At 55.0% G+C, this 56,971-nt stretch carries 60 protein-coding genes, 2 tRNA genes and 1 riboswitch (1 of these 63 cut by a window edge); of the genes, 38 read left to right on the forward strand and 24 right to left on the reverse strand.

Translation table 11 applies throughout. The annotated features are described in order from the left end of the window. Positions 1-295 precede the first annotated feature (295 nt). Both murA and KCQ76_RS08605 read right to left on the reverse strand, forming a co-directional pair. A complete protein-coding gene (murA, locus tag KCQ76_RS08600; RefSeq protein ID WP_046203703.1) occupies positions 296-1,573 on the reverse strand; it encodes a UDP-N-acetylglucosamine 1-carboxyvinyltransferase in 1,278 nt (425 codons plus the stop codon). A gap of 18 nt (positions 1,574-1,591) precedes the next feature. Beyond that, complete coding sequence (locus KCQ76_RS08605) at positions 1,592-1,762, reverse strand: hypothetical protein (protein ID WP_156441644.1); 171 nt, start codon at positions 1,760-1,762, stop codon at positions 1,592-1,594. Between KCQ76_RS08605 and KCQ76_RS08610 the strand changes: the two genes are divergently transcribed. Next, entirely contained in the window at positions 1,761-2,360 is a 600-nt protein-coding gene (locus tag KCQ76_RS08610) for a cob(I)yrinic acid a,c-diamide adenosyltransferase (protein ID WP_046203704.1), read from the forward strand. The two genes, KCQ76_RS08605 and KCQ76_RS08610, sit on opposite strands and share 2 nt — an antisense overlap. Before the next feature lie 46 nt (positions 2,361-2,406). Here the strand turns inward: KCQ76_RS08610 and ramA are convergent, their stop codons facing one another. The 3 genes from ramA to KCQ76_RS08625 form a co-directional block, all read right to left on the reverse strand. Continuing rightward, positions 2,407-3,246 carry an acetate metabolism transcriptional regulator RamA gene (gene ramA, locus KCQ76_RS08615; RefSeq protein WP_046203705.1) on the reverse strand — a complete coding sequence of 280 codons (840 nt, stop codon included), beginning with the start codon at positions 3,244-3,246 and terminating at the stop codon, positions 2,407-2,409. Between the two features lie 566 nt (positions 3,247-3,812). Then, a complete protein-coding gene (locus tag KCQ76_RS08620) occupies positions 3,813-4,403 on the reverse strand; it encodes a DUF2505 family protein (RefSeq protein ID WP_160296142.1) in 591 nt (196 codons plus the stop codon). Positions 4,404-4,473: 70 nt separating this feature from the next. Beyond that, positions 4,474-5,349, reverse strand: a complete 876-nt coding sequence (locus tag KCQ76_RS08625) for an enoyl-CoA hydratase-related protein (protein WP_180962485.1) — start codon at positions 5,347-5,349, stop codon at positions 4,474-4,476. Between the two features lie 379 nt (positions 5,350-5,728). Between KCQ76_RS08625 and cysK the strand changes: the two genes are divergently transcribed. Then, positions 5,729-6,667, forward strand: a complete 939-nt coding sequence (gene cysK, locus KCQ76_RS08630) for a cysteine synthase A (RefSeq protein WP_046203707.1) — start codon at positions 5,729-5,731, stop codon at positions 6,665-6,667. Between the two features lie 91 nt (positions 6,668-6,758). Continuing rightward, a complete protein-coding gene (gene epsC, locus KCQ76_RS08635) occupies positions 6,759-7,379 on the forward strand; it encodes a serine O-acetyltransferase EpsC (RefSeq protein WP_221914846.1) in 621 nt (206 codons plus the stop codon). 42 nt (positions 7,380-7,421) lie between these two features. On the opposite strand, the gene KCQ76_RS08640 is transcribed toward epsC, so the two are convergent. From KCQ76_RS08640 to KCQ76_RS08665, 6 genes are all read right to left on the reverse strand, one after another. Next, positions 7,422-7,724 carry a GNAT family N-acetyltransferase gene (locus tag KCQ76_RS08640; protein ID WP_046203709.1) on the reverse strand — a complete coding sequence of 101 codons (303 nt, stop codon included), beginning with the start codon at positions 7,722-7,724 and terminating at the stop codon, positions 7,422-7,424. 67 nt (positions 7,725-7,791) lie between these two features. Beyond that, positions 7,792-7,864, reverse strand: a tRNA-Phe gene (locus tag KCQ76_RS08645). 179 nt (positions 7,865-8,043) lie between these two features. Continuing rightward, positions 8,044-8,865, reverse strand: a complete 822-nt coding sequence (locus KCQ76_RS08650) for an ABC transporter ATP-binding protein (protein ID WP_082089967.1) — start codon at positions 8,863-8,865, stop codon at positions 8,044-8,046. Then, a complete protein-coding gene (locus tag KCQ76_RS08655; protein ID WP_221914847.1) occupies positions 8,858-9,895 on the reverse strand; it encodes a FecCD family ABC transporter permease in 1,038 nt (345 codons plus the stop codon). The genes KCQ76_RS08650 and KCQ76_RS08655 overlap by 8 nt, the downstream gene beginning before the upstream one ends. After that, a complete protein-coding gene (locus KCQ76_RS08660) occupies positions 9,892-11,001 on the reverse strand; it encodes an ABC transporter substrate-binding protein (RefSeq protein WP_236881234.1) in 1,110 nt (369 codons plus the stop codon). The genes KCQ76_RS08655 and KCQ76_RS08660 overlap by 4 nt, the downstream gene beginning before the upstream one ends. Positions 11,002-11,184: 183 nt before the next feature. Beyond that, a riboswitch (cobalamin riboswitch) is annotated at positions 11,185-11,253 on the reverse strand. Between the two features lie 206 nt (positions 11,254-11,459). After that, positions 11,460-11,533 (reverse strand) — tRNA-Asp (locus KCQ76_RS08665). Positions 11,534-11,968: 435 nt separating this feature from the next. Here KCQ76_RS08665 and KCQ76_RS08670 point away from each other — a divergent pair. From KCQ76_RS08670 to KCQ76_RS08685, 4 genes are all read left to right on the forward strand, one after another. Beyond that, positions 11,969-13,330, forward strand: coding sequence for an MFS transporter (locus KCQ76_RS08670; protein ID WP_231725417.1), 1,362 nt, complete (start codon positions 11,969-11,971; stop codon positions 13,328-13,330). Then, positions 13,330-14,415 carry a glycerophosphodiester phosphodiesterase family protein gene (locus KCQ76_RS08675; protein ID WP_046203712.1) on the forward strand — a complete coding sequence of 362 codons (1,086 nt, stop codon included), beginning with the start codon at positions 13,330-13,332 and terminating at the stop codon, positions 14,413-14,415. The genes KCQ76_RS08670 and KCQ76_RS08675 overlap by 1 nt, the downstream gene beginning before the upstream one ends. Before the next feature lie 233 nt (positions 14,416-14,648). Then, positions 14,649-14,819: a hypothetical protein gene (locus tag KCQ76_RS08680; protein ID WP_156441643.1), complete on the forward strand. Its 171-nt coding sequence runs from the start codon at positions 14,649-14,651 to the stop codon at positions 14,817-14,819. 54 nt (positions 14,820-14,873) lie between these two features. Continuing rightward, positions 14,874-15,314: a hypothetical protein gene (locus tag KCQ76_RS08685; protein ID WP_046203713.1), complete on the forward strand. Its 441-nt coding sequence runs from the start codon at positions 14,874-14,876 to the stop codon at positions 15,312-15,314. 441 nt (positions 15,315-15,755) lie between these two features. Here KCQ76_RS08685 and KCQ76_RS08690 read toward each other — a convergent pair whose 3' ends face one another. Beyond that, positions 15,756-15,980, reverse strand: coding sequence for a hypothetical protein (locus KCQ76_RS08690; RefSeq protein ID WP_046203714.1), 225 nt, complete (start codon positions 15,978-15,980; stop codon positions 15,756-15,758). Positions 15,981-16,009: 29 nt separating this feature from the next. Then, complete coding sequence (locus KCQ76_RS08695; protein ID WP_046203715.1) at positions 16,010-16,321, reverse strand: hypothetical protein; 312 nt, start codon at positions 16,319-16,321, stop codon at positions 16,010-16,012. 50 nt (positions 16,322-16,371) lie between these two features. Here KCQ76_RS08695 and KCQ76_RS08700 point away from each other — a divergent pair, with 50 nt between their 5' ends. From KCQ76_RS08700 to KCQ76_RS08820, 25 genes are all read left to right on the forward strand, one after another. After that, on the forward strand, positions 16,372-16,875 hold the full coding sequence (locus KCQ76_RS08700) for a phage terminase small subunit (protein WP_146003257.1): 504 nt from the start codon (positions 16,372-16,374) through the stop codon (positions 16,873-16,875). Positions 16,876-16,878: 3 nt separating this feature from the next. Next, positions 16,879-18,495, forward strand: a complete 1,617-nt coding sequence (locus tag KCQ76_RS08705) for a terminase large subunit domain-containing protein (RefSeq protein WP_046203716.1) — start codon at positions 16,879-16,881, stop codon at positions 18,493-18,495. Continuing rightward, positions 18,492-19,970 (forward strand): phage portal protein, encoded by a 1,479-nt coding sequence (locus KCQ76_RS08710; RefSeq protein WP_046205298.1) that lies wholly within the window; start codon positions 18,492-18,494, stop codon positions 19,968-19,970. Before KCQ76_RS08705 ends, KCQ76_RS08710 begins: the two co-directional genes overlap by 4 nt. Then, positions 19,971-20,696 (forward strand): VG15 protein, encoded by a 726-nt coding sequence (locus KCQ76_RS08715; protein ID WP_046203719.1) that lies wholly within the window; start codon positions 19,971-19,973, stop codon positions 20,694-20,696. It begins immediately after the preceding gene. Positions 20,697-20,788: 92 nt separating this feature from the next. Further along, on the forward strand, positions 20,789-21,352 hold the full coding sequence (locus tag KCQ76_RS08720) for a hypothetical protein (protein WP_046203720.1): 564 nt from the start codon (positions 20,789-20,791) through the stop codon (positions 21,350-21,352). 29 nt (positions 21,353-21,381) lie between these two features. After that, positions 21,382-21,810: a hypothetical protein gene (locus KCQ76_RS08725; RefSeq protein WP_012732201.1), complete on the forward strand. Its 429-nt coding sequence runs from the start codon at positions 21,382-21,384 to the stop codon at positions 21,808-21,810. Continuing rightward, positions 21,810-22,868: a major capsid protein gene (locus KCQ76_RS08730; RefSeq protein WP_046203721.1), complete on the forward strand. Its 1,059-nt coding sequence runs from the start codon at positions 21,810-21,812 to the stop codon at positions 22,866-22,868. The genes KCQ76_RS08725 and KCQ76_RS08730 overlap by 1 nt, the downstream gene beginning before the upstream one ends. Positions 22,869-22,886: 18 nt before the next feature. Continuing rightward, positions 22,887-23,270, forward strand: coding sequence for a hypothetical protein (locus tag KCQ76_RS08735; RefSeq protein WP_046203722.1), 384 nt, complete (start codon positions 22,887-22,889; stop codon positions 23,268-23,270). A 31-nt stretch (positions 23,271-23,301) separates the two neighbouring features. Further along, the gene (locus KCQ76_RS08740) at positions 23,302-23,616 is read left to right on the forward strand and encodes a hypothetical protein (protein ID WP_046203723.1); all 315 of its coding nucleotides are present in this window, start codon (positions 23,302-23,304) and stop codon (positions 23,614-23,616) included. Positions 23,617-23,618: 2 nt separating this feature from the next. After that, positions 23,619-23,909 carry a hypothetical protein gene (locus tag KCQ76_RS08745; protein WP_046203724.1) on the forward strand — a complete coding sequence of 97 codons (291 nt, stop codon included), beginning with the start codon at positions 23,619-23,621 and terminating at the stop codon, positions 23,907-23,909. Further along, the gene (locus tag KCQ76_RS08750; protein WP_046203725.1) at positions 23,906-24,283 is read left to right on the forward strand and encodes a hypothetical protein; all 378 of its coding nucleotides are present in this window, start codon (positions 23,906-23,908) and stop codon (positions 24,281-24,283) included. The genes KCQ76_RS08745 and KCQ76_RS08750 overlap by 4 nt, the downstream gene beginning before the upstream one ends. 83 nt (positions 24,284-24,366) lie before the next feature. Continuing rightward, entirely contained in the window at positions 24,367-25,359 is a 993-nt protein-coding gene (locus KCQ76_RS08755; protein WP_046203726.1) for a phage tail tube protein, read from the forward strand. A 51-nt stretch (positions 25,360-25,410) separates the two neighbouring features. After that, positions 25,411-26,040, forward strand: coding sequence for a hypothetical protein (locus KCQ76_RS08760; protein WP_046203727.1), 630 nt, complete (start codon positions 25,411-25,413; stop codon positions 26,038-26,040). A 2-nt stretch (positions 26,041-26,042) separates the two neighbouring features. Then, entirely contained in the window at positions 26,043-27,320 is a 1,278-nt protein-coding gene (locus KCQ76_RS08765; RefSeq protein ID WP_046205295.1) for a hypothetical protein, read from the forward strand. A 99-nt stretch (positions 27,321-27,419) separates the two neighbouring features. Next, on the forward strand, positions 27,420-32,480 hold the full coding sequence (locus KCQ76_RS08770) for a hypothetical protein (protein WP_046205294.1): 5,061 nt from the start codon (positions 27,420-27,422) through the stop codon (positions 32,478-32,480). Positions 32,481-32,600: 120 nt separating this feature from the next. Next, complete coding sequence (locus KCQ76_RS08775; RefSeq protein ID WP_046203730.1) at positions 32,601-32,894, forward strand: hypothetical protein; 294 nt, start codon at positions 32,601-32,603, stop codon at positions 32,892-32,894. Next, on the forward strand, positions 32,872-33,315 hold the full coding sequence (locus KCQ76_RS08780; protein WP_221914848.1) for a hypothetical protein: 444 nt from the start codon (positions 32,872-32,874) through the stop codon (positions 33,313-33,315). Before KCQ76_RS08775 ends, KCQ76_RS08780 begins: the two co-directional genes overlap by 23 nt. 2 nt (positions 33,316-33,317) lie before the next feature. Next, positions 33,318-37,088, forward strand: a complete 3,771-nt coding sequence (locus KCQ76_RS08785) for a tape measure protein (RefSeq protein ID WP_046203732.1) — start codon at positions 33,318-33,320, stop codon at positions 37,086-37,088. Positions 37,089-37,112: 24 nt separating this feature from the next. Beyond that, the gene (locus KCQ76_RS08790; protein WP_046203733.1) at positions 37,113-37,985 is read left to right on the forward strand and encodes a hypothetical protein; all 873 of its coding nucleotides are present in this window, start codon (positions 37,113-37,115) and stop codon (positions 37,983-37,985) included. Further along, complete coding sequence (locus tag KCQ76_RS08795) at positions 37,927-39,501, forward strand: Gp37-like protein (RefSeq protein ID WP_052722411.1); 1,575 nt, start codon at positions 37,927-37,929, stop codon at positions 39,499-39,501. Before KCQ76_RS08790 ends, KCQ76_RS08795 begins: the two co-directional genes overlap by 59 nt. 260 nt (positions 39,502-39,761) lie before the next feature. Continuing rightward, positions 39,762-40,427: a glycoside hydrolase family 25 protein gene (locus tag KCQ76_RS08800; RefSeq protein WP_046203734.1), complete on the forward strand. Its 666-nt coding sequence runs from the start codon at positions 39,762-39,764 to the stop codon at positions 40,425-40,427. Between the two features lie 63 nt (positions 40,428-40,490). Further along, entirely contained in the window at positions 40,491-40,943 is a 453-nt protein-coding gene (locus KCQ76_RS08805; RefSeq protein WP_046203735.1) for a hypothetical protein, read from the forward strand. Between the two features lie 49 nt (positions 40,944-40,992). After that, entirely contained in the window at positions 40,993-41,355 is a 363-nt protein-coding gene (locus KCQ76_RS08810) for a hypothetical protein (protein WP_046202073.1), read from the forward strand. Next, a complete protein-coding gene (locus tag KCQ76_RS11170) occupies positions 41,352-41,594 on the forward strand; it encodes an HNH endonuclease (protein ID WP_221914849.1) in 243 nt (80 codons plus the stop codon). Before KCQ76_RS08810 ends, KCQ76_RS11170 begins: the two co-directional genes overlap by 4 nt. 176 nt (positions 41,595-41,770) lie before the next feature. Next, positions 41,771-42,655: an SGNH/GDSL hydrolase family protein gene (locus KCQ76_RS08820; protein WP_221914850.1), complete on the forward strand. Its 885-nt coding sequence runs from the start codon at positions 41,771-41,773 to the stop codon at positions 42,653-42,655. 467 nt (positions 42,656-43,122) lie between these two features. On the opposite strand, the gene KCQ76_RS08825 is transcribed toward KCQ76_RS08820, so the two are convergent. From KCQ76_RS08825 to arsD, 6 genes are all read right to left on the reverse strand, one after another. Further along, positions 43,123-43,725: a hypothetical protein gene (locus KCQ76_RS08825; protein ID WP_012732224.1), complete on the reverse strand. Its 603-nt coding sequence runs from the start codon at positions 43,723-43,725 to the stop codon at positions 43,123-43,125. Between the two features lie 5 nt (positions 43,726-43,730). Then, the gene (locus KCQ76_RS08830) at positions 43,731-44,312 is read right to left on the reverse strand and encodes a hypothetical protein (protein ID WP_046202070.1); all 582 of its coding nucleotides are present in this window, start codon (positions 44,310-44,312) and stop codon (positions 43,731-43,733) included. Between the two features lie 23 nt (positions 44,313-44,335). Further along, a complete protein-coding gene (locus tag KCQ76_RS08835) occupies positions 44,336-45,625 on the reverse strand; it encodes a hypothetical protein (RefSeq protein ID WP_180962487.1) in 1,290 nt (429 codons plus the stop codon). Between the two features lie 360 nt (positions 45,626-45,985). Beyond that, the gene (locus KCQ76_RS11015) at positions 45,986-46,108 is read right to left on the reverse strand and encodes a hypothetical protein (RefSeq protein ID WP_257994330.1); all 123 of its coding nucleotides are present in this window, start codon (positions 46,106-46,108) and stop codon (positions 45,986-45,988) included. Between the two features lie 44 nt (positions 46,109-46,152). Beyond that, positions 46,153-47,904 carry an arsenical pump-driving ATPase gene (arsA, locus tag KCQ76_RS08840; RefSeq protein WP_046202068.1) on the reverse strand — a complete coding sequence of 584 codons (1,752 nt, stop codon included), beginning with the start codon at positions 47,902-47,904 and terminating at the stop codon, positions 46,153-46,155. Further along, entirely contained in the window at positions 47,904-48,272 is a 369-nt protein-coding gene (gene arsD / locus KCQ76_RS08845; RefSeq protein ID WP_046202067.1) for an arsenite efflux transporter metallochaperone ArsD, read from the reverse strand. The genes arsA and arsD overlap by 1 nt, the downstream gene beginning before the upstream one ends. Before the next feature lie 87 nt (positions 48,273-48,359). Here arsD and KCQ76_RS08850 point away from each other — a divergent pair, with 87 nt between their 5' ends. The 4 genes from KCQ76_RS08850 to KCQ76_RS08865 all read left to right on the forward strand — a co-directional run bounded on the left by KCQ76_RS08850 (position 48,360) and on the right by KCQ76_RS08865 (position 52,687). Continuing rightward, positions 48,360-49,106: a metalloregulator ArsR/SmtB family transcription factor gene (locus KCQ76_RS08850; RefSeq protein WP_082090305.1), complete on the forward strand. Its 747-nt coding sequence runs from the start codon at positions 48,360-48,362 to the stop codon at positions 49,104-49,106. A gap of 492 nt (positions 49,107-49,598) precedes the next feature. Continuing rightward, complete coding sequence (locus tag KCQ76_RS08855; protein ID WP_200895290.1) at positions 49,599-51,293, forward strand: HsdM family class I SAM-dependent methyltransferase; 1,695 nt, start codon at positions 49,599-49,601, stop codon at positions 51,291-51,293. A gap of 84 nt (positions 51,294-51,377) precedes the next feature. Beyond that, positions 51,378-51,551: a hypothetical protein gene (locus KCQ76_RS08860; protein WP_200895289.1), complete on the forward strand. Its 174-nt coding sequence runs from the start codon at positions 51,378-51,380 to the stop codon at positions 51,549-51,551. After that, positions 51,548-52,687, forward strand: a complete 1,140-nt coding sequence (locus tag KCQ76_RS08865; protein ID WP_052722410.1) for a restriction endonuclease subunit S — start codon at positions 51,548-51,550, stop codon at positions 52,685-52,687. Before KCQ76_RS08860 ends, KCQ76_RS08865 begins: the two co-directional genes overlap by 4 nt. 207 nt (positions 52,688-52,894) lie before the next feature. On the opposite strand, the gene KCQ76_RS08870 is transcribed toward KCQ76_RS08865, so the two are convergent. Beyond that, positions 52,895-53,275, reverse strand: a complete 381-nt coding sequence (locus KCQ76_RS08870) for a hypothetical protein (protein ID WP_046205291.1) — start codon at positions 53,273-53,275, stop codon at positions 52,895-52,897. A 90-nt stretch (positions 53,276-53,365) separates the two neighbouring features. Between KCQ76_RS08870 and KCQ76_RS08875 the strand changes: the two genes are divergently transcribed. Both KCQ76_RS08875 and KCQ76_RS11175 read left to right on the forward strand, forming a co-directional pair. Then, positions 53,366-53,905 carry a Panacea domain-containing protein gene (locus KCQ76_RS08875; RefSeq protein ID WP_052722409.1) on the forward strand — a complete coding sequence of 180 codons (540 nt, stop codon included), beginning with the start codon at positions 53,366-53,368 and terminating at the stop codon, positions 53,903-53,905. Continuing rightward, entirely contained in the window at positions 53,902-54,291 is a 390-nt protein-coding gene (locus KCQ76_RS11175; protein ID WP_082089962.1) for a type II toxin-antitoxin system death-on-curing family toxin, read from the forward strand. Before KCQ76_RS08875 ends, KCQ76_RS11175 begins: the two co-directional genes overlap by 4 nt. Before the next feature lie 87 nt (positions 54,292-54,378). Here the strand turns inward: KCQ76_RS11175 and KCQ76_RS08885 are convergent, their stop codons facing one another. From KCQ76_RS08885 to KCQ76_RS08900, 4 genes are all read right to left on the reverse strand, one after another. Then, on the reverse strand, positions 54,379-54,726 hold the full coding sequence (locus tag KCQ76_RS08885; protein ID WP_012732236.1) for a hypothetical protein: 348 nt from the start codon (positions 54,724-54,726) through the stop codon (positions 54,379-54,381). 635 nt (positions 54,727-55,361) lie between these two features. After that, on the reverse strand, positions 55,362-55,847 hold the full coding sequence (ssb, locus tag KCQ76_RS08890; RefSeq protein ID WP_102215179.1) for a single-stranded DNA-binding protein: 486 nt from the start codon (positions 55,845-55,847) through the stop codon (positions 55,362-55,364). A 112-nt stretch (positions 55,848-55,959) separates the two neighbouring features. Then, positions 55,960-56,451 carry a hypothetical protein gene (locus KCQ76_RS08895; RefSeq protein ID WP_052722408.1) on the reverse strand — a complete coding sequence of 164 codons (492 nt, stop codon included), beginning with the start codon at positions 56,449-56,451 and terminating at the stop codon, positions 55,960-55,962. Beyond that, on the reverse strand, positions 56,448-56,971 hold the 3' portion of the coding sequence (locus KCQ76_RS08900; protein ID WP_052722407.1) for a helix-turn-helix domain-containing protein. The gene runs 334 nt beyond the window's last position; 524 of the gene's 858 nt are visible here — the last part of the coding sequence; its start codon lies off the right edge, out of view; its stop codon occupies positions 56,448-56,450. Before KCQ76_RS08900 ends, KCQ76_RS08895 begins: the two co-directional genes overlap by 4 nt.

Raw genomic sequence — 56,971 nt, forward strand, 5'->3', positions numbered from 1 at the left:
AACCCACAACCAGATCACTGCCTTCCCAGTAACCGGGCGGGCTGCCTCGGCGACGACAAAGAACACTACACACCCCACCCACACACCACAAACCCCCAGCACACAACCACAAAACACCCACAACAAAACAAAAAAAGGGACCGCACACGCGACCCCTTCCCGTCCGTGCCATCGTCGGCAATCTAGTTGACCCCAGTAGCGATCAATTGAAACCACCCTTGCGAGAGAGCAAGAAGTAGGCCTACTAGCATCACGCCACGGACCTACTGAGCATCACACTGCAGAACTAAAAACATCACTCCGCTGAGTCGTGGTGGGCACGCTCGATGGTCGCTCCCAGCTCCGTCAACGTCTCCACAAAGTCCGGATACCCGCGGTCAATGTGATAAACGTCGTTGACCTCGGTCATGCCGTCGGCACATAGGCCAGCTAAAACCAGTCCGGCACCTGCGCGAATGTCGGAGCTCCATACCGGGGCGGAGGACAATTGATCTACCCCTCGGATCATCACGTGGTGGCCATCGATGTAGGCATCGGCACCAAGGCGGGTCATCTCATCAACAAACCGGAAACGCGACTCGAACACATTCTCGGTGATCACCGATGTGCCCTCAGACACTGAACACAACGCAATCGCCATCGGTTGGAGGTCCGTCGGAAAGCCGGGAAAAGGCAGCGTCTGATAATCGACAGCCTTCGGACGGTGATTCTGCACAACGCGGAACCCCGTCGCATAGGTCTCTACCTCGGCGCCCGCACCCTTGACTTTCTCCAGAACAAGGTGGAGGAAAGAGGGGTCAATTCCGCCGACGGTGATATCGCCCTGAGTAATCGCAGCAGCATATGCCCAGGTACCCGCGACAATGCGGTCCCCGATCACCTCGTGGCGAACCGGATCCAGCCGAGGAACCCCCTCGACCGTGATCGTGTTCGAGCCAGCCCCGGAAATCTTGGCGCCCATTTCGGAGAGCATCGTGCACAAATCCACGATCTCAGGCTCGCGAGCAGCGTTATCCAGAACGGTGGTGCCCTCCGCCAACACCGCGGCCGTCAAAATATTCTCCGTCGCACCAACCGAAGGGAAATCGAGTTTGATCGACGCACCATGCAGACTTTCAGCTTCAGATACGACGCAACCGTGCTCGATTTTCGTCGTCGCACCCAGCTTTTCGAGACCACTTTGATGCATATCCAACGGGCGCGACCCGATCGCATCTCCCCCTGGCAAGGCAACCACCGCACGATGACTACGAGCGGTCAACGGCCCGAGCACACACACCGACGCGCGGAACTTACGCACAGCGTCGAAATCCGCGTCACTCGTCACGTGCTCTGGAACCGTGATGTAGACCGTCGGTCCATCCAGAACCACTCGGCACCCTAACCCCCGCAGGACGTCGGCCATATAAGGAACATCGGCGATCTCGGGGCAATTGGTCAGCACCGTTGTGCCCTCGGCCAACAACGCGGCCCCCATCAACTTAAGGACACTGTTCTTCGCCCCCGCCACACGAACCTGCCCTTGCAAACGGGCTCCACCAGTTACCTTGAAACTATCGTTTCGGGATTTCACGTCACTCACACTTACAGGTTAAACAAGCATGATCGGGAATGCGCAGAAACCCGTCTCAGCAGCGCGGTTATCAAAATCATTCGTTGAGCATTTCTTGCCGACGGGACGAAACCGTTCATGGGCGACGGGGCTATATAAAGCGCGCGAATGAGGAACACGCAGACCGGCACGGACGTAACATGAGATCATGAGCGTCCATCTCACCCGCATCTACACACGAACCGGCGACGACGGAACCACCGGACTATCGGACTTCTCGCGCGTCAGCAAAAACGACCCACGGCTTGTCGCATATTCGACGTGCGACGAGGCGAACACCATCATCGGCATGGCTCTCGCAGCCGAAAATAGCGCCGGGGAGTCGCAACTTCCCGACGCTGCGCAATCCGCGCTTGCCATCATTCAAAACGAACTTTTCGACGCAGGGGCCGATCTGTCAACGCCCGTCGTCGAAAATCCGAAATACCCCCCACTACGGATTGAGCAAAGCTACATCGATCGCCTCGAGAAATGGTGCGACGAATTCAATGAGGACTTGCCTAAACTTGATTCGTTCATCCTCCCCGGGGGGACGATGACTTCGGCGTTTTTACAGAACGCGCGAGCGGTAGTGCGGCGTGCGGAACGGGCGGCGTGGGCAGCTGTAGAGGCCTATCCGGACACGACGTCGAAGCTGCCTGCCAAGTATCTCAACAGGCTTTCTGACCTGCTGTTTATCTTGTCGCGTGTGGCGAACGACGGAAACGATGTGAAATGGGTTGGTGGAGGCACACGCGACTCGTTATAGACGCACCTGTAACGGTACAGGCGGTCTCAACGTCCGGAGCTCTGTTTTACGGCAGGGCCCCAATACGACGAGCAGCATTCACTGCTTCATAGCGGGTGTGCGCACCCAATTTACGCATAACCGAACGGAGATAGCTCTTCACGGTCTCCGCTCCGATGCCCATCTCTTCCGCGGCCTCCACGTTGGTGTGGCCCAAGGCTACGCAGGCCAAAACGTCCAGCTCACGCGCGGAAAGTTTCGTCGTTTGCTTTACCCGAACTGGCTGAACCATCTGGTCACACAGCTGTTCAAGCTCTTGGCGGAGATCATCGGACTCAACCCGGTTCGCCAGCATCCGGAGCTTCGAGTGAGTAGAGCGGACCTGCTCCCACTCGGCACCGTTCATCAACCGGCCACTCTTCCCGCCACCGCGGCTCGGGTCGGTGCGACGGAAAGCGTCGCCGACAGCGAGATCCTGTTCAAGGGTGCGGGCAGTCATGGTGACTTCTTCGAGGACTTTGTCGCCTAGGCGGACTGGTGAGTGAACGCCGGCATACAAAACCCCGCGCAGGTCACGCGAGACAATGATCGGCACCGCGACCACAGAGTGCAGGCCCTCATCTTGAATGGCACGGTCGTGCTCGTGGGATATGACCTTTGCCCGGGTGTAATCACTCACACCGACCGGGCGACGGGTCGTTACTACGCGACCGCCCACACCTGAACCGGCGTCAATGGAAAGATTGTGTAAAGCCGGTGTACGAAGCCCAACCCACGCGTTGATCTTCAGGCTGTTGTCCGTCTCGATCGCGCCATACATGGTCACGGGAATTCCGGTGGCGTTTTTTAACGAGGCGAGAGCTCTCCGAACGGCCTCACCATCGTCTTTGTATCGTAGTGCGTCCACGACTACCCTCCTGGTATCCCCCACCGGGTTACACCCGATGGGGGCAAAAACACGCTTCGAGCTTCACTATAAAGCCACTAAATTGCCCTACAAAATGTAACCAGATGATTCAAACGATCATTGACGATCGTTTCACCGCGCGTGAGCAGGGGTTTTCCGCTGTGCGCAGACTACGCGAGCGTGAAAAAATGTGAACTTTCTCTCACAGAGATAAATAAGATTTCTCATATTCTTTTAGCAGCAAAATTACGTGCCGACTATCACCGACGCACCGACACCCGATAGCTAATCGACGCGAAAAAACGTATCTACTAGGGCTTATGGTCGATATATGCGCATTGCGGGTCATTTCCCACGTGAACGGGCCCGCGAAATGATGAACACTACGAGCCACGAGAATGGCGATACAACAACCGGAACCGCGTCATGAGGCGACGGAATGATGGACCGCTATAAAGGGGGTTTAGAGTCTCCTAAAACCAAAAATTAAAACCTACGGTTCCGTTGTTTTTACCCCCTCTACCCCCATGCGTGTTGAGCGCGGTGTTTTCATCATCCCAGCACACCTACTGTCCCCACGTCTGGGTGGCCAGATTATTTATCCGCTCAATCGTCCTATCCAAGGAGGAACCGAGACTCGAGACGACGCTTTTTTCGAGTTTCCGCCCCACGACAGGAATACGAGACTTCGCGGTCGCCTTCGCCTCGACATGGCAACCGAGCGGTTCTTCACCCACGTGATTCGTTTCACTCTGCTCGGCTTCATTCTGCCCAGCTTCACTCTGCTCAACCCCACCGGACGACGCAGAATAGTGAAACGTGATACTCATCCGCCCCGTGTTCCCCGGCAGCGATGCTTCACTTTCAATCCGAAACGAGTCATTTTCCAACGGAAAAACCGTACTCGACTGCGTCATGCGCAGCGTTTTCGGCTTAGCGTCCTCGCCAGCGTCTTCCGGCGGCTGCATGACCTGCTCAGCCGTCGCCTCAGAGAACACTGAGCCATCGTCGCGGCGCTCATAGCGTGAGTCAACGATCGTTACCGGCCTCTCGGACGTGCCACCACTTCGTAGTAGAAACTCCTTGCTACAGCAAATTTCGTACACGCGGTCAATCAGCTGAGCAAAGTCACGTTGTTCCGTCTTCGACGCACTCATACGAGCCATTCTTTCATGAAGTCACGCTGGCATGCGGAACGCACTGAAACGAATGCACTAACAGCAGTTCTTACTGGTTGTGCTGCCATTTCGCCGGACGCTTTTCAGCGAAAGCCGACATCCCCTCCTTCTGGTCAGCAGTGGCGAACAGGCTGTAAAAGCTCTCCCGCTCTGCACGAAGCCCCTCAGACAACGTCGTTTCAAAGGCTCGATCCACAGCATTCGTCGCAGCACGAAGGGCGGTAGCGCTGAAACCAGCAACTGTTTTCGCCACCTCATAAACATCCTCGGTGAAGGAGTCAGAGGGGAACACCCGGGAGACCAAACCGCAGCGTTCGGCTTCGTCGGCACGCATCGGCCGACCCGTTAGCACCAAATCCATCGCCTTCGCTTTACCGATTGCCCTGGTTAAACGCTGAGTACCACCGAGGCCGGGAATAATTCCGAGCGTGATTTCCGGCTGCCCGAAGCGCGCGGTTTCCGAGGCCAACACAATGTCGCCGGTCATGGCCAGTTCGCACCCGCCCCCCAGCGCGTACCCCGACACGGCGGTAATGATTGGCGTATCGACCTCGCGCAGGCGATCGAGCTCGCCGAACATCCGTCGTTCCCTGATCTCAGGAAAAGTGCGGTCCTTCATCTCTTTAATATCCGCGCCAGCGGCGAAAGCCTTTTCAGATCCGGTTATGACAATCACACCGACGGACGGATCGGTATCCAAACTCTCAACGGCCTGCACCAACTCACGCACTAACGTCGCATTAAGTGCATTGAGAGCGCGCGGACGATTCAGCGTCACCGTCGCTACGCGATCGTCCTGTGACACCAGCACCGTCTCGTAGTCAGCTGATTCCGGCCGCGCCGTCGGTTCGTTAACTTCGTTTCCACTATTCTTTTCGCTCATTGTCGACGAATCCTCAGAGCTTTTACGTTCATTACTGGCCATGTATTTTCCACCTCAGTGTTAGTGACATATTCGTCTCAACTGGATTGTTACACCAGGTCACCGCTCCGAATCCTTTACCGTCTGGGCCTCAGTAATCCGGTGGGGACCTGTTGGAACGATCCTAACGTGAGGTCCGAACATACGGGACGAAACGTAGTTTTCGTCCTCAATAGGCGTTCGCACTTTACAAACTCGGTGTACGTTCACGCAGTGCACATTCGCGCGTTACAGACCGATCTGTCTGTTTATTTCGGGGAAGAAAGCGTAAACTGACGGACGGCGAGGGACGACATCTACGATTCCCTCAGCATGCAGCGAAAATAAGGTCTGTAGCCATTGGGCAAAGACCGGTAAGAAATCACGAATTGGAGATTCATCCATGTCAAACGTCTATGACAATGTTTCCGGACTCGTCGGCAACACGCCACTAGTTCGACTGAACTCTCTCACCAAGGACCTCGACGCCGAGGTCCTCGTGAAGCTGGAGTACTACAACCCCGCAAACTCGGTGAAGGACCGCATCGGTGCAGCAATCATCGACGCAGCCGAAGCCGACGGTTCCCTCAAACCCGGTGGCACCATTATTGAAGCAACGTCCGGGAACACCGGCATCGCCCTCGCCATGGTCGGAGCCGCACGAGGCTACAAAGTAGTGCTCACCATGCCGGAATCCATGTCGAAAGAGCGCCGCGCACTCCTCCGCGCACTCGGTGCGGAACTCGTCCTCACCCCGCCTCCATCAGGCATGCAGGGTGCCGTCGACAAGGCTCAAGAACTAGCCGATAGCACCGAGAACTCCATCTTGGCATCACAGTTCACCAACCCGGCCAACCCCAAGAAGCACTACGACACCACCGGGCCTGAGATCTGGAACGACACCGATGGAAACGTCGACGTTTTCGTTGCCGGTGTCGGCACTGGCGGCACCATTACCGGCGTCGGTAAGTACTTGAAAGAACAAAAGAGCGACGTCAAAGTTGTTGGTGTTGAGCCATCAGATTCCCCACTACTCTCTGAGGGACGCGCGGGGTCGCACAAGATTCAGGGAATCGGAACCAACTTCTACCCGGAGACGCTCGACCGCGACATCCTGGACAATGTGTTGACCGTCAGCTTTGAGGACGCCGTTTCCACGGCACAGGCGGCAGCCGCGAAAGAAGGCATCCTCGGAGGAATCTCCTCCGGTGGCAACATTTGGGCTGCACTTCAGGAAGCAAAGAAGCCGGAAAACAAGGGCAAAACCATTGTGACTGTGGTGTGCGACTTTGGTGAACGCTACATCTCCACGCCACTGTTTGAAGGTCTTCGCGACGACTAAAGACGGCTAATCGAGCCGGCTGAAAGAGTCTGGCGGGCGGAAGGACACCCTCCATCTGCCCGTTTTATTCAAAACAGGTACTCTTCTTGGCATGCTCGGTTCGATCATCACAACTCTCAAAGAGGATCTGCGCAACGCACGCGAATATGACCCTGCAGCCAGAGGCGACGCAGAAAACGCCCTGGTCTACTCCGGTCTCCACGCGATTTGGGCGTACCGAGTAGCACACTGTTGGTGGGAACGCGGCTGGAAAGGCCCCGCCCGCATACTGTCGCAATTCACCCGATTTATGACGGGAATCGAAATTCATCCCGGCGCGACGATTGGACGCAGGTTTTTCATCGACCACGGGATGGGCGTTGTCATCGGTGAAACCGCCGAAATTGGCGACGGTGTCATGCTCTATCACGGCGTAACTCTGGGCGGACAGGTGCTTACGCAGACCAAACGTCACCCCACTGTGGGCGATAACGTCACCATCGGCGCTGGTGCGAAGGTGCTCGGCCCGATCACGATCGGTGACAACACGTCGATCGGCGCGAACGCCGTCGTGACGAAAGATATCCCGGCGAACTGCATCGCCGTCGGAATCCCCGCAACGTGCAGGCGACGCAAAGAATGCGAATGCACCAAGCTGGTTGACCCCGACAAATACGTCACGAGTGCTCACAACCCGCTCAAGGGTGGGTCTAAAAAACCAGACGCTTCATAGAAGCGTCACAGGAGCTGGCGGAACGAGTGGTCAACGTCGTAGCTAGTCCGCGACTAGGTCGGCGTAATCATGATTCTTGGACACAAAGTGGGCAACGGCGGAACACGTCGGGATGATATGCATGCCGGCTTCTCTAGTCTCATCGAGAGCTGACTTAATAAGCTTGGACGACAGCCCCCGGCCGCGGAACTCGGGATGCACCACAGTGTGGTGGAAATCCCGCACGTCCCCAGCGGCTGTGGGAGCGTACTCGGCGAATCCTGCTACTTCGCCGTCGACTTCAATGATGAAACGGTGACGATCAGCTTCATGCTTGACGTGGGCATTGACATCGTTATCTGACATAAGCCCACTCTAGACGGATTAAACGAAGGAAACCCCTACTCCACACAATGGTGTAGTAGGGGTGATGTGGCCAGAGCCGGGATCGAACCGGCGACCTTTCACTTTTCAGGCGAACGCTCTGCCGACTGAGCTATCTGGCCACCACGTCAGCCCAGGTAAACCGGGCTTCACGCACGAGACGATACTTTACCTGTCGTCTCAGAAAGAACGCAAATAGCCCCACTTCCTGCACGTAATACGCTGAGATCACCGCCCATGACTATGCACAAACGATAAAATCTGGCTCCTCAGCCGACGATGATCGCTGTACCCGGCACTACTACTCGTCGTAACCGGCACTGGTCGTCGCCGAGTGAAACTCAAGATTAATCCCATCCGGAGTTTCCCACACGCGCGATTCCACATCGAAGTGCCGCTCGATAACCTCCTCGGTGAAAACATCGCGCGGCGAACCCGCAGCAACAGGGTCCCCACCATCCAAAACAATGACGTAATCACAAAACTTCGCAGCGAGGTTTAAGTCGTGGAGAACCACGATAGTCACCAAACTCGAGTTCGACACGTACCCCATCAACTGCAATTGAGCGCTGATATCAAGGTGGTTCGTCGGCTCGTCAAGAAGGATCACATCAGGCTGTGTCGCTAGAGCGCGTGCGAGATGTACGCGCTGCTGCTCACCGCCTGAGAGATGGACAAAGCGCCGATCAAGAAGGTCATACACTCCCACCTCTCGTGCCGACGCCACCACCATGTCACGGTCGCTTTGACGCATACCCAATACACCGAGATAAGGGGTTCGCCCCAACGCGACGACATCCCGGACGGTGACGTCGGCACTAGCCACATTGTGTTGCGCGACAAAAGCCATCCGACGTGCGCGAATCTTCCGCGGAATCGTACCCCAGTCTTCCCCATCAATCGTGACGTGACCGGAATGTGGGGCCAGGCCGGCGATGGTACGCAACAAAGTGGTCTTGCCTGACCCATTACGCCCGACTATTCCGACTGTGTCACCTGAACGGGCCTCGAACGACACGTTATTAACTGGAGGAACGCGCGAGCACACGTCGGAAACAACGAACGACACCGACCGATCCGTGTTCGCAGCCTGCTGAGTAACTGCATCGTGATTGTTAGACATGAGTACGGCTCCCCCTCCCCTGCTTGACCAACAGAGCGATGAACAACGGGACACCCACGAGGGCCGTGATGACGCCCACGGGAATCTCGACAGGCGCAGCAACCGTTCTGCCCAGGGCGTCGACCCAAACCAACAGAATGGCACCCAGAGCAGCAGAGACAGGAAGTACCCGGCGGTGTCCGGTTCCCACAATCAGCCGAGCGGCATGTGGAAGGACCAGGCCGACGAAGCCAATCGCCCCGGAACTGGACACGATCGTCGCGGCTAAAAGGGAGGCGACGCCAATAACCACCATGCGGACACGCTTGACGTTGATGCCCAGTGACGCCGCGCTATCGGCGCCGAAGGTGAAGGCGTCTAGCGCCGTCGAATGACAAAAGAACACCACGAAGCTGACCGCGAAGATGGAAGCGCTGAGAGCCACTGTCTGCCAGGATGAACTAGCCAAAGACCCCAACATCCAAAACAACACTCCACGTGTGGTGTTCGCGTCCGCGGAAAGCATGATGAGAAAACTAGTGAGAGCGGAGAAGAGCTGAGTAATGGCAACCCCCGCGAGAATAATGTTGTGGTTACCATTCCCCGCCGCCCACGCGAGAAGAAGGACAAGCGAAAACGCCGCTAGTGCTCCCACGAAAGCTCCCGACGCCATCACAAATGACGCCGCCGTCGAGGCAGTAAGAACGACCACCACAGCCCCAGCCGAAGCTCCAGAACTGATACCAAGCAGGTAGGGGTCGGCCAAACCATTGCGCAACAAAGACTGCAGGACGGCACCACATATAGAGAGTGCAGCACCTGCTACCGCAGCCAGCAATGCGCGTGGCATCCGCAATTCCCAAATTGCGTTTTGCTCTAAAAGAGTGACCCCTTCGGGCGTCGAACTAAGTCCTAGTTTGAAAGCGACAACTCGCCATGCATCGGTCATCGAAACACTCAATGGCCCCAACGTTATAGAAAATAAAATTGAGACAAAGAGAGCTACCAGCGATGCGCCAACGAGAACCCAGAGTTTGACTGTCGAGGTCACTCTTCTTTCTTCCCCTGTTCTGATGGGGGATTGTCCGCTGAGGAGCCCTGACCATCATTCTGATTGCCATCAGCAAGGGCATGAGCAACCTTTTCCATACCATCGACGGTACGAATACCAGGGTTGAGGTCACCGCCGGCAACCACAATCAAGTGGTCATTCTTCACTGCATTCATATTCTTCGTGACCGGATTATTTTTAAGGAATTTGATCTTTTCCTTCGCAGTCTCAGCAGTTTGCTGTTTACGAGTGAGGTCTCCCACAACGAGATAATCGGGGTCTTTCGCGGCTATGGCTTCCCATCCAATTTGTGGCCATTCTTCCGAATTATCCTCAAACACGTTCTTGAGCCCGAGCTGGTCAGCAATAATCTGGGGCGCTCCTTTACCCCCTGCCATGTAAGGGCTTTCTGAATTGGCAAACCAAAAGGCTACAGACGTCCCGGAAGGAATGTCTTTACTTGAAGAGCTGAGGTTGGCAATGCGGTCCTCTAATTTCTTTTGGAGCTCATCACCTGCGGCTTTGTCACCCATGATCTCGGCGAGATCGTGAATATCTGTATAGATATCAGACATCCGGAGTTTTTCTTTCCGACCACCGTCGCCATTATCACCCGGCTTATCCGACTTCGTGCATTCCGTGTGATCGAGATATGCCGGTACACCGACCTTCTTATAGCTCTCGTAACTTCCGGAACCACTATCAGCCAACGTTTGCGCAAATGTCGCGGCTACAAAATCCGGGTTTTGATCGAGAACTGTCTCCATCGAGGCGTTGTTATCGGATAAACGTTTGATCTTGTCATTGGCAGCCTTGAGATTATCCAAAATAGGATCGGTCCAGGTCGCTGTACCAACAACTCGATCACCGAAGCCCATTGACAATAATTCCTCGGTCACACCTTGGTTTAAAGCAACGACGCGTTCAGGTTTTTGCTTAATCTCCAAATCCCGGCCACAATTCTTCAGGGTAACCGGATAGTCTCCCGATTGATCCCCCTTCGACGAAGCGCTATCCGATGCTGACTTTTCTGCATCATTTGAGGATTCATTTCCCGACTGACAACCGGCCACTCCCAGCATGGTTACCGACGCGAGAATAGCCACGCTCAATCCGCGTTTCCGCGTTATTCGGCGATTGCTTGGTGATTGGCTTGCAAGTGTTGGAGTCCTCCACGAATGGTCAAAACCAGAGTGGGAAAAGAGTGAGAAACCGCGCATGGAAAAACTATCCTCTCTACCTAAACGCGAGATATCGAAGCTCACGGCTAGCCTTCCAAGGCAAAACGCGGTATCCGGACTTAACGCAAAATAGCGTGTCACCGTTGCGCGTCAGTTGCAGATTCGCACTGCATTCCCCGCATTTCCCAGTTTGATGGCTATCCGTCTACAGGTAGCTTACGGTAGAGCTTCCCAACTACCCATTTATGCAGGAGAAACACGGCGATACTGGGGAGATATATTCGGGGTTATACGGGTTATACGACGGCGGCCTCTACGACAGCGATGCTGCTGGTCCCCGGAATGCGAAAACGGCCGGACACAAAGTCCGGCCGAAATAAATGCGACCCTGACGGGACTTGAACCCGCGACCTCCGCCGTGACAGGGCGGCGCGCTAACCAACTGCGCCACAGGGCCATCAACACGTCTATTAAAAGAGTGCCGATTGCGTTGAGTAGCTCTCTCGGGGAGCCGCTCGAACGTGTTAGAACTCTACACAGAACACAGAATGTCCACAAATCACCACGTCAAGACCGTTTTCTGTAAGAAAACAGCGCGAAAAAATGCCCTAAACCGTCACGGGGTCACCGGAGGTCCCCGAAACCTACGCAACCGTCAATTAAGGATGAGGGTTTTATCCCCATTCGGGGGATATCTGGGCCTGTCTGACCTCGACCGATGCGACGGTTACCAATTGATAATATTTTTTAGGGTCCCAGCTACCGCATAATATTTGGCGTGTCACAAGAGAAAACGGCGCGTCAATTATCCTTCCACGCGCTCCCACCACAACCCCTGCTCCCCGCAGACGAAATCGCCCATAAATATCCTCGGCTCCGTCTGCAAGTATTCATGGGGATATTCATAGGATATGCAGGCTTTTACCTGGTACGAAACAACATTTCGCCAGTCGCCGCACTGATCAAGAACGACGACATCCTCGATACGGTCGCCATCGGCATTATTGCCAACGCCGTCTATATCTCGTACGGCCTCTCCAAGTTCATGATGGCTACACTGTCTGACCGCGCGAACGCACGACTGTTCATGCCACTCGGCCTCGCTTTATCAGGCGTCACCAACATCCTGCTGGGAACCATCCCCGCCCTCCATGCCACGGTGGCCATCTTCACCCTCGTCATGTTCATCAACGGGTGGTTCCAGGGCATGGGTTGGCCTCCGTCCGGCCGCGCCCTCGTACATTGGTTTTCGACGACAGAGCGCGGGTGGAAAACGGCGATTTGGAACTGCGCTCACAACGTGGGCGGCGCTGGCGTCGGTATCTCGATCGCATGGGCATTGTCCATCACCGGAAACCAATGGCAATCAGCGTTTTGGCTCCCGGGCATTATCTCGCTCATTGTCGCTCTTATTGCTTTCCTATTAATTAGAGACACTCCTGAGTCCGAAGGTCTCCCTCCCATTGAGGAGTACCGAAACGATCCGGCCAAAACCGAAGCAATCGACGACAGCGAGATCGCAAACCAGTCGACCTTCACCATCATTTGGCGCCACATTTTGACCAATCGCGTCATGGTGCTCCTAGCTCTGGCCAACATCTTTATCTACGTCCTGCGTTACGGAATCCTCAGCTGGACACCCGTGTATCTCCATGACATCCACGGAGCTAGCCTCAACGGCTCGATCGCCGGATTCTCAACCTTCGAAATTGCCGGAATTATTGGCACCCTCATCTGTGGCTGGGTCACGGATAAAATCTTCCGCGGATATCGCACAAGTACCGGAATTCTCTTCCTCGGTGCAGTTGCTCTGTGCACCCTTACTTACTGGCTCGTCCCCCATAACTCACCCTTGTGGATTCCTCTGCTGTTAGTCAGCCTCATCGGCGGACTGATCTACGGACCCGTTATGCTGATCGGACTTCAAGCCATCGACCTCGCCCCACGAAATATTGCGGGCACGGCGGCTGGATTCACTGGGCTCATGGGATACGTCGTTGGTGCAACGCTTGCCTCCACAGGAATCGGCTTTATCATCAAGCACTGGGGATGGAATGTCACTTTCATCTTCCTGCTGGTCTGTGCCTTCATCGCAATTGCCCTTATCGCCGGCGTCGGCAAGGACGAGAAATTGCTGATGGAGCATCACTCCAAGGCCAACGTGCCCCCGGCCGACGCGACTGACACAACCGACACGACCGAAGCAACTGCCAACAGCACTACCGCGCAGAGTAACGACGAAGGAGCCAAGTAATGAGAACTCCCCGAGCACGGATCTACACCGCAGCACTTTTGCTCACAGCCGTCGGGTCGCTAGCAGCATGCAGCAGCTCTGACAACGACAATGACACCTCCAGCGCCACGTCGGCAACATCAGGATCGACGACACAGTCCGCAGAGAAGACCAGCGGAAACCACGTCGACCTCGCAAGTTTTGACCTTCAGGCACACCGCGGTGGCCGTGGTGAGAACACCGAAGAGTCCAAACAAGCTTTTGAAACGGCGATCGATGAAGGCGCGCGCACTCTCGAAATGGACATTGTCCTTACGAAGGACGGCGTGCCGGCGGTGTGGCACGATCCAAAAATCGAGGACGAGAAATGCTCTGACACCCAACCCGCCACACCTGATGATCCGCAGTTCCCGTACGTCGGCAAAAATGTTCATGATCTGACGTGGGATCAAATCAGCACGCTGAAGTGTGACAAAAAGCTCGCTGATTTTCCTGATCAGAAGGTGGCCCCCGATAACCACATTCTGAAGCTCAACGACGTTTTTGATCTCGTTAAAGAAAAAGGGGCCGACGTCCGCTACAACATCGAAACGAAGATTGAGGCGGATAAGCGGGAAGTCTCTGCGCCCCCGGAAGAATTCGTCTCAACCATCATGGGTGTTGTTGACCAATACAGCGTTCGCGACAAAGTGACCATCCAAAGTTTCGACTGGCGGTCACTCAAACTCCTGAAAGAACAGCAGCCCGACGTCACCTTGGCCGCGTTGTACGACGAGACCACGTGGAAAAAAAATTCACCGTGGCTAGCCGATTACACCTACGAGGAGTACGACGGTGATGCTCTGAAGGCGGTCCAGGCGCTCGGAGCTCAGATCACGTCGCCTGGCTATGCGCAGCCCTACGACACCAAGGTCGGCGACAAGGACTTTCATCCCGTCGCAGACCGCGACTATGTGGAAAAAGCGCACGGGATGAATATCAAAGTTCTCCCCTGGACGGTCAACGATAAAGAGACCATCAAATACTTTATCGATAACGCGGGCGTCGACGGGCTTATCACCGATTACCCGAAACGAGGAGTGGAGGTCCTTAAAGAGCTCTCGTAGATCGAGCCACCACGTATCCGCCCGGCTACTGTTTGCCGGGCGTTTTTCTGATTACCGGCAATTCGGGGCGGCAATGGGGGTTCGCGGCAACTCGCGGCTAGCGTGACCGACTTAGACACGGCCAACTACCTTCGCCCGGAACATCACTAAAAATAAATTCGATATACTTAGCCAAGTAACACACACTCAGGATAGCAATGACTGCCCGTTACGGACGAGATGAGGTGAACTAGATGTCCTCTTCGAAGACGATCTTATATCTAACTGTGATCGGTGGCGTGGTCGGTATTGTCGCCTGCTTCCTGTATGTCTTTGGTGTCGTTCCGAAAGAAGTCGGAGGAATTGGCCTACTTCTGGGAGGTATCTGTTCCATTGAGTTCAATAGAATTCGGAAAAGGTCATAAACGCAGGTCCGGCCGGTTAGCGACTAGGTTTTCGATATCAGGAGCGTACGGATTGTGTTTGACTACATCCCCGAGAAACATGATCTCGACTCTCGCTACGTTGATTTTAAAGAAGTAAAAAGAACGAAATCCCGCGCTTACAAATTTACAGTGTGGAGTTCATGCCTCGGCGGACATAATTTCTTTCTTGGCCAATGGCTAGTGGGAACACTGCATTTCCTCTTTACCGCAGCTTTGGCTCCCATTTATGTGTTTATGGACTGGCAAACTCTTCTGGCCACAATCATCATCGATGTTATGTGGTGTTATTACGGGGTCAAGAAAATCGCCTTATCCGACGAAGATGATCCCATGTATTCGGGTCACACACCAAAATGGTTCTTTCCCCTCATGGTGATTCACATGAACACTATTATCTGGGATTTTGACTTCTGGGCACGAAAACGTAAAAAGGCGGAGAAAGAGAACAAAAGCAAGGAAGACGCCCAAGGATAGACCGTCCTGTACCAGCGAGTCGCGTTGACCGCCGGCTTTTACGTATCACAAGAGCGCTTTACGAAGCTTATACGCCGACCAGGGAGTGGACGGCCTGACTAAGATATAGCCAAAATGTAGTCAAGCGGGGCGAAGATCCCGACTTGACAAACGAAAAATACCCCCTGACCTGCAGTAACAGGTTGGGGGTTTTGGTACTCTCAACGGGTTCGAACTTGAAAACCTGTATTTTCCACCCCGCTCTAACCAGGGAAAACACCAGCTCAAAGCGTGCACTAACCCCGCTAACTACCCCCGTAATCTACCAAAATCTACCAAAATTTAACAAACTCGTAGAGCCAAAATAGAGCCACAAACACACTACCCCCGCCCCGAACCCCCTCGCACCGTTAGAACACCAATTCGGACATAAAAAGAAGGGCTCGGCACAGACCAGACCCCCTACACAACAACTACTCTTCCGGCTGGTCTTTCTTCTTCCACTCTGTGAACGTCATGAACGGCGGCGGAGGGCAACTGCAAACCATGATCCACCGCCCACACCTCCAAGTTCCGGAACACCTCAGTAATCCACACGATGTACTTGCGCTGCTCACGCTCCGACTTTGATACACGCTCCAGCTCAGAGCGGAACTCGCTTGTGTCGCTCTGCCGGGCCTTATCCATCCTCGCTATTTCCTACCTCAGGTCAGCGATTACCCGCGAGTGAATATCCTGCGCTTCTTACGCTCACACCGCCACCTAGCCAAAATGCCTAACGTCCCGAACTTCTCCGACAGAATCGCCGGGGTATCAAAGACAAGGAACAGGAAACCCACAAGAAACTGGCTGACCGGCTCTCCTTCACCCACCCACCGAGCACCTGCCGCGTCACCGCCATCTCCCTCTCTCCGCATCTGGGCACCATGGGACCTCAGCGCGAGCGTCACACACACCGACGCCCACAAACCAGTCAGCGCCACATAAAACAAAGAAAGGGCCCCGGACTGGAAACAATCCGGGGCCACAGTCCCCCCTAGCGCAGCTGCACTCTCAGCATAACACACTATAATCGAACATGCATACGATACTATTAACGCTAGACGGGGGTAACACCATGCCAGGACGAGGACCAGCACCGAAAAACCCAAACTCACGTGCGAGAAGAAACGAACAAAACATTCCGCAACGGGAAATCGTTGTCTCCTTTGTCCCCCAACCCGCACTCGAAGACATCTACGGAGACACCAACCCGGCAACACAACAACCCTGGACAGACCAAACACTCCAATTCTGGGACACCCTCGCCACCTTCCCACCACTCAAGACACAAGGCCTCCAACAAACACAATGGCTCGACCTTGCCCGCACCATGGTCATCGACGACGCATTCAACCGAGGCGACACCCGGCTAGGCCCAGAACGACGACTACAACTCGCCCAATACGGCATCACACCCGACAGCCTGGCACGCCACCGCATCACCATGGCCACCGCTGACGAAGCAGAAGACAAACGCCGCGCCTCCCGCGCCGCCGCCGACGTCCGAGGCCGCTACCGCAGCCTGAAAGCAGTTGACTAACTCATGCCATTTAAACCCAGCGAGGCCGGAGAATTCCCCTCCCTCGGATGGGAATGCCTAGCCTGGATCGAAGAAAACCTCGCACAACCAGACTCCGCCGAATACAAGCCACTCATCCTCACCCCAGACCAAGCCAACTTCCTCATCCACTACTACCGACTCGACCCGGAAACAGGACAGAGAACATACACCCGAGGAATATTCTCACGCCCCAAAGGCTCCGGAAAATCCCCACTCATGGGCGCTATCGGAGCACTCGAAGCGCTCGGCCCCGTCTGCTTCGGCGGATGGGACGCAGCCGGACAACCCGTCGGTGTCCCCTGGTCTCACCACGTCACACCACGCATCCAATTCGCAGCTGTTAACGAAGACCAATCAAAAAACGCCTACGGGCCACTCCTCGAAATGCTCCGCGATGGTCCAGCAGTAAACAACTACGACATCGACCCCATGGAGAGTTTCATCGCCCTACCTCGCGGTCGTATAGAGTTCATCACCTCCGGCGCTTTATCTAAGGAGGGTGGCAGGCCAGTGTGGGCGGCTCTCGACCAAACGGAATCATGGACACGGTCGAATGGTGGTGTGGCGCTCGCCGACACTTTGCGACGCAACCTCGGGAAGGTGGGAGGACACTCCATTGAAACACCGAATGCATTCCGCCCCGGATCAGGCTCCGTAGCAGAGAAGACATTCCAGGCTGTCGAACTTGAAAAACAGGGGCGGCTCAAGCGGGAAACCATCCTGGTTGACCACAGGGAAGCCCCCGCCGACACTGATCTTTCCGACCACGACTCCCTCTATCAAGGGTTGGTCTATGCCTACGGGGACTCAGCGCGAGATCGGGGAGGCTGGGTAGATATTGAACGGATTATTACTGAAATATGGGACCCGTCGACCGACCCGTCCGATGCCCGACAGTTTTATCTTAACCAGATAGTGTCCGCCTCCGATTCGTACCTCTCTCACCTTGAAGTGGACGCCATCGAGGATCGCAACAAAGCTATCCAGCCAGGCGATAAGGTCGTGCTCGGTTTCGACGGATCACGAGGCCGTGTCCGAGGCAACGCTGACGCAACCGCCCTGGTGGGGATGCGCGTTTCGGACGGGCACCTTTTTGAAATTGCAGTGTGGCAATCACCAACTCCCCGTGATCCCACCTGGGAACCAGATGCCAAGCAAGTCGACGCTGTTATTCGAGGGTGCTTTTCCCGCTACCGGGTCGTCGGCATGTATTGCGACCCGTCAGGGTGGACTGAGCATGTCTCAAGCTGGGAAGCTGATTTTTCCCAAAAATTAAAAGTTCGAGCAACATCTGAGCACCCCATGATGGCGTGGCCACGTGGGAAAACCGCTTCAGTGTATCAATCACTGACTCAATTCCGACAAGCCGTTGTTCACCGTGAGATCAGCTATGACGGTGGCGCTTATCTTCGGGCCCACTTGCTTAATGCCCGCCGTCGAGAAACGCGAACTGGATATTTGCTCTACAAATCATCGCCAGAGTCGGCTGATAAAATCGATGCAGCATATGCAGCGGTCATGGCCTATAAATGCTATCTCGACGCTGTGTCACGGGGGATAACGAAACATAAAAAGAAGAGGGGGTCATTTGTCCTATGATCGAGGGACTAACGCAAACGGAAGACGACATTCTAAGCCTACTGAGCAGTCAGGTCGGAGCACACCGAGCCAGCAACGAGCGGCTAGCCGCCTACTATGACGGCACGCACCGAGTCCGGCGAATCGGTGTGGCTGTGCCACGCACCCTCGGGGACATTGGGGTGGTGTCGGGCTGGCCAGCCACCATTGTCGATACCTATGGCGACTTGCTACGCATGGACGGCTTTATCTCTCCTGACTACCCCGACCAGATGCGCACCATCACCCGCCGGTTCAACGTTCCGCTGCGCGTCTCAGAAGCCATTTTAGACATGCTAATCTTTGGGCTAGGCCTACTTGCTGTCGAGCCAGACACGACGGGCCAATTCCGACTGCGCTCGGTCTCCCCCATGTCCGGATCACTGTTGTGGGATGATGCCACCAATAGCCCAGTGGCTGGCTACCGACGGTCCGGGGTTGATTCACAAGGCTATTATCGCGAAGTCCTCTACCTACGTGGGCAAATCGTCATCGTGCTGCAGGATACGGCCCGAATTCAATCAGTCCAGAGATACCCCATCCCCGACAACGGGTTCCCCATGTTCAGGTTGCGCAACAGGCTACGCACCTCCCACTGGTCAGGGCAATCAGAAATCACACCAGCCGTGCAATACCTCACCGACGCAGCCGCCCGCACCCTGGAAAACATGGAATACAATTCCGAGTTCTATGCCTCCCCACAACGGTGGGCCATAGGGGCCTCACCCGAAGACTTCGACTACGACCCCGACGGCATGTCTGAATTTGACCGCGTTGAGATGGGATGGCGCACGTCCATCGGCAAAATGCTCGTTGTCAATGGGTACGAGGACGACAAAAAGCAGCCGAGTGTCGGGCAATTTGCCTCCTCACCCCCGACCCCATTCATTGAACAGGTTAGGGCCTATTCTCAGCTCATCTCTTCGGAATCGAAAATCCCTGCCCAGTATTTCGGATTCATGACGCAAAACCCGCCATCGGGTGATTCCATCCGCGTGTGGAAAGAACAACTCATCCGCGCCTCAGAAATCAAAACCGAGCTGATGAACCCGGATTTGATTGCGCTCGCTCAGGTGCTCGCTTCGCTGACTGAATTTGATGATGAGGTGGATGCGGATCGGTTAGCCGATAACCTCGAGGTGGATTGGAGAGACCCGGCGACAGCGTCGAAAGCCGCAGATGCCGACTGGGCGCTCAAACTCCTCTCCGCTGGTGTCCTCTCCCCTGATTCTCAGGTTTTGCTCGAAAACCTGCATTTCTCTGCTGCTGATCGTCTGCGAATTGAGCAGGAAAACCGGAGTAAGCGCCTGTCTGCTCTCGCGAAGGTCATGGCTGCATCCAAGACGGACAGCGACCAATCCAGCTCGCCCAACGACACCGAAGACGGGGCGACCGAAGCAGAACAAGTCCCCTCTCCCGATGAGAACGCCAGCCAAGACGCGAAAGAGGGAAGATAAATGGCCACCGTGGATGTTGAACACCCGTGGACATCGATTACCCCAGTGGTTGATCGGATTACGACGCTGGCCATTCGTGAGCTCAACATGGAGGCCGCTACCATCCCGGACGTCACCGACAACCCTTATGAGCAAAAAGACCTGTTACGGCAGCTAGCGCGGGAGACAATCGACGCCTACGGCCTATCAGTCACGGACGCGACAATGGCGTGGCTCGAGGAGCAAGAAGAATATATGGGAATGCGCCCGGTGGCGTGGGAGCCGAAGAAAGTTGATATTGATCGTGTGGAAGCCCGGATGGCCCATGACTTCGGACCGTTGTTCTTCGAAGAGGATGGGTATGCCACCACGGTGAAGAATTTGGGTTTTCTTGTCTCTGACGAGTTGTACGGTCGGCAGCGCAAGACGACGGAGTCTACGGCATGGAACGGTAATGGGTCGTGGGCTCGGGTGGCACATCCGGGTGCTTGTGCGTTTTGTATGTTGATGGCGTCACGCGGTTTTGCCTACAAAACGCGGGAAACCGCAGGCGGTGGCCATGCGGGGGCGCATTATCACGATCATTGTCGGTGTCTGGTGATTTGCAAGAAACGAGGGAAGGTTGAGCTTCCTGACAGCACGATTCGGGCTCAGAAGATTTATGCCGAGGGGCGGGAACAGTCCCCTACTGGCAAGCCGGAGGATATTTTGTCATCTATGCGAAAAGTTGGAAATCTAAGCCATTGAACGTATGTGCTAAAATGTGTGATGATTGCGGTACTGTCCGGAAGGGATGAATGCCATGACCGTAATTGACACAAGCACATAGAGGAGTAGCTGTGACTGCACATGAGGGGGATCACTCCGATCAGGAGGCCGAAAAGGTCTCTGGAGTTGAGGACTCTGCATCCGAGGCCGAAAAGGCGGAGTCGAATTCAAGTTCTAGTGACTATCGACAAAAGTACGAGAAGATGCGCGCCCATTCCCGCACATGGGAAACACGGGCAGAGAAGTCGCTTGAGGAAGTCAAACACCTTACAGCCCAGCTTGACTCGTTGAAAGATGAGAACGGCAAGCTTGAGGAAACGGTGGAGGCACTTCGCTCACAATTGTCGGAGGCGACGAGCCAACTTGCTGAGGCGACGCGGCATCACGATCTGACAACGCGCATTGCAGATTTGGGCGGCAACGTTGGTCAGCTCTTTGATTCGAAGCGCTTTTGTAAAGCAGTAGACGAGTTGGATCTTGATGCCGATGATGCAGACTCCACGCTGAAAATGCTCATTAAGCAGCACAGCACTGCTACCGCCCCTAGCTCGTCACTGACATGGGAGCAGCCCGGCCAGGGCATTTCGAAAGGTGAAGAGCTGTGGAATCGCCGTAAGGCACGTCGGGGGGCGTAACATCATTCATCAACTATTCGGGGGGAATTATGCATATTCGGCCAACATTTGACCGGTATTCTCCTAGTGACCTGTCTTGGCTTGGTTCACGTCATGCTGTGGACAATGCGGAGACGGGAACCTTGGGGGAAAAGACAACCCATATTCGACGGGCAGTTTTACCGTCGGGTACCGCTTTGCACCGTGACGGCGACTACTGGCTTCCGGTGACATCGAAAACGCAGTCTGTGGACGGTTTTTTGCTCACTGACCAGGACAATGTTCCTGGAGAGGTTGTGCCCATTGTGTGGCATGGCCGTATCCGCGTTGATCGTCTTCCAGATTCAAACAACCGCGTGAAAATCGCAGAATGCGATCATCCTGAGTTCACGTTCGTTCACGAGCCGTCCGATTCTCTATGGAATGAGGATGGCTCGACGAATTTTGATCAGGTCGGATCACTGCGAGGTGATATTTAATGGGATCGTCACAGATTTGGACTGAGGTTCTTTCCCCTCAGGATTTAACGGTGTATGCCAACCACTACCTCACTGACCTTCAAGCCAACGGGTACTCCCTGTCCGCCTATTTCCCCGATCAGCTGGTCAATGACATTTTCTTCGCCTGGAAAACCGAGGAAGACACCAACCGGCTGGCGGAGGTACGCTCCGCCGATGCGGAGACCCCTATCGGATCGATGGGCGGTGGCCATAAGGCCACCATGCAACTGCCCCTCATTGGGCAGAAAGTCCGCATCAACGAGATGGACCAGCTGCGCAGCTTCCGGCAGGGCAATGCCGAGTTCCAGGAAGACGACATGACTAAGGCCACTGAAACGGTCGTCCGTGCGGTGGCTAACCGGGTGGAAGTGGCTCGTGGCGATGTTCTCACCACTGGCCGCGTTCGTTACGCCGAAAACGGCGCGATTGTTGATGCAGGTATTGGCCGCGATAAGGAGTTCGAGGTCACGCCGAAGAAGCATTGGGACGATCCCAATGCTCCGGCGCTTGAAGACATCATTGATTGGGCGATGGCGTATGAGGATGCTAATGGCACTAAGCCGGGTACGATCATTGCTTCACCCAAGGTTATCCAGAAGCTGCAGGTTAATGCGCAGTTCCGTGACTCTGCGAATACGACTGGTGAGTTAGCTCGCGTCTCTTCTGGGGCCATTAATGCTGTGCTGCAGGACCAGGGGCTGCCGGGTATCACCTCGTATTCGAAGTCGGTACGGGATGGGAATGGTTCTCGCCGCATCCTGGACGAGAACGCCGTGTACTTCCTGCCTCCTGAGACGCAATCTGGGCTGTTGGGCTATACGGTGTGGGGTCAGACTGTGGAGATGAATTCTCCGGAATATCAGCTCACTGGTCTAGGCCAGATCGCTGTGGGTGCGTGGCGTGAGAATGATCCGATGGCGTATTGGGTTCGTGCGAACTGTGCTGTCCAGCCGATCTTGACGAATCCGAATATGGCGATGGTCGCTCATGTCGTCAAGCCGGAGAGCACACGTAAAGCTGCCAAGGTCTCGAAGTAGTCAGTGAGGGGCGGCACTGTGGATGTATATTGCACGGTCAGCGATGTGACGGATCGTTTGACGATGGAGCCTGATCGAGATGATCGCCGGTTTATTCGGGCGATGATTGATGAGGCCACTGTCGCCATTGATGCCTATATGGGTGGTCATGTGGGCGATGAGGTTCCGTCTGCTGTTCGTGTGGTGTGTGCTCGGGTTGCCGCTCGTGCGGTCAGTCGTGGTTTGTTTGCTGCTCCGGTGGGGGCTGAGTCTCAGTCTTTTACTGCTGGGCCGTTTTCTACCACGCAGAATTTTGGGTCGAATTCGAATGGTGGAGGCGTGTTTTTGACTGCTGAGGACAAGCGGATGCTGCGTTCTGTGGGAGGTGGCCGTCGTGGTGCGTTCACGGTCTCGTTGTACTAGGTCGGGGTTTCCCCTGCCGTTCACGGTGGAAGTGCGTCATCGCGAGGATTCAGGGGTTGATGCGTTCGGTAATGCCACTAGGTCGTGGGGAAAGCCGGAGTCTGTTCGGGTCGCTGGCTGGTGTATTGATAGCTCTGATGAGCATGGTCCTGATGATCAGGATGTTCGGCGGGTGGATTGGGCTGGCTCCCTGTTTGCCCGTCCTGGCGAGGTTCGGGCTGGAGATCAAGTGGCCCTCGGTGACGCCACGTTTCTTGTGGCTGATGGTGGCCATGACTACACGCATGGCCCGTGGTGGGATCCAGGCTTGGCGGAATACAAGCTTCATGTTTTCGAGGAGGCATAGCCGTGAGTGACCGTGTTGAGTGGAAATTTAACCATCAGTTTTTTAACCGTGTCCTCAAGGAAGATGGCCAGACACGTGCGCTTGTCGATGCCAAGGCCGAGGAGTTCCGCCAGAGAGTTGGGTCGTCGTACTCGGTCCTTCCAGCAGTGCAAGGTCAGACTCGGTGGCGGGCGCTTGTGGTGCCGACTCCTGGTGATGGGAGGGCCTATGGGCATGAGCTGAAACACAATTCGCTTCAGAAGGCTGCGGGTGAGTATCCAGTCGCGACTAAGCATCCAAGGAGTACAGAATGAGGCATCCTACAGCGGTCGTGGTCTCGTGTTTGAAGAAATGGTTCGTCGGTTCGGAATACGAAAAGGTCCATGTTGCCACCAAAGTGCCTGCGAACATTCACGGCCCTGTTGTGCGGGTGGACAGTGCGCCGCCTAATCGGGAAACGCCAATCACAGACCGGACGCGGATCATGCTGCAGGCCTACGGGGATGACGACCAGGACTGTGTCGATCTTCTGGCTGCCTGCCTTGACGGTCTAGAGATGGCGTATCGAGCTGATTTAGCCGTCATGGCGTGGGAGACCGATACCGAGCCATATAACTTCCCTGATCCAGATCGGCCGGGGGTAGTCAGGTGGCAAGCGGCCGGTACTTTGTGGACAACGTTAAGCTAATCAATATTCATGTATAATACGAGGTGGCTTGTGCTTTAAACAAGGAAAGCCACTCGGGGATTCATACTTTTGGGGGGATTCGCATGGCACGTATGCGACAAAATCTTGTTGTCGGCGCGCCCGAAGTGAAGAGCGGCGGGGCTGCTTGGATCGGTAAGGCCGGCATTAATCCACTTCAGGCTCCGCATTCGGCGTCGATCCGGGTAGCAGCATTGCCTGCTGTCAATCGGTTCAGCCCGGCGGGCTACATTTCTGAAGATGGCGTGACGAAGACTGTTGACCGGGATACGGACAATGTTGTGGATTGGAATGGCGACACAATGGCTGTTCTGCAGTCAAGCCATTCTGTCCAGATCAAGGCCAAGTTCCATGAGATTGTGAACTCTCATGTGGCGACAGCGATGCTTGGTGACGGGAATTTCCGTTCACGGCACGATGGGCGCGCTATCCAGATGATTGATAACGCGACCGACACCCCGTACCGGTCCTACATTTTCGACATTCACGGCGGCGATGGGGTCAAGGGGCGACTGTTCATCCCGAATGGCCGCGTCTCTGAGCTTGATGACCAGGTCTTTTCCCGCTCTGAGGTTGTTGGCTTTGACGCCACCATCGAGTGTTTCCCCGATGACAATGACAACAAGCTCTACACCTACATTGATCGCCGTAACGTCAAGCGCGACGAGGATGATCGCTTCCCCGACGATGGTCTTCCGGTGATCTCGCTGGCAGAGATCGAGGATATTGTGCGCAACGCTATTGATGGGTTGCCGATTTCTCCGGACTTGGTCGCCGGCTTGTTCTACTCCCTCATTGACGGCAAGGGCGGATTAGACCTCGATTTCATCGAGAAGCTTGTTAACCATCTGCGCCCGCTGGATGGTGTCGATGACATTCTTAAGCTGTTGGCTGATCTATTGGAGGGGGCCGATGGGGCCACGCTCATTCACGATGTTGAGGCTTTGCCGTTTACGCCGCTGAATAAGTATCGCCGGTGGGCTCAGTCTGTTGTTGATCTTCTCTCTGGTGCTGGCGGACGCCAGACCTTGGATGACCTCACTGGGGGGATTCTCTGACCTACTCGTGTAGGCATTGTTCATAAAAAATTTTTTTGGAGGTTTATTCCTATGGCTGACAAAGAAAGCCTTTTGTCACAGATCACTAAGTCTCTGCGCGATCTTCAGCAGCAGGGTGGAGTGGAAAAAGATACTGCCGATTCTCTGTCCGGAATGTTCACGAATTTCAACGGGCTGATCGACAAGTTGACTGAGTCAATCCCCCAGCAAGTGTCCATGTTGGGCCGCACCGTCAAAGACGCCAAAACGCTTGCTGAAGATATCAAACAGATCCTCGGTGGCCCCCTGGTGTTCCCCGGCACTGGTGTTCCTGCCGCGATCAAGGGCATCAATGATGCCCAGGCGACTCTGCATGATCAGGTCGCGGCCCAGTTTGGGGATTCAGAAGCGTTGCCACAGCAGGTCGCCGACCATGTCGACGAGTTGGCAAAGAACGCTGGAAAAGTAGGTGAGGCTATTGATGAGTTCGCCAATTCCACCTATGGCAAGAAGCTGTTTGACGATATCACTCCCGGTGATGGCTTCCCTGAGCTAGTCGGTAAGTTCGACCATCTCACTGAAGGTGACCGTAAGAAGATCACTGACTTGGTGACCAGTATCGGCACTGCAGCGAAACCGATGGGCGGCACGATTGTCGACATTTTGCGCGCTGTCCACAACGAGAACGAGGGGGCTAAGTAAATATGGAGTATAAGTACACTGACCGCGATTCGTACGGCGAATTCTCACCGTCAACTCTCATTGACCGGCTGGAGTCAGCCGGTGTCCTTCCCCATGAGCTCGCGAATGTTTTCACCCAGGCATCCAACGCTGTGCTGAACGTGTCGGATGATGCCCGCTCCAACGTCGAGCAGGCGCTAAGCACGTTGGCGAATGAGGCCGAAAGCGGCCAAAAGGTGAAAGACACGTTGAGGGCAAACCTTGAAACAGCGCTGGAAGAACCCGATCCGCTTAAGAAGGTGGCGGATTTCAAGACGGCCGCGGACGAACTGGTTGACGGTCTTGAGAACCAGCTTAAGGATCTGGGCCTCGGCGACGTGTCTTCTCTTGATGATGTCCGGTCATCTGTAAGGGATTTTGCTGAAGCACTCGACACGCTCAATGCTTCAGCACCAATCGCAAAGATTGTTGAGAACCTTCCCGGCGGCGCTCTCCCCGGCCACGTTCTTGAGGCCCTGGCTGGGCTGCGTCAAGATGAGCTGGACGAAATCCGTCAGCATGTCGACGCGATCACTGACCGGGGCGCCCGAGTCATCGCTGACCTGGCTTCCATTGGTGCCGATGAGGCCGTCCGCCATGCCGCCCGCGCTAATAAGACGCTGACTCCCCTGCTGGCTATTGCGCTAGCTATCGGTGCCGTTGTCGGCCAAGGCGCCGAAGCGGTCAAAGCTATCGCAGATGTGGGCGCTGCACTCAAAGCGGCTATCGTTAAAGGCTTCTTAACTGCAGGCAAGGGGCTTCTTGCCGCTCCAGTCATCGCCCAGGTCAAGTCGGCGAAGGCATTACCATTCGCCGTTGTTGCACTCCAGATGTTCAACCACCACGAAATCCGGATGGCCCTGCTCAATGTCTTCAACGACTTGATCATTAACACTGTCACCGCATTCAACACCTCGGTGGTGGTCAAAGCTATCCGCGCCGCTGTGGATATGCTGGTCTTGTCCACCCCGATCCGTATCGCGGTTCGCGGCAACAACATCATGTTGATCCTGAATGCTCTCAATATTGGCCGCATCCTGTTCAACATTTTCTTGCTGACACGTATCCCCCAGATCGGTCATCTGCCGATCCGCGGATTGGGCCTGCGTGGCGTGGAAACCCTGTTTGCGGGCGCCTACACCACATGGCGCCTACTCAAAACGATCCTCACCCCGCTTGCTTTCAAGCCAGGGGTGCTTCTGGGAGACGCTGTGGCCTTGGCCCTCGTCGCCTACCTTGTTGTCGGCGCTCTCACTGTTTAATTGTGAGTCTGCCCTCGGGGGCCAGGGTACATGCCCTCGCCCCCTTCTTTTTATGCCTTATACTGGGGATATAGTGACGCGTTGCTTTCGGGGGGAAACATGCGTAATCGAAAAAATCTTGTTCATGGCGCGCCGGATGTGCATGCCGGGGGTGGCGCGTGGATTGGGCACGCTGTTTCTAATCCGTTTGCTGTCCCCCTGTCGGCGAGGGAGCCGATTCGTCGACTACCTGGTGTTGGGCTTACCCCGGCCGGCTATGTGTCAGCCGATGGTGTCAAGGTAGATACATCGCTGGCCTCAGAGGAGACGAAATCCTGGTCGGGTCTATCGATGAATACTGTCTCGTCGCCGGATGGTGTCACGTTGTCGGTGTCGTTTATGGAGCTGGGCAATTCGGCGGTGATGCGTCTCACGCACGCCGATGGGTCGGTGAAAGAGCTGTTCGATTCGTCGCGTGTTCGTGTTGAGGAGCGTCTGGATGAGCCCCTTCCTTATCGTTGTTTAAACTTCGATCTCCTGTCAGCAGATGGGCAACGTACTCGACTGTTCGTTCCCCGCGCGGTGGTTACTGATATTGATTCGCAGTCGTTTAACCGCTCTGAGTTAGCCGCGTGCGTGCTCACTTTGTCGTGTACGCCGGATAGTAATGGTGTGTGTTTATACAGGTTGGTGGATCGCCAACCTCAGAAGCCAACTCCGCGTGACCCTGATGGACCAGATTTTGCTTTCGTTGGCCAAATACGCGAGTGGATAGATTACATCACTGGTGATGGGAAGCTTGCGAATCTTGGTGCTGTCCGGGCTTCACTATCAACGGCGCTCAGTATTATTTCCCGTATTTCTGAGCGGTCATTGGTCGATACCATCGATCAGCTGATTAATCGTGTCGAGCACACGGTCGCGGATATGACCGACTCTGAGCTTCTCCGCCTTATTGCTGATTGGGCTCCGCGGGATCTGATCACAGGCGCCAATCTGGATAATTTCAGGGCAGCTTTCGATAACGCCATGTCGTGGCTGCGGAGACGCACAAAGTCTATTGCCCATGCGATTAAGAAGATTGCGACTTTGTGGTCGAGTGTTGGCATTGGTGGGCTCATCGCAGGTTTGTCGAACGGTGATGTGCAAAGGGCGATCGGTGACTTCATAGCGACTATTGGAGCCAATTGGCAAGAGTGGCTCAAGGCCGTGATGGATGGCGATGTTGACCACATTATTGATAATGCGATTGCGTCTGTGAACGTCCCTGCTCTCGGTGACGCGCTGGCGAATCTTGCGGAGTCTGTGGGCCTGGGCCAGTGGTCGGGCCCGATCCGGGCGTGGGCTGGATGGCTTGGTCAAGCGTCGGCAGGGTGGGGCACGGTGGTCGGAGACTGGCTGCGTAGTTTTCTCAACAATCAGAGTGTCTCTGATTTAAACCAGTGGTTGGGTGATGCAGTTCAGCGGTGGAATGAGATCGCGGGCGATTTTGTTAATCGCATGGCATCAGGTGAATTATTGGCGGACTTGGCGCGTACCGGCGGTGATTTGTATCGGGCTGCCCAAAAACTGTGGGATAGCGCTGCCAGTATTGTCCGCGAGAATTGGGGGGCGTTTAACCCCGCTAATCTGGTTAAGGCGTATAACGCGTTCGTCGGCGCTTTTGATGCAGCACAGTACGGTGATATTGCTAACCGTTTTCTTACTGACTGGACTAATCCTCCGGCGTTATCGAATGACTGGGCTTTATTGTCAGCTGCTCTAGCCGGTGACTTTACTCGCGGATCGGTGGCTGCTCTTGATGCGTTAAATCTCGCCCAGGTGTGGCCACAGCTGACAGCGGCCTGGGATCAGTTCTTACAGGGGGCCAACGCGGCGCTATCTGAATTGACCGCGCAAGATTGGTTGCTGGCGTCAATCATGTTGCTCGGCCCGCTTATCACGCTGGCAGCTGGTTTTGCGTTAACGATCGCGTTGTTTGTCTTTGGGCAGCCACTTTTTGCCATACCTGTGGGATTGTCAACGCTGGGCCTGGTTATCGGCATGTGGCTTGTTGTTACCCAGTTTGTCGGTTTCAGCCTCGGCGGGGCGTTGTTGCCGTGGGCCGCGGATCTGATCGTGATTTCCCTCTTGACGGGCCATCCGTTGGCGGCGTTGTTCATTTTTTGGTCTGTGCTTAACGGGGCACGGTTTATTATTTTGGATTTTCCGTTGCTGGTGATTGCGGGGGCAGCACCGGTCACGATTAAGGCTGCTGTCCTGTTTTTAGCGTCTGCCTGGGTTATCGCACACGTAGCAGCATTGGTGGCCGTGACGTTGCTGGTGGTCGTTAAAGCCCGTGTGTTCTTGCGGCTGACTCAACCATTTCGAATGACTGGCCTAGAGCGGGCCGTGATTGCGACGACGGTTGCTGTGATCACGTTTGTGATTGTGGCGCTGTTTTCGTCCACAGTGTTGGGGCTTATTGTTCTTCTTGCTGCACGGAACTTAACGATCACTGGGCGATCTGCTCTGATTAACATTCTTCGAGCTGTCACTATTGGCGGCGTTGTGCTCCCTGTTGTTGCGGCGGGGGTCATGCTGTCGCTAGTGCGTTTGCTGCGTTTTCAGCTGGCGATGATTCCTCCTGTGTCTATTGCGCTGGTCATTGTTCTTCCTCTTGCCCAGGCTCTGTTTTTCCATCGGCGTATAACGCGACTTCTCACAGCCTCAGAATTGGGAGCATTGGGGAGTGTCCTAGTGCCCCTGTTGAATTTTATTGTCTCGGTTTTCGGTTTAGCTATCACCACTGTGCGGGCACTTATCCCCGCTCTTTTCTCTGGTACGACCGCCCTTATCACAGGCTTGGCGGCTATTCCTGCATCAATTGCATTCTATGCGTCGTCGGTGACGTGGGTGCTCTCCCAAATTGCATCGTTTACTCTATTGAGGCGGGATATTAGGCCAGTTGTGCTTGTTATTGGCAGCGTGATGGCTCTATCGGCTCTCGCTGCGGCGGCGGGGCTGGTTGCTTCTGCCCCACTGTTGGCCCCACCACTGACGGTGATCGTCGTTGGTGGAGCTGTTGCTCTGGGTGTCGTCGGCGCTATTATCGCATGTTTTACGGCAGGACAGTTGTCTTTGTTCGTGACAGGTCTCCGTGGAGCGGCACAGCTACTACTGCGACTGGTGGTGGCATCCACCGTGGTGTCCGGCCTGTTTTTCATGTCGTCTGGGGTACTAGCAGGAATAGGACCGTTTATCTCGGCCCTGATTCTACGAGGTGTACGTGTCGCACGCTCGGCGGTATCAGTGGGGCTAATCCCTATCGTCGCTAAGATGTACCGCTTGGCTGCCCCACCTCGGTGGATTATCGATGCCAGCATTGCAGCCGCCGGGGCGGTGGTGTTTGGACTTGGGGAACTGGGTGCTCCGCTTCTTCATTGGCCCTTCCGTGGCCCGACCTACCGGTTCTGGGTTCCGCTTATTCTGGGTTTTTGGCTGGTGGTGTGGAATTATCTGGCCACCGGCTACTACGCTCTATGGCTGACTTACCTAATAGCGTTGTTCTTGTCAGCATATGGCGGCTGGGTCGCCTGGCTTATAATGGGTGGAGTCACTACCCCTGCTTCCGCCCCTCAATACGCGTGGGCCACAAACTTCACGATCGCGTGGGGGTTGACCTTAGTTATTTGTCTTGTTGGGGCGGCATTGCTGATTCCGGGCCGCTGGTTCCGGTATATCGTCACTGCCTTAGCGATCCCCTGGCTATTGCTCGACGCGGTTGGCCTAGACACTGTCACAACTATCGCCTCCGCCCTTGCCGGCCTCATCATGGCGCTACGAACAGCTGCTGGTGTGCTCTTTACTCCCCTCCGGGCTGTTCTTGCTGGAATTGCCGCCGCTAGCCTCGTTGCCGGGGCTCGCCTGCTGGGGTGGGGAGTTGTCATTCTCGCCGCCGATCTCTTCACCCCTATAGCTATTGCTTTAGGCGTGAATCACCGGTTCCTCATGGCCGCCATCATCACGTTGGCCTGGATCGGCATCCAGCTAGCCACACTCCCCAGGTTTATTGTCGCAGCAGCTCTGTCAGCAATAACCGGGATCAGCGGTGCCTTTATCACCGGTCGAGTCTTGCGCATACTCGCTGCCGACATGGCCGCACTCACTGGAGCGATCCCCTGGCTGCGGTCACAGAAACTCGCCCAAATGGGTGTTGTTTCCCTCGCTGTTATCCCGGTCGTCCTCTTTGTCGGCATCCCGCTTACGATGGTGACTCGGCGATTAACTGCCCCTGTGCGTGTACTTATTGCTATTGCTTTCACCGCAACAGTGGCCACCTTCGCTGTGGCCGCCGCCACGATTGTGCCTGGAGTCGGAGGGGCGCTCACAGCTGTTGTTGCCCTAGCCATTTTCGTCACGGTCCTTGCCCAACACCCAAGAGTTCTTCTCTCCCCACTGGCAGGACTTATCGCTTTATCCGCCGGTCTAGCAGTCGTGGCCGCCGTACTATTTTATCTTTCTGGCCAGCCACTTCGAGCGGCCCGCCGTGTGACGATCGCGCTGCGGGCACTCATTACCCTACTAGGTGCGCCCATGATTATTTGGGGGGTGCTTATTGTTGCTGCAGCCGGGGTGATTATTGCAGTCACGTCGGTTATCAGCACAGGCCGCGTGGTGGATGTGCTGGTGTCTTTAGCGGTGTTGTCTGTTGTCGTGGCCGTAATGGGGCTAGTTGTTGTCACGCTGCTTTTGACTGTTTTTAACCGTGCCAGTGGCCTGACTATTGCGGGAATAGTTACCGTGACAGTGCTGACGGTGGTGGGGCTTATTATCGTGTTCAGCCTGATCCCACTGTATGTTCGAATAGTGAACACTATATCGTTCCCGCTGGTTGGCATCCCGATGGATATTTTCAATATTCTGACCAGACATTCCCTGTTGGGGAGAATGTCTCGCCTGTGGGTTCTGGTTCATGTGCTCGCTATCGGTGCGATATCTCTCGGTCTTGTGGCCTTGGTTGTGGTGTTGGGCATCGCCGGAACGATCACAGGGTTTGCTTCCACGGCTGGTATCGCCACGGTCATCGTGCTGGTCTACCTCTACGTTTTTATCCCCATCGTCGCTGTCATTATTTTCGCGGCGGCATCCGCCGCGGTTGCGTATGGATGGTGGTGGTGGGTGACCTTCGGCCCGAAGTAGTCGAACGTATGTACTGCTATGATGTCAGTAGACCTAATGGCGTTTCATCAGGAAACTACCTGTATCTGCCTGTTAGGTAAAAGATAGAACTCGCATTCGACATAGGGGGGAAGGTCGCATATGGCCGCCAAGAAGACAACGAAAAAGTTAGACCAGGCTCACGATGACTGGTTTGATTACACCACCCACAGCGGAGAATCGATCAGCCTGCCACCCATCGGCTCGGTCATTACCGCTGGGGATCGTCGCCGGGCGAAACGCGATGGTGTGGACGATGAAGAGTTTTCATGGATCATGCTGGAACGGGCAGCTGACAAGGCTGCCGAGGGAACTCTGGACATTATTGACGCCATGCAGATGGACGAGTTCAACACGTTTATGAAGGCGTGGAGTGACGGGGGCGACAAAAGCTAGCCTGTCAGAGATTATTTCCCTGATCGACGCTATGGATAGGGACCCGAATTTTTCTATGGCAGTCGAGCGGGAATTGATCGAAGTCGGCGTGCGATGGCGGTGGGTCAATGATGGTAGTGACCGGCTGTCGTGGGATGACGTGATCGCTTTGATCGCTACTGCGGGCCCTGATTCGGCTATCGTGCGTGATGCTCGCAAGGATGAGTGGGAGTGGGGTTTAACCAACCAGTTGCTTGCGTTTATTGCGGATCAGCTGAAGATGAGCGCCTGGGATGGTAAGGGTGCACGGCCGAAACCGATTCCTCGACCTGGGGTGGATGGTAAGGAAATGGAGACGGCTGGTGTGAAACCGGAGGGCTTGTCGAAAGCTGAGATGGACGAGTGGCTGGGCGATGATTGGTCTGGCGTTAACGGGGGCTAAAAATGGCGGCGAACTTTGATGTTGGCACCGGGTGGGTGAGCATTGTCCCGAAGATGGGCGATTTCTCCCAGGTTCGTAAACAATTGGATAAGGCAATAGTTGCTCCGTCCCAATCGTGGGGCGAGCAGATGGGTAACAAGATCACCTCTGGCTTGAAGAAGACGGTGAACGTCGGGGCGATTGCTGTTACCGCTGCCGCCGGTGTGAGTGCTGGTAAAGCATTCTCTGATGGGTTCAACCGTTTAGCATCGACTGATCGGGCCGAGAAAGCTCTTGAGGGTTTGGGCTATAAGGGTAATGAGATTACCCAGATCATGGGAAACGTTAATAAGTCTATTGAGGGCACGTCGTTTCTCATGGGTGATACTGCTCAGGTTGCGTCGGTGATGTTGGGCTCGGGTATTAAACCGGGCCAGGAGCTTCAAGACACGCTGAGTCATGTTGCTGATGCTGCCGCGCATTCGAATACGTCGATTAGTGAGATGGGGTCGATCTGGTCGAAGGTTGCTGCTCGTGGGCATGTCGACGGTGAGGTGATGGCCCAGCTCATGGACCGTGGTATCGGTCTGCAGGATCAGCTCGCCAAGCAGATGGGCGTGTCCAAAGATGCGGTGGCGGATATGGTGAGCTCTGGGAAGGTGTCGTTTGCTGATTTCTCCCAGGCTATGGATTCCATGTTCCATGGGGCGGCGCAGAAGCAGCGCGAAACGTTCCAGGGGTCTATGGAATATATGAAGGCTATGGCCTCCCACGTCACCGCTGAGATCATTCAGCCGTTCTATAACGGGATGATCCCGGTGTTTAATGCCATTTCTGATGGTTTCGCGGGTCTTGAAGGCAAGCTTGGCCCGATTGCGCAGCAGATTAGTAATGCGATTGCGCCGGTCTTTGAGCACCTGGCTAATGATGTTATCCCCGCAGTGTTTTCCGCAATAGATAGTATCAATGTTGATACTGTCATGGGGGCTTTTGGGCCGCTCAAGGAGGGGCTAGCCCAAATGGGCCCCTTGTTAGAGCAGCTTGCTCAGGCCGCTATCCGTGTGGTGGCCGCCTTGGCCCCGGCGATTCCACCACTGGCAGCTGCACTCGTGGCCATTGTGAATGGGACACTGCCTGCGCTAACCGCACTATTGAATGCGCTGGTCCCGATCATTACTTCGGTGATTGTTCCCGCGATTACCGCGTTAAGTAACGAGTTGGCTAAACACCCACAGTTAGCGGCGGCGGCTGCTAACGGTTTTATGCTCTGGGCTGAAGCATTCGTCCCATTGAATAGGGGTTTTAAGGCTGTTAAGGCGGGGGCCGGCATTATGGAAGCGTTCGGGCCCCGCATAGGAATAATTGTGAAGTCCCTGTTCAATATCGGAAATGCGCTCAAGAGCGTTATCGGTGTCGGGCGCATCATTTTTACTGGCCTGAGGACACTGCCTGCGCTGATGAGCGCGGTTTTCAGCACTAACCCTGTTGGTGTCATCATGACCGCCATCGGGCTTCTCATCACCGGCATCACCTTGTTTTTGACGAAAACTCAAGCTGGTCAAGCGATCTTGGCGTCAGTGGGTAGCGCTTTGCAAGCCTTCTGGGAATGGCTGCAGCCAGTCTTTGAGTCAATCGGCACGTGGTTGTCGACAGCATGGTCGGCTATTTCCTCGTTCTTCTCTCAGGCTGCGAGCGTGATCGGCACTATCGTGCCGTATGTTGTGTCGGTGCTTCTAACGCCGATAATGATTCAGGTGGAAATAGCGAAGGCCGCTATTCTTCTGGCGTTCAACTTGATTAAAGCCGGATGGGATTTGCTGGTCACCGGAATGGTCGCATTGTGGGAGTCGGTTTTGCACCCCATGTGGGACTTCATGGGCATGGTTGTGAGCACCCTGTGGTCGGCGGTACTCCAACCAATTTTCTCTCTGATCGGTACGGCGTGGAACATGCTACTCAGCGGCATGGCGGCTGTCTGGAATGGTGTTTTACAGCCTGCCTGGAACCTTATGGGGGCGGTGCTACAGGGCCTGTGGAATGGTATCTTGCAGCCAATATTCACCGCGATTGGTGCCGTCTGGTCTGCTGTCGTCAATGGGATTAAAGCAGTCATTGATAATGTTTTGATTCCCGCCTGGCGCGGAATGTCCGATTTTATCTCGATGATTGTGGATAGGTTTGTGAAACCGGCGTTCGACAGGATGAGCGACGGGGTTCGGACTGTTCAGCATTGGTTCGAGGTTGCGGCTGATGGTATCAAGCATGCGTGGACGTCGGTGTGGGACACTATTCGTGATATTGCAAAGAAGATTGCTGGTGTTGCCTACAATAACGCGATTCTGCCTGCCTGGAATGCGATTGCGAATGTTACGGGTGTGCAGAAACTCGATCGTGTGAATTTCGCTACGGGTGGTGTGATGCCCGGCTATACGCCTGGCCGTGATGTGCATACGTTCTTCTCCCCCACCGCCGGGGTGCTTAACTTGTCTGGCGGTGAGGCGGTGATGCGGCCGGAGTGGACTCGTGCTGTGGGTGGGCCTGCTGCTGTGGCGCGGATGAATGCGCTGGCGCGGTCTGGTCGTGGTAGTGGCTTATCGGTGGGGTTTGCTGATGGTGGTGTTATTGGTGGTATTAAGCATGCTGCGGGTAAGGCCTGGGAGGTCACCGATGAGGTGTTGGATAAGGCGATGGAGCTTGGTAGTGATTTCGCTAATGCGGCTAAGCGGTTGTTCTTCGGCAAGATTGATGCGGTGAAGGGCCGTCTGGGTATTGGTCGCGGTACTAGCTTGGCTAAGTCGGTGGCGCCGGCATATCTGACTAAGGGTGCTGATAATGCGTGGAATTGGCTAAAGGAAAAGGTCTCAGAGGTTGCTAAGAAAGTGAAAGAGAGGTTGAGCGTCGGCGGCAACGTTGAGATGTATCGCGGGCTTGTCGAACGGCTTCTTCGTGAAAAAGGGCAGCCTGTTTCCCTTGTTAATAGTGTTTTGCGCCGTATGCAGCAAGAGTCTGGTGGTAATCCGCACGCGATCAATAATTGGGATTCGAATGCGGCTAAGGGGACGCCGTCGAAGGGTCTTATGCAGACTATTAATCCAACATTCCAGTCGTATAAAGACCCTGGATATGACGATATTTGGGATCCGGAATCCAATATTCGCGCATCGATGAACTATGCGCTGGCCACGTATGGTTCGCTGTCGGCGGCATATGATCGTGCCGGCGGCTACAAGCGTGGTGGTGTTCTTCCAGCGTTCCTGCGTGATTCTGGCGGAATCCTGCCCAATAATTCCATCGCCGTCAATACATCCGGAGACAGTGAATGGGTCCTATCTTCCCAGCAGATGCAGGACTTCGCTCAGGGTATGACTGAAGCCTCTCAGCATATGGATGAAACCGCTCAAGCGTTTGCTGATGGTGTCGAGGCCTGGCTTAACGGCGAAGAAGACCGGATCGGGGCACCAATCGAATGGGGCGCGCAATTCCTCGGAGACATTCTCTCCGATGTGACCGAGGACCTTGGCTCACCCTGGGGGATTGACGGTACAAAGGCACCCGACATCCTTGATAATCAAGGCCGGGTGAAGGTCTCTGTCGCAGGCCCTGCTGACGATCCTGGCCGTAGCGTACTGCCACCCGTGGAGGTGCACGTCAATATGAACGGGGACAATATGACGGTGTCATCAGATGATGTGCGGCGTGGGGTCAATCAGGCTTTGGCTGACTATCAGCGCAGGATTGAGGCCTTAGAGCGCGGCGTTCAGATCAATACGTTCACAACACCAATGGTGGTGTAACACCAATTATCCAGGGGGCTGCTGATGGATATTCAGCTTTTAGACTATCGAAGAAAAACATGGCACCTGGCCGGAGATGACGAGGGTGCCGAGGGGGTAACGCTCGGCAAGATCAGTAACACCGTCGGCAACATCAGTGACCAAAAGGATAAACACCAATCACGTTTCCAGTCACCAAGCCTAGATATCGGTGAGCTTGACCCTATCGAGCCGACACTCACCGTGCAGATCACCACAACACCCGAACTCACCGTCGAGACAGTCACCCGTCGGTTCCTTAACGGCTTAGACTTTTTCAAACCAGCCAAACTCATCGTCACGGAATCTCGCCAACCATCACTGTGCCTCTTCGTGCATCTTGCAAAACCGGTAGGCCTGCCCGAGGACACCACCGCCATAGACGGCACCACCATGGAGGTTGAACTTACCGCTAAGGACGGCTGCTGGTTCGGCCCCCAACATAGCGGCACCGGCATTGTAGCCATCGAAAACACCGGGGATATTCCACTATGGCCAACTGTTCGCTGGCGTGGCATGGCAGCACGATTCACCGAAGACCGAAATGGCCTCATCGTGCTCCCGCCAGCCTTAGGCCGATCAGGACTGACGTATTACACCGACCCAGCCACCGGGGGCCTTGTCACCGACAACCAGGGCTACCCGAACCATACAGCCTGGGCCACCATGCGCGGCGTGGCCTGGACACGGCCAGTCATGCCAGGAGACGGCACAGCAGTGGAGTGCCACCATTGCCAAGTGCTGTGGCGAAACCGTTACCTTTCACCATGGGCGCAATCAGGGGGGATAATTTCTCATGCAGGAACATCAAATAACGCAAATGGCCGCGATTGGTCAGAGGCGACGGGACGACCATACGCCGTTCGTCTATTTGACTGACAAATACTTAACCCCACAGGTCATCGTCACCGGCTACGTCTCACTCAAAGCCTCAGATAAGGTCAACGATGCTGGCACCTTCGCACTCGAAGTCCCAGCCCATCACCCGATGGTTGATTTACTTATCCCACCGTTAGCCTTCGACGGCGACCCCAACTCGGCTTTACGCAAGCTAACCGACATACAACAATTCCTCATCGTCGAATACGGGCACACCCGCTACACCTACTTCGTCGACAAGATCGTCGACCATGCCCAGCGAGTCAATCCCACCGTCGAAATCAGCGGAGCCTCCATCTATGAAATGACCGACTATCTTGTCATGGAATCCAACCCGATGTCGATCAAATCGCTCCAACCCAAATATATGGACGTGCGGGCCGGGGACTCACTCCGCGTGATAAAAACGTTCATCCTCATGAACCTGCGCAGGCTCTACCAATTTGACCTTCTACCCGACCCCGACCCGTGGTCACCGATCGCCTGGCGAGACTATGCAGATTGGCCGATCATGGTCAACCCTTTGCACAAGTCAGTTGATACTCCCTGGACGGTGCTTGCTGCCCGCTTCGACTCACTAGCCGACCTGACAAAAGAAACCTTGGATGCCGCCGGCCTCAGGCTCACTGTCACCCTGTGGATGCCGTGGGATCGGCAACCGTTCCCTACTCACACGCGCCTATGGAAACCCACCCTCATTATCGATGTCGTCCCCGTAACAGCCGATTCGTCCGTCGCCGGCCATATCCGTGAGGGCGTGAAAAACATCAAGCGCAAGTGGGATCCGGAAGACAACGTATCGACAGTCGGTATGTCTGCCCGCTCCAATCCGGACGGCTACAAACCCTGGGTGATGCTCCGACCAGACCACATCGACTACGCCACCTCGGATGTCACCATCACCCGATCGAAGTACGCTGACGTCACTGTGGGCGGGAAAAGCCCAGGTGCGATTAACCAACTTTTGAAACGGGCAGCGGCCTCCTTCGTCGATGGTGCTATTGCCGGTGCGAAAACGGCGTGGCCTGGGCACGATAAGCAGCTAGACGATATGCAATCCAAGCTGGAGAAAGCCAGTGAGAAGCTCACGGAGGATAAGCTTCTCGCGTTTACCCACCATCAGGCGACCCGCCGAGCGCACTATCTTGGCCCGTACCGGCGTCACGAACTCGTCGCCTCGGGTGAGGGGTTCACTGTAGAAGGTGAACAACAGGCGTTTGAGGCGCTTGCTAAGGGCAAGGGTGGGCTCTCGGCAGCGTTTAAGATCGCCGACGGATGCCCATACTCTCTCGGCTATGAGGTGAATGTGGGTGACCAAATTGGTGTCGAATGGCGAGAAATGGTGCTATCCACATGGATTGATGAAGCCACAATCACCTGTGAAGATGGCCACCCGCCGGAGGTAGAACTAGCCGTTGGTGAAGCAAAAGCTCGCCGATCTGCTCTACAACAACTCAACGATAACCAAAAGCACATCTCGTCGGTCACAAAGCGACTGAAGACCCTCATCGGCTAGAATATAAGTTCGAGCGAGTAGATTTCATGTTGTATAAAACAAGGGGGTGGAGCACATGGGGGTGTGCCTAAGCGAAGATACGCCCGCGGGGGCATGGGTTGTAGGAAGACCCATGCTAAATGCGGTTAATGAGGCGCACGCATTGTTTTTCGGCCAAGACGACTACACCACAGGACGATCAGCGATGGAAGCGCTGATCCCCACACTACACACGTGGCTACCGAACCTAAGTTCGATCAACAAGTAGAAAAGAGGTAACTATGCCACTGTACGGACTCGATGTCTCTGAACATCAAAACGGAATGTACCTACACCGCGCACAAGCCGAAGGATACGACTTCGTCATCATCCGACTATGCGACGGCACCTACCGAGATAAAGTCTTCGGCTCCCATCTTCAAGACGCGGAAAGCGCAGGACTGATCACGTCAGCATACTGGTATCTTCGCGCCCCCTCAGAGGGACGCACCATCGCCCAACAAGTCGACGTCATCGACCAACAAATGGGAGGCCGGCGCGACCTCGGCGTATGGATCGACGTTGAGTCCGTCAGCAGAAATCACCAGCTCCTCCTCACTGGCGACGATGTGTGGGCCGCGAAACGTGAACTCGAATCACGCGGCTACCACGTGCCCGGCATCTACTCGGGTGCCTGGTACTGGGAAAACATGCCCGGCGGTGAACCATCCATGGATGGGCTCGGGGCACTCTGGGTATCCAACTACGGATCCAACGGCTACGGCACTGCCGCCCAACTCTATCCCGGCGACACCGACCGCCGATGGAACTACCCACTCGGCAACCACGCCCCCGATATCCTCCAATACGGCTCCAACTGCTATGCCGCCGGCTACCCCGGTGTTGTCGACGTCAACGCCTACCGCGGAAGCCACGACGAACTCCGGCACCTGTTCACCGGCAACTAACCAACCCCACCCCCTAGCGCAGCCATCTCACTCCTGACCGCACACCACGTAGAGGATCACACCATGGCTAAGCACGACATCCCACACATCAACAACATTCATCCTGGCGAATTTCACCTCGACCGAGGCATCACCCACTCCCCCTGGTACCTCCGGCAAGTCGTCTACACCACTGCAGGGATCATCGGGCTAGCCGTCACCGCCCTCGGTATTGCCATACCAGGACAAGTCGACGACTGGTTCCAAACCGCCGCCGGCATCGCCGCAGCTGTCAGCGGCGCACTCGCAGCCGTCTCCACTGGAGAGCACTCCGACTACCGGCCGACAGGACGCCCGAAAGACGCCGACACCCAACCCGGCGACAACAACACACTCCACGCCCCACAAACACCCCCATCACCACCTGTCACCTACACCCCCACCACGCCCACCAACGACGCCTACCAGCCACCACGCTCCACTATCACACCCCAAGGCGGAACACCCGGCCATCCCACACCAGCCCCCGAACACTAACCCCGGCCACACATCCGAAAAAACACCAACTAACCGCACAGGGGGCACTATGCACGGGCCACTCACCACCCTCCTCATCACAGGAGTCTCCAGCGCCATCGCAGGGCTTGCCTCATGGTTCGCCGCCATCACCAACGCCCATGGCAAAGAAAAAGTCGCCAAAGAACAAACGCGCTACCCCGAATGGAAAGCGTTCGTCGACGCAATCCAAAAGGAAACCGAACGCACCAAAAATGAACTCACCGGAAGGATCAACAACCTACAAACCCAAGTCGACACCCTCCGTGAACGAGTCAACACTCTTAGCAACAAATACGATGCTGCCCTCGGTCACATAGCCGAATGGCGTCACGCTCACCCCGACGAAGTTCCCGACAGGCCAGCCCCCGCCGCCATCAAACACGACCTATGAACACACACAACCCGAACAAACCTGAAACTCCCCGGCATCTCCGCACACGCATACGGCAGCGAGACCACTACACCTGCCAACTCTGCGGAGCGCCAGGACGGGAAGTTGACCACATCATTCCCACCAGCCAAGGCGGCACCCACCACCCGACTAACCTGCGAGTTCTCTGCCGCACCTGCCACACCCGCAAAACAACCCGGGAAACACGCGTAGGAAAGACGCGTAGGAAAGACGCGTAGGAAAGACGCGTAGGAAAGACGCAGAAAACACAACGCCTCCACCTCCCACCTGAACCTCATCCCGGCATCACCTAATTCCGACCCACCCCGAGAGTCCACCCCCAGAGGTTTACTTTTTGCTCAGAATCACTAACGTCTGGTAGGTCGATTAAGTACTTAAGGATAAAGTAGGCACAATGAAAACAATAAAAATGATCACCGCCACCTCCATCCTCGCCCTCACACCAGCGTCACTACTTCCCCTCCCCACACACCCAGCACACGCCGACACCATCAACGCCGGCGACAAATACGTCGCCCTCGGAGACTCCTACGCCTCCACCGGCACCCTCGCCCAACAAGTCCCCGGCACCCACCCCGCCTGCGTCCAAGACCAAGACAACTACCCCCACCAACTCGCCCAAAAACTCAACCTCAACCTCGACGACGCCTCCTGCGCCTGGGCACTCACCTACCAATACGACCAACCACAAAACCACGCCCTACCAGGCACAGCACCCACCCCACAAAAAGAACACCTCACTGAGGACACTAAACTCATCACCATCAGCCTCGGCGGCAACGATGCCGGACTAGCCGACGTATTCGCACAATGCGCCCCCCACATCCACATACCCGGACTACCCGACTGCAAAGACACAGCAGAACCGACAGCCACCGCACAAATCAACAACCCCGACCCAGAAGGCCGAACCCTCCACCAACGCCTCGTCGACATCGCCAACAACGCTGGACAACGCTCACCACACGCAAAGATAGTATTCACCGGCTACTACACCGCCGCAATGAAAGACTACCAATGCATAGATGATGGCTTCCTTTCCCAAAACGACCGCGCATTCCTCGAACAATACGTCACGAGCATCAACAACGTCGTCAAATCCGCCGCCCAAGACACCAACGCCACCTACGTCACACCACCTAACCAACCCGACGGATGGTGCAGCCCAACTAACGAACGCAACTCAAGCTACTTCGGAATCCCCGAAGGCAGCCTCATCGCCCACCCCACACACACCGGACAACAACGCATGGCACAAACCATCGCCAACCAGCTCTAACACAACCCCAAGGGACCACCCCCTACCCCCACCACCACACAACCCCCGGGCGACTAAGGCGTTAGTGGTGTGTACGGGTCTTGGGGGTGGGCTGCAGGTTTGTTTTATTGTTGGTTTTTATGGGTAGAGGTATAGTAGCATCACACCCCCTTTCCTCGGGGTGTGATGAGAGAGGGGCCCCTGTGGGCGGCCGGGCGAGGCGCCTGCAGGGGTCTTTTCTGTTTTCGTGGTGCGGATGATGGCAGCGATGTCACTGGTAGGTTAGCGTTCGTTGACCATGAGTTGGGCTACGTTGAGGTGATGTCTAGGGGTTAAGGCTGTGTTGGTGTGGTTTACGATATCTTTCTTGGTTCGCAATGGAGAAGCGGGACCAGCCCAGGTGCGGTTGGTCCCTATGGGTGGATGGTCGGTTAGGTAGCTTAGACCGTGGTGTGGCTGGTCACTTCGGCCAACGCATCAGGATCAGTTTATTCTTCTATTGTACTATCCACGCGCAGCTCGGAGTAGCGGCTTTCTGGGATGGATGCGTCGAATGGGGCTCCTACTTCGTGCCAGGTCAGGTCTTCCCCGCATGTCACATTCTGGTTTGTGGTGTCCAGGATGAGGAATCCCCAGACCAGCCGGCCTTGTTTGCCAGCGGGAAGGTTGTACGGGCCTACGACTTGTTTCAGGGCCCAGTGCTCCGTGTATACGTAGTTGAAACCGAAGGTGTTGGTCATCAACTTCGGCAGTTCAGCTTTCTCTTTTATTTGGACACTGGTTTCAACCGTCTGTGTGCGAACATCCTTGATGTGTTGTTTTACGGGGACAGGATGATTGTTGTGGTTGGCGACGCTGGCGGCATCGGTCTGTTTAAACCAGCGGCGTTTAGCAATGGGATAGATCCCATTGCTGTTCGGTGTAGCGCATGACGTTCCTGGTTTGAAGTCATCGTTCCAGCGCTGTGGCAGTTCGAAATCCCCGGCGAATGTTCCGGGTGAGGATTTCTCCGTAGCGGTGGAGATGCCTGGTGTTGTCAGGCCGATTGCGAGTGTGCACAGTGTTACAGCAATTTTTCGACGGTAACGCATATGGGTTAGCCTTCGAGCTTGTCATTGTCGCGTGTGCTGATGGCCACGTGACGTTCCTTCGGTAAGCTAGCGGTGAAGTTTCCACCGTTTGCCTTCCATGTGTGGTCTGCGCCGCAAATAGTCTTCTGTCCTTCGAAGTCAGAAACAATCCAGCCAGCACGAAGGACGGCAGTTTTGCCGGGGGCGATATTGTATGGTCCCACGGTTTCGCCAACCTCGTAGGTTTGCGTGTCGGTGTAGCTGGTGGAGAAGGTCATGTGGATTAAATCCAAGATGGGGAAGTCAACGCCAGCAGACACATTCCAGGTTTTGGTCTTGGTTTCTGTGATTTGGCGTGTGACGGGTAGCGGTTCGTCATTGTAGTTGGATATTGTCCAGGTTCCGGCGGACCCGTCAAAATAGCTACGTTTGATAGCGATGGTTTGTCCGGTATCGCCTGGGTTAGTGCAATGATCTCCGATGGTCGTCGGATTTGCTGTTCCTTGGTCACGGGGTGGCAGTGCGTGTGCGGCTGGTGCAACGAAAAGTGAGGCTGCTGCTGCGGTTCCTGCTGCTGCTGTTGTAATGGTGCGGATGATGTTTTTCATGGTGTCTCCTGTCATGGGTGTGATTAGTTAGATGATTGGGTGGGTACGGGCAATGTACGCCACTGGTCTGGTGTGATGTCTTCAGTTCTGGTTGATCCGTCCTTGGATGTGATTTTTGCCTGTGCCCAGAATCCACTGGGTGCTGACGCCTGAGGATAGTGGGAGAGCAAGGAGTATTTTCCGTCTTTTCCGCAATGGATTTCTTGGTAATTCACTCGCGTCATGGTTGTTCCGTATTCCACGCGGACTTTTTCACCGGGGGCTAGGTGAACGGGTTTTAGAGGAGTGCCCACTGGCATGTATGCGCGCTCAATCACTCCGATAGATTCCAACCAACCGTTGGGCAGGTGGTTTCTTACGTTTTTCCAGTTAGAGTAGCCGTTGTATTCTGCGCCAACCACGTAGTCTGTCTGTGGTGTGTACGTGTACTCGGAATCTGACCAATTCAGGAAGTCGTTTGAATAGCCTGGTTTTGCAAAATCTGGTTTTGTTGCTGTGATGTGATAGGGGTACCAGGTTTTGTCTCTGTTGTTGCATGTTTGACCTAGCGTAGGCCAGGACGAATCATGCTGTGGTTCCTGTGTGGGTTCGATAATTTCGTCGCGCTTGGGGTCTGCAACTTTTTCCAGGCTCGGCCCTGAGCGGCTGTTGTAGGTGTTTCCACTGGGCTTACTGTTTGCCCCTGGGTTGCGGGTTGGAATATCCATCGCAAGGTCTGAGACGGTGCCATCAGCTTTGATGATGTAGGCGTATGCGTAACGTTCGGCGGGGCCGGTACCGCGAATAACGTTGGCGCCTTCAGCATTGGTAAGGACGCCGTCTTGGCAGGTGACGTACATAGCGATGAAGTCTTTTTCGACGACGCCGTATTCAATGCGGACGGATTCTCCCGGTCCTAGGTTGATGGGCCCGAAGGTTTCGTTGTCTAGCCACCCGTTGGATTCCTTTAATCCAATGTCGGATTTGGCGGTAGTGTTCCACCCGGAGGGGAGAGAGGCCTTGGAATTCGCGTCAATCTTGTGATTAGTTCCTGTTTCGATTGAGGCGGTGTAGGGAACTGTTTTGTCTGTTTTGTTGGTGAATTGGATGTTTCCATCACCGAGGTAGCGACGACCGGTTTCCCCATAGTGCCATTCAGGGTAGTGATCAGTGTGTGCTGATTCCGGAGTGCAACTCTTGTACAGGTTTGTGATTGGGTAGCCTTGAGGCATATCTGGGATGGCCTGTGCGACGGGTGTACTGACTGTAGCCAGTGGGGCTGCGATGAGTAGTGCAGCCCCCAGCATCCGGGCACTTATGCTGGATATAGACATGAATGCTTTCCTGCTGGTTCATTTGTGAGGGGCGCTCCTTGATGGGGAGCTCAATGGGATCAGAATGCGATGATGCTTGCTCGATCCTTTAATAAGGATATAGCAATTCTTAAACATTACAACCGGAGCAGCCTCATGACAGGAACTATGGTTCAAGGTGCTGGTGGTGGTGTTGTACGGTGCTGGTGTGATTGGCGTGCCCTGGTTTTTGTTCCGTTTGAGTAGATGGGAGATTTGGAACATGCTGAGGAAATTTGATCAGGATGTGATGGGCGGCGTCGTTCGTTGAGTTGAGCATCGCATCCTGTCGGAGAGTCTTTCGGTGTGAGCTGTATGTCAGGCCATTGCGGTGTGTTCTTTCTATAGGTCGTTGTCGGGGCGGTCGCCGCGGATCAAAGCGACGAGGTCGTTGACGGTCATGAGGACGAATTGGGCTCCGGGGTTGGTGGTGCCACGTCGTTTAGCGACGACTATTCCCACCACGGCGTCATCGTTTTAACTTCGGTAAATCGATATTTGCATAGTTCTTAGTCGGGTATGACGGGTAGTTGAACCACTTCTACCCCTGCCTGATTAACGACCGAATTAATTACCTCCTGTTGCGCATTGGCTCGTCGTAGCAGGAACGGTGATGACGTCTCGGTTGCTGGGAGCGACTGGTTGATTACCCATGCCCACGGCTCGATACCTGCTCGCGATAGGTCGGCTGCGAGCGACTGTGCCTCGAGCATTGGCGTGGTTTCTGGCAGTGTCACGAGGATTGGCCGGGTAACTTCCGTATTTTGCAGGTGTTGGAGAGTGGTCGCAGAATCGTCACGTCCGGATTGACGCATGAGTTCGCGGTGGTAGGACCCAGTGGCGTCCAGTAACAGCAGGGTGTGCCCAGTGGGGGCGGTGTCGAGGACAACCCACTGGTTTTCGGCCGTTGCTACGATCTCCGAAAATGCATTGAAAACGGCCACTTCTTCTGTACATGGGGAGCGCAGGTCTTCCTCCAACTGTGCGTACCCGTCGGCATCGAGGGAAGCGCCTTTGCTGGCGAGTACTTCTTCTCGGTAGCTAGCCGTCACCGCGTCAGGATCGATAGATGACACCGTCAAACCGCCGATGCTGTCTTCGAGGGAAGCATCGAGGTGATTCGCCGGATCCGTGGTGGACAGATGTACCGGCTTGCCGCGCTTAGCGAGCTCCAATGCCAGCATTTGCGCCACGGTGGTTTTGCCAACCCCACCTTTGCCCATGCACAAGACGAGTTTCGGTTTCCCCTCTGCTAGCTCATCCACCAGATTGGATAAATCAACGTGCGAATTTGAAGTGGACTGCGTCAAGCCCGGCTCTAGTGCGGGACCCGCGTTCGAACTTTCATTACCGTCAGGCTCGCCCAGGTGTGATAGGCCGTCTACCCCCATCACCGGGTTAGCCTTCAACTCGAGCCGTACCGTTGGAATACTATTGATCGCGCTCAGTTCAGGATTTGTGGCAAGGCCATCAAGTAGTGCCTGTTCCCTGGCATAAATTGACTCCGACAGCTGATCGGTAGCGGCGTTCGCTGGCAGGATTCCGTTGATCACCAACAGCGTCGGTTTGATTCCCATCTCAAGTAGTTCACCGGTGGAACGGTTAGCTTCTTGCAAGGTCGAGATTTGAGCTCTGGCCACCAGAACCAGTGAAGTTTGTGCCGGGTCAGCCAGAGCGGCGACCGCCTCGTGATAGGTTTGCCGGTTCTTCTCCAGTCCAGACATCGGCCCCAGACACGAGGCGTCACCCGCGCCTTTATCAATGAAACTCGACCAATCACCAGGTAAGGACAGTAACCGCAGAGTGTGTCCGGTCGGGGCGGTATCGAAAATGATGTGGTCATAGCGGCTAGTAATGTCTTCGTTTGTTAGATAGTCGACGAATCGATTAAAGCTAGCGACTTCAACGGTGCAGGAACCGGACAAGGTTTCTTCGGTTGTTGCCAGTACCTCGGGTGGCAGCAGGCCACGAACCGGACCCAGGATAGATTCGCGATACCGCGCCGCTTCTGCCTCCGGGTCAATCTCTACCGCATCAAAGCTGGTAGCGCCGGGCACAAGGTCGGTTAGCTCTGCTCCGCCCGACCCGATCTCACGGCCGAATACCTGCCCAATGTTCGAGGCTGGATCAGTTGACACTAGCAGCACTCGTTTACCTTCACTTGCCGCGCGGGTGGCTAGAGAGCAAGCAACCGTGGTCTTTCCGACTCCACCTTTACCGGTAAAAAACGCAAACTTGGTGCTCAGTTCGGGAAGGGACATTAGCAGCACCCACTTTCGCCACAGCAGTCAGACTCAACGACGGGCAAAGTGGTCTTTTCCTCCAGGGATACCCCGGCGAATTGACGGAGCTGATCAACTTGTGGGTAAGAACCAGTAGCAACGATAGTGCCATCGACCACAGTAACTGGCAGGCCGTCTGTACCCGCCACCTCGACATATGCGCGAACTGGCTCGCACGTCGCAAAATCAGTAGGGGCAGACGCCAGATTATGCCTGGTCACGGTAATGCCCTCCTTTTCCAGAGTGGTCAGCGCCGCATTGAAATCAACGAGAGCTTGGTCTACGTCGGTTCCGCAGAGCCCGGAAGAACAGCACAGGGCCGGTTCATAGACATCGATTTGACGCACAATTAACTCCTTACATTTCGATGATTGTCGCACTGACTCGAACTCTATCACGTTTCGATGCTTATCGAAACGTGATAGAGTTCTTGCATGACCAGCCAACATGCTCCGAATTGCTGCCCCGCACCTGCAGTTGCCGACGAAGGACGGTGTCGGGACGCGGCGAGTATTTTTGCGGCACTTAGTGATGTCACGCGGCTGCAAGTGGCTCTGTTCATATACCGCTGTTCACCGAACCCGGTGTGCGCATGTTCATTTCCCGAGGTTTTTAATATCAGCCGGTCAACCATTTCGCACCATCTCACCAAGCTGGTAAATGCTGGCATATTAGGCCGTGAACAGCAGGGTAAGTGGGCCTACTATTCGATCGCCTCGGAATTTGATACTCAATTCCTTGACGTTGTCGCTAAACACGTGCCTCAACAAACCACACGCCGAAAGGAAGCCGCCGTGACCAAAATCCTTTTCGCCTGCAGACAAAACGCTGGTCGCTCACAAATGGCAGCTGCCATTGCGCAAGAACTAGCAACATCTGACGTGACCATCATGAGCGCAGGCACCGAACCGGCCGAGGAAGTACACCCCGAGGTACGCGACGCCCTCGCTGAAATTGGGTTAGAGCCGTTTGCGCAGCCAGAAAAACTGGATCCGGCGAAAGTGAAGATGGCCGATTGGGTGATCACGATGGGATGTGGCGAATCATGCCCAATTTTCCCCGGAACCCACTATGAAGACTGGGAGGTCGCTGATCCGTCGGGGGAACCCACAGAGGTCGTACGCGAAATCCGCGACGATATTACCAAGCGCGTAAAAGAGTTGTTGAGCCGAATTTCTTAAGGAAAATCTGCGCACCCGTAAGGGTATTTGCACACACCCACCCCGACCGGAACGGGGAAAACATGCATAGTCTGCGCCATCGGCGTTGTCGCATTTGGCCGTAGATGCACGTAAACCCCCTCGGCGGGGCCAGGGGGCTACGGCGATGTGGAGTCGCTTACGAAACGATCCCTACAAGGCAAAACGTACAGTGGTCAGTGGGGCATCAACAACAGCAACAGTATGTGACTACGGCACAAACGATAGTCAGTCCTACTAACTCACGAAGAGTATGAGTAGGCGCTACGGGCACAATATAACATATCTCACATGGTTGAGGATCGTCACTGAGCGCCAGCCAATACATCATGCGACCAAACATGAGACGGCTACACCACTATCTATAACGTATAGCGATCTCGTACACTTTTATCCTGCCACTCTGTGCCTGTAACGGCACTGCAACGGTGAGGTATACGGAATCGACCGAATAAATTACAAGAAAGCAGTACCATGTCTCGTGCGACCATGATTAGCGCTGTTGGGCAGGAATACTTAACGTCCAACGTTGAGAACGACGAGTTCAGCTACGTCAAACAAGCTGGATCTAAAGAGAAACTCGCGCAAATACTCGGGCGCGCGCCAGAGCATCAAACACTCGACATCCGGTTCTTTGATGAAGAGTCAAAAACGGCGGTTCTTATCGAGACGAAGACCCGTTTTACCGACAAGGACATCGCCCAACTTCGCGAATATGCCATCGAAGAAAGAGCACTGTTCCCCAACAATAAAATCATCGCGATCCTAGCGAACACTGAGAACGAGGACCTGAGGGTCTGGAAGAACAACGTCGATGATGAGTCTGAGATGCCCGGAGAGACAGCCATCGACACGATGTCGTACTACGTCTCTCTCTTCGAGGCGAGCCGTCAGAATAACCGCGAGCAGGTTTTGCGCAACACTTACGCACTCAACGTGCTACTGCATAAGAAGGATATCGACGAGAAACTGCGTAGTCAGTTTGTCGGAACGACCCTGCTTTACGTTAAGGACACCGTAAATAACCTCGGTATCTCTGAAATTAATGAGGAGACCACTGTGCAGCTGCGTGAACGCTGGGCAGTGTTCACTGCAGATCAGATTCGTACTGGTATCCAGACCACTCTGGACAATCTTCTCGATGGCTCCGATAACAAGGCAACGAAGGTTAAGCTTCTGCGATCCAACGTAGTTTTGGACCAGAAGGTGCGTGCCCTCAAACTTGATGACCGGCTCGACATTCTTATTGCCATTGTTACCGGTATCTACGCCTACATTGACGAGGACAGTTCCGAAGGACAAGACCTGTTGAACCTGTTCTTCATTGCATTCAACAAGTACACCGGCAAAGCTGATAAGAACCAAGCCTTCACCCCAGACCACATCACTGAGTTCGCGTGTCGCGTGACTGGGGTGAACCGTAATACCCGTATCTTTGACGGTGCGTGTGGCTCTGGTTCCTTTCTTGTGCAGGGCATGGTGAAAGCCATTGCAGACTGCGCCACGATGAACGGTACGCAACAGCAAAAAGAAGCTCAGCAGGCTAAAATTCGCCGCGAGCACATCTACGGCGTTGAGATCGAAGAAAAAGCTTATGGTCTATCCACGACCAACATGCTGATCCACGGTGATGGAAACTCCAACATCAAACTCGGAAATCTGTTCAAGTCCAAAGATTTTCTCCTGGAAGCCGACCCTGATGTGATCCTGATGAACCCACCGTTCAATGCCAAGCCAATCACGATCCCCGAGCGTTATAAAACTAACTGGGGTAAGGCCAAGAACGGCAAGGAAGACCCGACAAAAGGTATGGTCTTCGTCCAGTTCATCTCGGACTGCATCGTTGAAGCTAACTCACAGAGGCAGAAGAATAACGAGTCCACTAAAACCGTGCGCATGGCAGTGATCCTGCCTGTTGCAGCGGCCATTGGCTCTAATAAGCTCCTCAAGGAAACTAAGCAGCGCCTGCTCGCTAACAACACGCTTGAGGCAGTGTTTACGCTGCCCAACGAGATTTTCTACCCCGGCGCCTCGGTGTCTGCCTGCATGATGGTGTTTACCCTTGGTAAACCTCACTACGACGGCGACGCGCCTGCCAAGGACACGTTTTTTGGGTACTACAAGGACGACGCTCACAAGAAGAAGAAGAATCTCGGTCGTATCGAGTAGTTCGACGAGAAGAACGCGAGTAAGTGGAAAGCCGTAGAAGAAGAGTGGCTCAAGCTCTACCGCAACAAGACCGTCAAGGCCGGTATGTCTGCCATGCAGTCTGTCACGCACGAAGATGAGTGGCTTGTCGAGGCATATATGGAAACTGACTACTCAACTCTCACTGTTGATGACTTCCAAACGACTGTTAATGGTTATCTTGCCTACCTCGTAAAAGAGGGAGTATTTACTGATGAAGTAATTGGTGGTGGAGAATGATGGCCGACCTGATTGACATCTCCGATTGGAAAGAATTTGCGTTCCGCGACATTTTTGAAATTCGAAAGGGTTTCTACAACAAGAAGCCTGAGCAACTCGATAAAGGGGATATCCCTTTCTTAGGCGCGACGGATTCGAACAATGGTGTTACGGGCTGGTACACCCTTGATGAGATCAAAACCTCGACAAAAACTGGTGTAGAACCTAACAGCCCTCTCACATCAAAGCTTTTTCCAGGTAATGCCGTCTGCGTTACAAACAATGGCTCTGTCGGTCACGCATATTTTCAGCCCCAACAGTTCACCTGTAGCCATGATGTAAACCCCTTATACCGAAAGGATGGGGAGTTTAACGTCTACACAGGTCTTTTTGTTGCGACTGTGATTATGCACGACAAATACCGTTGGCAGTACGGTCGCAAATGGAGACCTGCGCGGATGATTAGTTCAAAGATGCGTCTCCCCGCTACAGCTAGCGGCGACCCCGACTGGCAGTTCATGGAAGACTTTATTAAGAGTCTTAATCACAAACCGTTGAGCACCAGCAATAAAGTGTGTTCGATGCCCAAATGGGATGAGTTCACCTGGCGGAGTTTTTCGGTCGGGTCGATATTCTCCATTCGTAACGGCCGGGGCATTACCACAAGTGAAATAGAGGAAAACCCCGGCAACCTTAACGCTGTGCAAAGCGGTGAAGAAAATAACGGTGTTATTGGGAAAATTAGCTTGGATTTCTGCCGAGAAAACAACTATGTATTTACAGAGCGCCCTTGCCTAACCGTGGCGAGAACGGGTTCGGCAGGTTTTGTCTCTTTTCAAGCAGACGGTTGTGTTGTGGGAGATTCCGCCAAGATACTGCAGCCTCGTTATGAAAGCCTTTCTACGGCCAGCTACCTTTTTCTTCAAACGGTTTTGAATCAGAACCGTTTTAAATTTAGTTACGGACGAAAAGTCACCGAAGAAAAGTACCTCACTGACGTGGTAAGCCTGCCGGTCAAAAGCGATGATTCAGGTAAACTAATTATCTATCCCGACAATCCTTATAGCCCTGAAGGATACGTTCCCGACTGGCAGTTCATGGAGGACTATATGCGTTCACTGCCTTACGGCGACCGCATTCCCGAGGATGGTGATTAACCATGCTCATCGGCTATGCGCGCGTGTCTACCTCCAAGCAGGGGCAGTCGCGCGACAGGCGCTCCTAGCTTCTCAGCGCGTCGATAGCCATCTCGAATACGGCTAGGGAGTGACATCCTCCCCGCCCTAAAGGACGGGACGCTCTTGACTAGAAAGACACGCAGCCTGCGGGTATGTTGACGCTGGTGCCGATGGGGCTGCGTGCGTTCATAGGTCGTTGTCGGGGCGGTCGCCGCGGATCAAAGCGACGAGGTCGTTGACGGTCATGAGGACGAATTGGGCTCCGGGGTTGGTAATGCCACGTCGTTTGGCGACGACTATTCCTGCCACGGCGTCGTCATTGCCCATTTCTATGTGGGCCTCGTTGGTCCAGGGGCCGGGGGTGATTCGTCCGCCATAGTCTTTGGTTTCGAGCACTAGCCTTTGCCCGCGCGCGTCGCGTACTCCGGCAATGTCTCCCCTGTCGTTGGCGCCGGTGAGTCTGCGTCGTTCGATGAAGTCGCTTTCTAGTTCTTGGGCTAGGTAGGTGGCGATGGCTGTTTCAAACGCCGTCCCAGCCTTTTTTGCTGATCTTCTATTCCTTGACATGCGTTGACCTTTCAAAGTTAGTGTTTTGGAATATCGAAATGTCCCACCGCGCGGGTAGAGTTGATGCTTAAGAGTGAGGAAGGAGGGGCTATGAGGGCAGAAAACATCGCCGCCTATATCCAAGAGGCCACTGGTATTTCCGATGAATGGAAATTGCAAAAACTCGTCTATTACGCGAATGCGTGGGCGTTGGTGTGGACTGGTAGGCCACTGGTCAGCGACAGTTTTGAGGCTTGGAGAGATGGGCCTGTTAGCCGGAATCTGTATGTGGCTACCCACCACAGTCCCCCACCATTCGAAGTAAAACCGCTCTCTCATAATCAAAAACGCATTGTTGATGCAGTTTTAGATTCCTATGGAGATATGAGTAAAGAGCAGCTAGTGGAGCAGACTCATAAGGAAGCTCCTTGGCGTGAAGCTCGAACCGGGCTTCCTGCTGGGGCTCCTAGTCAGCGTCTACTTAATACTGACACGATCGCTCGTTTTTATGCTCTAGAGGCCACTACTGGGCGTGGCCCGGCGGCTCCATCATTAGCCTATGAACCGGTCGATGATGCTGAGGTAGATGAGTCAATTCGTCAGGTTTCTCAACAGTGGGCTGAAGCGTTGGCCCGCCTTGAACACCTATGACGGGGTCTTCTCCTCAGTGTTTGCCTGTGGACACGGTTATTGCCATTAACAAGCAACAGACTAGGGGGCGAGGCTGCCTCCTTGATTATGGAGGTTTGGACGCTGCGCTATGTGCCCCTTTTCAGGAGTTTTTTGGGCACAGACGGTGTAGCTCGATTTACGAGGAGGCTGCGGTTGTTCTCTTCGAGCTTGCTACGCGGCATCCGTTTTCTGATGGGAATAAACGAACAGCTTGGGTAGTTGCGGCAGTCCACTTGAATCGCCGTGGGGTTACTGTGGTCGCTGAGCAGAGTGAAGTTGTAGAGCTAGTTGTAGATGTTGTCTGCCATAGAATCAGTAGTTCCGATCTTACTTTGTGGTTTGTGAATCACAGTTCGCGATTGTGATCGCCTTTTCGGCTGTATATGAGCGTTCTTCGCAGACTGTCGGTTACGTGGCATGAGCGCGCTCCTTGCATTGTTCGCCGGATAGCGTCATTGGTTGTGCCGTTCGCAGGTTCTGCAGTAGAGGTAGCCGCCTCGCATGGCTGTGGTGGCGAGGGTGAGGGTGTGGCCTTTCCGGCAGGTGACGTTTCCGGTGTCTCCCCACTCGCGTCCGGCGACAACCCCGGCAATGGGGAGTTTGGCTTTCTCGTAGGTTTGCAGGTAGGCCTCGCACTGGGCTAGTGCCGGGCACTGGTGGCAAGCTTGTTTGAGTTTGGTGCGTGCACTGTCGGTGAGTTTGGTGGCTGACCACTCGGGCCGGCCTGCGCAGAGTGTGCGTCGTGTAATAATCGGCGGGTCAATGGCTGGTAGTGATGGTAGTGTGCGTTGGTTGGTCATAATGCTCCTTTGTAGTAGGTTCGCCCGGCTACCACCCCAAAGATGGGGGCTCCTACTTGTTCATGGGCTTGTAGGTAGTCTTCGCACTGGTTGAGTGCTGGGCACTGTTGGCAGATGGCGATGAAGTCGGGGGCCATGTCCTCCTTGTCGCTGTCGGTGGTCCACTCTGGGTGATCTTGGCATAGTTTGCGTTTGGTGATGGGGGGCGGAGTGAATCTTGATGGGGTGTGGATGTGGGGAATGCGGTTTGTTGTCATTGTTTGCTCGCTTTGCGTGGGGGTGTGATGTCGAGCCAGACGGGGTGTGGTGTGTGGCCTGGTTTGTGCAGTTCGGGGTCTGTGACTGTGGCCGAGGGGTACACCGTGTGGGTTACTTGTTGGAGTAGTGAGTTGGTGAGTACGAGTCGGAGTTTGTCGTCTGTGCTGGCCTCTCTGGGTTGGTAGTGGAGTGTGACGGTGCCGGGTTTGTGGGTGTTGTGGGTACTGCACCATTTGCGGATGTGCGCTTCCAACATTCGGCCTATGATCGTGGCGAATTTCCTGTTTTTTGGTGTGGGGTGGGTGTCTGTGATGGATGGCCTGTTGTAGGGGATTTGGATGGGGCTCATGGTTTCCTCTCCTTATCGGGGTTGTTGGTCAGAAAGGGGGTTGGTCGTCGGTGTTGAATCCGCCCGCGTTCCAGCTGGCCTTGGCCGGGGTGCTGGGGTTGTTCCATGGGGTTTTGTTTTGGCCGGTTTGTTGTTGGTTTCGGGGCTGATTACCTCCACCCCCATTATTGTCGGTGGCGAATAGAACACTTGTTCCAACCTCACCGGCCGTCAGCTCCAACTTCGACCGCTTCTGGCCGTCCTGCCCCTCCCACCGGCGCTGCCTGAGTACACCAGTGGCGATCACCCGCTGGCCTTTGCCGAGGGTGGCCACACCCTCAGCCAGTTTCGACCAGGCCGTGCAGCCCAAAAATGTTGCTTCCCCGTCTTCCCACTGGCCGGTTTGTTTGTTGTAGACCCGCTGTGAGCTGGCAATAGTGAAGCTGGCGACGGGTTTGCCGTCGTTGGTGTAGCGGACTTCTGGGTCGGCTACGAGTCGGCCGACGATGGTGGTGTGGATGGGCGTTTGTGCCATGTTGAGCATTCCTTTCATGAAAATAGGGTTTTAAGACGTTTGAACCCCCGCGGGTAGGCCACTACACCAGCGGGGGCGTGTTCGTGGCTCTACGGGGCCAATGGGCGCGAATTTAGAGCTTCTTAGGGCTCCACCAATGGCCCGGCTCAGCCTGATACGGCGGGGCGTCCTTCCGCCGCTCCAGCATGTCCGCAATCATCCGAGCCACACGCGGGTGGACACGCTGCTGGTACTCACGCGGCGTTTCACCGCGCTGACCAGGGGTTTTACTGTAGTAGGCCTCAATCTCAGCCTGTGTCGTGGGTTGTTCTCCCCGAGCCTTGGCCAACTCCGTGCGGCCTTCCGGCGACTGCTCCCAGCGTGTTTTAGCCACCCGCGCAGCCTCGAGAATGTCCAACGGGGTCACCATCCGCTGAGTGATCTTCTCCATGCAAAAGATCGTGACCGCCTCAAGCCACAGCCAGTCGGGCAGGCGGTAGCGGCCCACCACCTCCGCCCACGCCTGAACCGTCTTCGTGTCAGGGACAGGGAACCGGTCTTTGGCCAGGTAACGGCCCTTTTCAAGGATGTCGAGAGCCAGTTCTTCAGCCTGATCTTGGTTCATTGTTCGATCTCCTGCTGATCCAGGACTTCGCCGTCAACGATGGTTGCCTGGTTGCGCACTTCTCGTTGTTGTCGCAGCTCACGGCGTACGTCGTCCCACTGCTCAGCTTCGCTCTTTCGTTGCGGCACCTGCCTAGGCAATGACCGGGCTGGAAGCGGCTCATCGTCCCAACCGCCACGCTCCAGCCACGTTGTCGGGTGAGGAATGAACTGCTTTTCCGGGAGGTTCGGATCAGCCGCGAGCCTCAGTGCCCCGTCAATGACGCGTTGAGCATCCCCGGCAGCCTTGATGGCCGCCGCGAATTTGGCCCGCGCTTTCTTCTTGCCAACCTTGCGTGGGTAGGCATCCCAGAATTCATCGAACCGATCAGACCGAGACTCACGCTCGCTCGAACCGGAGGTTTGAGCATGATCTTCTTGAGATAACGAAGTTATCTCTTTAGTTTTCTTGGAATATAGTCTTCTTATGCGTCCGGAATTTCCGGATGCGGGTTTTCCGGATACGGGTTTTCCGGAACCGG

Source organism: Corynebacterium parakroppenstedtii, assembly GCF_019754935.1.
Taxonomy (GTDB): domain Bacteria; phylum Actinomycetota; class Actinomycetes; order Mycobacteriales; family Mycobacteriaceae; genus Corynebacterium; species Corynebacterium parakroppenstedtii.

Bases quoted from the DNA above. Each gene is read 5' to 3' on its own strand.
- KCQ76_RS08610 (WP_046203704.1), top strand. From the start codon at position 1,761: ATGAGCGTCCATCTCACCCGCATCTACACACGAACCGGCGACGACGGA.
- KCQ76_RS08605 (WP_156441644.1), bottom strand. From the start codon at position 1,762: ATGATCTCATGTTACGTCCGTGCCGGTCTGCGTGTTCCTCATTCGCGC.
- KCQ76_RS08620 (WP_160296142.1), bottom strand. From the start codon at position 4,403: ATGAGTGCGTCGAAGACGGAACAACGTGACTTTGCTCAGCTGATTGAC.
- KCQ76_RS08625 (WP_180962485.1), bottom strand. From the start codon at position 5,349: ATGGCCAGTAATGAACGTAAAAGCTCTGAGGATTCGTCGACAATGAGC.
- cysK (WP_046203707.1), top strand. From the start codon at position 5,729: ATGTCAAACGTCTATGACAATGTTTCCGGACTCGTCGGCAACACGCCA.
- epsC (WP_221914846.1), top strand. From the start codon at position 6,759: ATGCTCGGTTCGATCATCACAACTCTCAAAGAGGATCTGCGCAACGCA.
- KCQ76_RS08640 (WP_046203709.1), bottom strand. From the start codon at position 7,724: ATGTCAGATAACGATGTCAATGCCCACGTCAAGCATGAAGCTGATCGT.
- KCQ76_RS08650 (WP_082089967.1), bottom strand. From the start codon at position 8,865: ATGTCTAACAATCACGATGCAGTTACTCAGCAGGCTGCGAACACGGAT.
- KCQ76_RS08670 (WP_231725417.1), top strand. From the start codon at position 11,969: ATGGGGATATTCATAGGATATGCAGGCTTTTACCTGGTACGAAACAAC.
- KCQ76_RS08675 (WP_046203712.1), top strand. From the start codon at position 13,330: ATGAGAACTCCCCGAGCACGGATCTACACCGCAGCACTTTTGCTCACA.
- KCQ76_RS08680 (WP_156441643.1), top strand. From the start codon at position 14,649: ATGTCCTCTTCGAAGACGATCTTATATCTAACTGTGATCGGTGGCGTG.
- KCQ76_RS08690 (WP_046203714.1), bottom strand. From the start codon at position 15,980: ATGGATAAGGCCCGGCAGAGCGACACAAGCGAGTTCCGCTCTGAGCTG.
- KCQ76_RS08700 (WP_146003257.1), top strand. From the start codon at position 16,372: ATGCATACGATACTATTAACGCTAGACGGGGGTAACACCATGCCAGGA.
- KCQ76_RS08705 (WP_046203716.1), top strand. From the start codon at position 16,879: ATGCCATTTAAACCCAGCGAGGCCGGAGAATTCCCCTCCCTCGGATGG.
- KCQ76_RS08710 (WP_046205298.1), top strand. From the start codon at position 18,492: ATGATCGAGGGACTAACGCAAACGGAAGACGACATTCTAAGCCTACTG.
- KCQ76_RS08715 (WP_046203719.1), top strand. From the start codon at position 19,971: ATGGCCACCGTGGATGTTGAACACCCGTGGACATCGATTACCCCAGTG.
- KCQ76_RS08725 (WP_012732201.1), top strand. From the start codon at position 21,382: ATGCATATTCGGCCAACATTTGACCGGTATTCTCCTAGTGACCTGTCT.
- KCQ76_RS08730 (WP_046203721.1), top strand. From the start codon at position 21,810: ATGGGATCGTCACAGATTTGGACTGAGGTTCTTTCCCCTCAGGATTTA.
- KCQ76_RS08750 (WP_046203725.1), top strand. From the start codon at position 23,906: ATGAGGCATCCTACAGCGGTCGTGGTCTCGTGTTTGAAGAAATGGTTC.
- KCQ76_RS08755 (WP_046203726.1), top strand. From the start codon at position 24,367: ATGGCACGTATGCGACAAAATCTTGTTGTCGGCGCGCCCGAAGTGAAG.
- KCQ76_RS08760 (WP_046203727.1), top strand. From the start codon at position 25,411: ATGGCTGACAAAGAAAGCCTTTTGTCACAGATCACTAAGTCTCTGCGC.
- KCQ76_RS08765 (WP_046205295.1), top strand. From the start codon at position 26,043: ATGGAGTATAAGTACACTGACCGCGATTCGTACGGCGAATTCTCACCG.
- KCQ76_RS08770 (WP_046205294.1), top strand. From the start codon at position 27,420: ATGCGTAATCGAAAAAATCTTGTTCATGGCGCGCCGGATGTGCATGCC.
- KCQ76_RS08775 (WP_046203730.1), top strand. From the start codon at position 32,601: ATGGCCGCCAAGAAGACAACGAAAAAGTTAGACCAGGCTCACGATGAC.
- KCQ76_RS08785 (WP_046203732.1), top strand. From the start codon at position 33,318: ATGGCGGCGAACTTTGATGTTGGCACCGGGTGGGTGAGCATTGTCCCG.
- KCQ76_RS08790 (WP_046203733.1), top strand. From the start codon at position 37,113: ATGGATATTCAGCTTTTAGACTATCGAAGAAAAACATGGCACCTGGCC.
- KCQ76_RS08795 (WP_052722411.1), top strand. From the start codon at position 37,927: ATGGCCGCGATTGGTCAGAGGCGACGGGACGACCATACGCCGTTCGTC.
- KCQ76_RS08800 (WP_046203734.1), top strand. From the start codon at position 39,762: ATGCCACTGTACGGACTCGATGTCTCTGAACATCAAAACGGAATGTAC.
- KCQ76_RS08805 (WP_046203735.1), top strand. From the start codon at position 40,491: ATGGCTAAGCACGACATCCCACACATCAACAACATTCATCCTGGCGAA.
- KCQ76_RS08810 (WP_046202073.1), top strand. From the start codon at position 40,993: ATGCACGGGCCACTCACCACCCTCCTCATCACAGGAGTCTCCAGCGCC.
- KCQ76_RS11170 (WP_221914849.1), top strand. From the start codon at position 41,352: ATGAACACACACAACCCGAACAAACCTGAAACTCCCCGGCATCTCCGC.
- KCQ76_RS08820 (WP_221914850.1), top strand. From the start codon at position 41,771: ATGAAAACAATAAAAATGATCACCGCCACCTCCATCCTCGCCCTCACA.
- KCQ76_RS08825 (WP_012732224.1), bottom strand. From the start codon at position 43,725: ATGCGTTACCGTCGAAAAATTGCTGTAACACTGTGCACACTCGCAATC.
- KCQ76_RS08830 (WP_046202070.1), bottom strand. From the start codon at position 44,312: ATGAAAAACATCATCCGCACCATTACAACAGCAGCAGCAGGAACCGCA.
- KCQ76_RS08835 (WP_180962487.1), bottom strand. From the start codon at position 45,625: ATGTCTATATCCAGCATAAGTGCCCGGATGCTGGGGGCTGCACTACTC.
- arsA (WP_046202068.1), bottom strand. From the start codon at position 47,904: ATGTCCCTTCCCGAACTGAGCACCAAGTTTGCGTTTTTTACCGGTAAA.
- KCQ76_RS08850 (WP_082090305.1), top strand. From the start codon at position 48,360: ATGACCAGCCAACATGCTCCGAATTGCTGCCCCGCACCTGCAGTTGCC.
- KCQ76_RS08855 (WP_200895290.1), top strand. From the start codon at position 49,599: ATGTCTCGTGCGACCATGATTAGCGCTGTTGGGCAGGAATACTTAACG.
- KCQ76_RS08860 (WP_200895289.1), top strand. From the start codon at position 51,378: ATGTCTGCCATGCAGTCTGTCACGCACGAAGATGAGTGGCTTGTCGAG.
- KCQ76_RS08865 (WP_052722410.1), top strand. From the start codon at position 51,548: ATGATGGCCGACCTGATTGACATCTCCGATTGGAAAGAATTTGCGTTC.
- KCQ76_RS08870 (WP_046205291.1), bottom strand. From the start codon at position 53,275: ATGTCAAGGAATAGAAGATCAGCAAAAAAGGCTGGGACGGCGTTTGAA.
- KCQ76_RS08875 (WP_052722409.1), top strand. From the start codon at position 53,366: ATGAGGGCAGAAAACATCGCCGCCTATATCCAAGAGGCCACTGGTATT.
- KCQ76_RS11175 (WP_082089962.1), top strand. From the start codon at position 53,902: ATGACGGGGTCTTCTCCTCAGTGTTTGCCTGTGGACACGGTTATTGCC.
- KCQ76_RS08885 (WP_012732236.1), bottom strand. From the start codon at position 54,726: ATGACCAACCAACGCACACTACCATCACTACCAGCCATTGACCCGCCG.
- ssb (WP_102215179.1), bottom strand. From the start codon at position 55,847: ATGGCACAAACGCCCATCCACACCACCATCGTCGGCCGACTCGTAGCC.
- KCQ76_RS08895 (WP_052722408.1), bottom strand. From the start codon at position 56,451: ATGAACCAAGATCAGGCTGAAGAACTGGCTCTCGACATCCTTGAAAAG.